Below are 57,671 nucleotides of genomic sequence, written 5' to 3'. Positions count from 1 at the left end.
TGTAAGTATCTTCGAATCTGCCACCTAAACAACTGTGCGACAGGTGTTGCGACTCAAAATGAAAGTCTTCGTGACAAACACTTCATCGGTACGGTTGAAATGGTTATGAACTTCTTTAAGTTCGTGGCTGAAGAAACGCGTGAGTGGATGGCAAAACTGGGTGTTAGTACGTTAGAAGAATTGATTGGACGCACAGAGCTGTTAGAGGTGCTTCCAGGCAACACCAAAAAGCAGCAAAACCTTGATTTGTCGCCAATGCTTTTTAATGACCATGTGCCTGCCGATAAGCCGCAAATGTGTCAGGTCGAACGAAACGAGCCGTTTGATAAAGCCCTTCTTGCAGAGAAGATGGTTGCTGATATGGGTGAAGCTATTAAAGCCAGGTCGGGTGGGGAGTTTACGTATTCCGTCACTAACTGTGACCGCTCAATTGGTGCCAGACTGTCTGGAGAGATTGCTAAGCTTCATGGCAACCAGGGCATGAGTGACGCACCGATTAAATTGAACTTAAGTGGTACCGCAGGTCAAAGTTTTGGTGTTTGGAATGCGGGTGGTTTACATATGCACCTTGAAGGCGACGCCAACGATTATGTGGGTAAAGGCATGACAGGCGGTAAATTAGTTATTAGACCACCACAGTGCAGCACGTTTAAGACTCAGAATACCGCTATTGCTGGAAACACTTGCTTGTATGGTGCAACGGGCGGAAAACTCTTTGCGGCAGGTACAGCAGGAGAGCGTTTTGCAGTAAGAAACTCGGGTGCTCACGCAGTAGTAGAGGGTGTGGGCGATCACTGCTGTGAATATATGACAGGTGGTCTTATCACTATTCTGGGCGAAACCGGGTATAACTTCGGTGCCGGAATGACCGGCGGCTTTGCTTATGTTCTTGATGAGAAAAACAGGTTTGTTGATCAATACAATCACGAGCTCGTAGAGATTCATCGTATTACAAGCGAGCAGATGGAACCGTACCGCAATCATTTGCGTGGCGTAATTGAAGAACACGTTGCTGAAACGGGCAGTGAGTGGGCACAAAATATAATTGATAATTTCTATGATTATATTGTCCGTTTCTGGTTGGTTAAGCCAAAAGCTGCGAGCTTAAAGAACTTGCTTGACAGCACTACAGCCCAACCGCAGTAAACAGCGGTTATTTCACCACCTGAGCTTTCTAGCAATTTAGTTAAAGGGCTCAGGTAGAAAGGTGAAGGAAGGGATAAACAAGTAACGTGTTAGAGTTAAAGAGGCTTTAAGCGATGACAGATCGATTGAATAACGATTTCCAGTTTGTGGATGTAGGTCGAAAAGACCCTGAAAAAGTACCTGCAAGAATACGTAAAAAAGAATTTGGAGAAATATACAAGCCATTCGAAAAGCCAGAGGTAGAGAGTCAGTCTCACCGATGTTTAGAATGTGGTAACCCATATTGTGAATGGAAATGCCCCGTTCACAACTATATTCCTAACTGGCTGAAGCTTGTATCTGAGGGGAATATACTCGAGGCGGCTGAGTTATGTCATCAAACCAACTCACTGCCTGAAGTATGTGGTCGTGTTTGTCCGCAAGACCGTCTTTGTGAGGGTGCTTGTACACTTAACGATGGCTTTGGTGCGGTTACCATTGGTTCTGCTGAAAAATATATTACAGACACTGCATTTGCTATGGGCTGGCGCCCTGATATGTCGAATGTGGTTTGGACCGATAAAAAAGTCGCCATCATTGGTGCTGGGCCTGCAGGTTTAGGTTGTGCAGATATATTGGTCCGAAATGGCGTCAAGCCGGTCGTATTTGATAAAAACCCTGAAATAGGTGGCTTACTTACGTTCGGAATACCTGAATTTAAGTTAGAAAAAGATGTTATGACTCGTCGTCGTGAAATCTTTGAGACCATGGGTATTGAGTTCAAGTTGAATACTGATGTTGGTACAGATATTACTGTTGAGCAGCTTTTAGAAGAGTATGATGCTGTCTTTATGGGAATGGGCACCTACAACTACATGAAAGGTGGCTTCCCCGGTGAATCGTTAGAGGGCGTTCACGAGGCGCTGCCATACCTTATTTCTAATGTTAATCGCTGTCTTGGATTTGAAAAAGATGCTGCTGACTTTATCGACTTAAAAGGTAAAAGGGTTGTTGTTTTAGGTGGTGGTGATACGGCTATGGACTGTAACAGAACGGCGATTAGGCAGCAGTCAAAGTCGGTTGTTTGTGCTTACAGACGAGACGAAGAAAACATGCCTGGCTCGCGTAAAGAAGTGGTAAATGCTAAAGAAGAAGGCGTTCGCTTCATGTTCAATCGTCAGCCTGTAGAAATTGTGGGTGATGGTAAAGTTGAAGGCATTAAAGTGGTTAGCACTCAAATGGGAGAGCCTGACGAAAATGGCCGCCGAAGAGCAGAGGTGATTGAAGGCAGTGAAGAGATCTTGCCAGCAGACGCCGTGCTTATTGCATTCGGTTTCAGACCTAGTCCAGCACCTTGGTTTGAGGCGCAGAGTGTCGGTGTCGACGATGGTGGACGCGTAATTGCACCTGAAAAAAGTGAATTTCCGTTCCAGACGACTAACCCTAAAATATTTGCAGGCGGCGACATGGTAAGAGGTTCAGACCTTGTTGTGACGGCAATATATGAAGGGCGAACAGCCGCTGAAGGTATTTTGGATTATCTTAACGTCTAAGTAATCGCTATACTCGCTGAATCGTCAGCATCAGAAAGCATAAAAAGGCACGGTATTTACCGTGCCTTTTTTCTATCTGATGTGTGTAGTTAGATGATGCCTTTCGTTATATCGGGTATCATCAGAAAATAGCTAACATTTTGGCCAATTATTGATATTTAGCAATCGAATTATTTTTTTAGGCGGTATCATTCAGCCTTCGAGAACGTAAAAAGAGAGACATTACATGGGTGAGTTAAAAAATGACCGTTTTCTCCGCGCACTATTGAAAGAGCCGGTAGATACCACTCCGGTGTGGATGATGCGCCAAGCGGGTAGATACCTGCCTGAATATAGAGAACTTCGTAGTAAGGCGGGTGATTTTTTAAGTTTGTGTAAAAACGCAGAATTTGCCTGTGAAGTAACCATTCAACCATTGGAGCGTTTTCCCCTTGATGCTGCCATTCTGTTCTCGGATATATTAACGATCCCAGATGCGATGGGATTAGGTTTGTACTTTGAAACAGGTGAAGGCCCTCGTTTTAAGAAAATAGTGCGAACAGAAGCTGATGTAGATGCTTTACCCGTGGTGAAAACGACGTCTGATCTAGATTACGTTTTAAATGCAGTCACTACCATCCGGCGTGAGCTAAATGGTCGCGTTCCACTTATCGGCTTTTCAGGTAGCCCGTGGACGCTTGCAACCTATATGGTTGAAGGCGGATCATCTAAAGACTTTAGACACGTTAAAGCGATGATGTACGACAAACCTGAAGTGATGCATCAGCTTCTTGAAAAACTAACACTTTCAGTCATTGATTACTTGAATGAGCAGATTAAAGCCGGTGCTCAGGCAGTCCAGATATTTGATACTTGGGGTGGCAACTTAAGCCATGCAGCGTACCAAACATTCTCGTTGCAATATATGAAGAAGATTATAGATGGTCTGATTCGAGAGCATGATGGGCGTAAAGTGCCCGTTATCATGTTTACCAAGGGCGGTGGTCAGTGGTTGCCTCAAATGGCAGATGCAGGTGCTGATGCGCTAGGGCTTGATTGGACGACAGATATTGGTGTTGCTCGAGGATTGGTTGGCGATAAAGTAGCGCTACAAGGAAACATGGATCCAAGTGTTCTTTATGCGTCTCCTGCAACGATTCGAAAAGAAGTTGAAAGCATTTTAAGCGCTTATGGTAATGGTAGCGGACATGTTTTCAATCTTGGGCATGGCATACATCAGTTTGTTGACCCTGAGCATGCTAAAGCATTTGTTGAAGCCGTTCATGAACTGAGCCCTAAGTACCATCAGTCTTAGAGCACGCTCTTAACCTGCTAAGAACCTAAAAAGGCGGCCAATTTAATGGGCCGCCTTTTTTATAGGATCGTGTTCCACCTGTGTGTCGGTTGAGGTTACGTCTGAGAAGCCTCAAGAGACTGAACAATATCCTCTAAGATATCGTCAATATTCTCGATACCAATGGAGAGTCGTACCATATCTTCAGAAACACCTGCACTTGCAAGCTCTTCAGGGCTAAGTTGTCTGTGGGTGGTTGATGCAGGGTGGCATGCAAGAGACTTGGCATCACCTATATTTACGAGGCGAACAATAAGTTGTAATGCATCAATAAACTTCGAACCTGCTTCGATGCCTCCTTTTATACCAAATGAGAGAATACCAGAAGGGGTTCCCTTCATATATTTCTGTGCAAGAGCATGAAATGGGCTGTTTTCTAGGCCGCCATAATTAACCCAAGCGACTTCAGGTCTATTCTCTAAAAACTCCGCTACTTTTTGAGTATTTTCGCAATGTCTTTCCATACGCAAAGCCAGTGTTTCTAAGCCTTGCATAATCATTAATGCATTATAGGGGGATAGTGCGGCGCCCATGTTTCTGAGAGGAACTACTCGACAGCGACCAATGTACGCAGCAGGGCCAAACGCATCTGTGTAGACTACGCCATGGTATGACGGATCAGGTTCGTTCAGGACTGCAAAGCGTTCTTTATGATCAGCCCATGGAAACTTGCCTGAGTCAATAATGATGCCGCCAATAGTTGTTCCGTGGCCACCAATGTATTTGGTTAAAGCATGAATAACGATATCAGCGCCGAACTCAATAGGGCGGCATAGGCAAGGCGTTGCGACGGTATTATCAACGATTAGCGGGACGCCATGCTGATGTGCAACATCTGCGAGTGCTTGTATGTCGACAATATTACCGGCAGGGTTACCAATGGATTCACAAAATATAGCTTTAGTTTTATCGTCAATTAGTTCGGCAAATGACGCGGGGTTGTTTCCGTCCGCAAAGCGTACTTCAATACCTTGTTTGGGAAATGTGTGTGCAAACAGGTTGTATGAGCCGCCGTATAGTTGGCTAACGCTGATGATATTCTCGCCAGCTTCACAAATGGTTTGAATTGAAGCGGTAATGGCCGCCATGCCTGAAGCCATGGCCAAGGCTGCAACGCCTCCTTCCATTTGAGCCATGCGCTGTTCAAGTACGTCATTGGTAGGGTTCATGATGCGGCTATAAATGTTGCCAGGTACTTTCAAGTCAAATAGGTCTGCGCCGTGTTGAGTACTGTCGAACGCAAAAGAAGTTGTTTGATAGAGTGGAACTGCTACCGCTTTAGTCGTTGGGTCGGGCTTGTAGCCAGCATGAATCGCTATGGTTTCCAATTTCATGACTTATCTATCTCCTGAGTCATTGTTGTTAGGTTTGATTATTAGTATTTTTTGACCGTAATAATCGGTTGTCGCCTATCTGTTCGATCGTTTTGCCGTTATTATTATTTTATATTGTCTGAATGGGCTAAAGAGTAGCAGATATTAACCTGAATAATCGACCCATTCTGGTGCAAGGTTAATTTTAATTCTGCTTTAAAGATATGGGATAAAAATGGCGAAGGCAAAAACAGCTTATGTCTGCACTGACTGTGGCTCAGAGTACGGTAAGTGGCAAGGTCAGTGTTCAGATTGTGGTCAATGGAATACGATTAGTGAATTTAAAGTTGGCAAACCATCTTCACCGAGAAACGCTCGCTTTGAAGGTTATGCCGGTAAGCTTTCCGAGGTGCAATCGCTTGATAATATAAACCTTGAAGAGCAGTCTCGATTTACATCGGGGATTGGCGAGTTCGACCGAGTTTTAGGCGGTGGGTTAGTACCGGGTTCAGCCATACTCATTGGGGGCTCTCCAGGGGCGGGTAAGAGTACCTTGTTGCTGCAAACTATGTGTTATCTCGCGGGTAGTATGCCTGCCTTGTATATCACGGGAGAGGAATCATTGCAGCAAGTCGCTATGCGAGCTACGCGACTGGGCATTAAGACCAATAATTTACAGATGCTATCTGAAACCAATGTTGAATCCATTATTTCAGCCGCTCAAAAAATGCAACCCAAGGTCTTGGTGGTGGATAGTATTCAGGTCGTACATATGGAGGGGATAGAGTCTGCACCGGGCAGTGTTTCGCAGGTGCGTGAAAGTGCTGCGATGTTAACGCGTTATGCTAAGCAGACTGGTACAGTCTTATTTTTGGTGGGGCATGTCACAAAAGAAGGTTCGATCGCTGGCCCTAAGGTACTCGAGCATATGATTGATTGCTCTATCATGCTTGATGGCTCAGATGATAGTCGCTTTCGTACTCTGCGTGGAATCAAGAATCGATTTGGTGCAGTTAACGAATTAGGTGTATTTGCGATGCTAGAAAATGGCCTGAGAGAAGTCACTAACCCTAGTGCTATATTTCTCAATCGATCAGAAGAGCAGATGCCAGGTAGTTGTGTGACGGTTATTTGGGAAGGTACGCGTCCACTACTTATAGAGCTGCAGGCACTGGTTGATGAAAGCCAAATGAACTACCCAAAGCGGGTGGCTATCGGGCTTGATCAAAATCGCTTGGCGATGTTGTTGGCTGTTTTACATCGGCATGGCGGTCTGCACTGTGGTGATCAGGATGTCTTTGTTAATGTCGTGGGGGGCGTCAGGGTGACGGAGACCAGTGCTGACCTTGCGGCCTTGTTGGCGGTGGTGTCGAGTTTTAGAAGTATTTGTTTACCACAAGATATGGTGATTATTGGAGAGGTTGGGCTATCGGGTGAAATACGCCCAGTACCCAGTGGTCAGGAGCGAGTTCATGAAGCGGCGAAACACGGCTTTAAAAGAGCTATTGTGCCCAAGGCTAACGCGCCTAAGAAACCGATTGACGGAATGGAGGTTATAGCCGTTCAAAAGTTATCTGAAGCGCTTAACATTATCGGCTAACTCGCTTTTAAGTTATTTCTTGTTGATGGTGAGTGAGAGCACTTAGTTCTCTATTTAACAGCTCAGAATCACCAAGGTTAAGTTCTACCAGTCGTTTGAGGTGGGTGATACTATCAATGTCTATATACTCGCACTTAAACCCAAGGTGGCTTGACTCTTTATGGACCAATTTTATCGACATCACAATCGACTCGCCAGCGTCTGACAATGCAATAACGGCTTCGAAGGGGTTATCAAGGTTTGCTTGAGGTAAGTCTGGACAGTTTACCAGCATGCCACTTAAGGAAATATCAAGTAACTCGGCAGACCATTCTGACTCCCCTTGATGAAGCGTACAGTTTGCATCAAACAATATACGGCTAAAATGGCGTTTGTCGTCATTGGCGTGTTTGCTATCCATGGATCCCTCTAGTCAGTCTTTAAATGGTTAGCCTAACGATATCACTCTTAACTATAGCTGTATTTGACTGGAAGGCTAGTGAATGACTTTTAAGGCTGAGCGAGTCGTTTCAACCCGCTCAGCTAGCTTAGGGCTTTATGCTAGTTTTTTATATTTTAAGCGTTGAGGTGTTTTTGCTGATTCGCCTTTTCGCTTCTTCAGGTCTTCATCATAGTCAGAGAAATTACCTTCATGCCAGACCACTTCACTATCACCTTCAAAAGCCAGAATATGAGTAGCGATACGGTCTAGGAACCATCTATCGTGCGAGATAACAATAGCACAACCCGGAAATGCCAAGATGGCTTCCTCTAGTGCGCGCAATGTCTCAACATCGAGGTCGTTAGTCGGTTCATCAAGCAATAAAAGGTTAGCGCCTTGCTTAAGCAGTTTGGCTAGGTGTAGGCGGTTTCGTTCGCCTCCTGATAAGTCGCCAACGCGCTTCTGTTGGTCGTTACCTCTAAAATTGAATCGACTGACATAAGCTCTGGATTGAGTTTGGTAATTCCCGATTTGTAAGATGTCTTGCCCATCGCTGAGTTCTTCCCATACGGTGTTGTCGCTATCAAGATTTCGAGTTTGATCGACATAGGCTACCTCGACGGTCTCACCAATCCTGATGTCACCGCTATCTGGCTTTTCAAGCCCTGCTACCATTTTGAAGAGTGTTGATTTACCGGCTCCGTTACCCCCAATAACGCCCACAATGCTGCCAGGTGGCACTTTAAAGGTTAGGTCTTTAAAGAGGAGTTTATCACCAAAGCTTTTTTCAACCTCGTTGGCTTCTATGACTAAGTCGCCTAGGCGAGGTCCTGGTGGAATATATATTTCCATTGTCTCGTTACGCTTTTGGAACTCTTGAGAGTTAAGATCTTCAAAGCGTTGTAGTCGGGCTTTGCTTTTAGAGTGACGACCTTTAGTGCCACTGCGCACCCATTCTAATTCGGCTTTAATGGCTTTTTGGTGAGCGGCTTCTTGTTTGCCTTGCTGCTCAAGACGTTGGTCTTTTGCTTCTAGCCATTGGGAGTAATTTCCCTCATAAGGAATGCCGTAACCGCGGTCCAATTCGAGAATCCAGCCGGCGACATTGTCAAGGAAGTAACGGTCGTGAGTGATAGCAACTACGGTCCCTGCGTAGTCGTGTAAAAAACGTTCTAACCATGCAACACTTTCAGCATCAAGGTGGTTAGTCGGTTCGTCAAGCAGAAGCATGTCAGGTTTTGAAAGCAATAGCTTACAGAGTGCGACACGGCGTTTTTCACCTCCAGAGAGCTTGCTAACGTCTGCATCCCAAGGTGGAAGTCTTAACGCGTCGGCGGCTACTTCTAGTGTGCGTTCAAGGTTGTGGCCGTCCGATGTTTGAATAATCGCTTCCAGTTTTGCTTGTTCAGTGGCTAGCGCGTCGAAATCAGCGTCTGGCTCGGCATAGGCCGCATAAACCTCTTCTATTCTGACCAGTGCATCTTTGATTTCTTTAACACCGTCTTCAATGTTGCCTCTAACATCTTTTGTCTCGTCAAGCTGTGGTTCCTGAGGCAAATAACCTACATTGATGCCGGGTTGTGGGCGTGCTTCGCCATGAAAGTCAGTATCAACACCGGCCATAATGCGTAAAAGTGTTGATTTACCTGCGCCATTGAGCCCCAGTACGCCAATTTTTGCGCCAGGGAAAAATGAAAGTGAGATATCTTTAAGAATTTCTCGTTTAGGGGGGACAATTTTTCCCACTCGGTTCATCGTATATACGTATTGGGCCATTATTTTGAAACCTGTAAGTGAATAAGCCAAGGAATAGACGCAAAAACTAGCCGATAATTGAATGAATGGCAATAAATCGATGCTGTGTAGTGATGTATGGCGAAGATTAGTTTAAAATATCGCCTTTTTATTGGGTCTCGTTATAAAGCGAAGGTCCATCCATTGAGAATTAGGGTAGAGGTTGCAGATGTTTACTCGAGATATGACTATTGCTGGATTTGACGATGAAGTTTTTGCTGCCATGGAAGCAGAAGCTAAGCGTCAGGAAGAACATATTGAACTGATAGCGTCAGAGAACTATACCAGTCCTCGAGTCATGGAAGCACAAGGTTCTGTATTAACTAACAAATATGCAGAAGGCTACCCTGGCAAGCGTTATTATGGTGGCTGTGAGCACGTAGATATTATTGAGCAATTAGCGATCGATAGAGCTAAAGAACTGTTTGGCGCCGATTACGCTAATGTTCAGCCTCACTCTGGTTCGCAAGCTAATGCGGCTGTTTACATGGCACTTTGTGAGCCCGGCGATACTATTTTGGGTATGAGCTTAGCGCATGGCGGACACTTAACGCACGGCGCTTCAGTTAGTTTTTCTGGTCGTATCTATAACGCTGTTCAATATGGCTTGAAAGAGGGTACGGGCGAAATCGATTATGATCAGGTGGCTGAATTAGCACGTGAACATAAGCCAAAAATGATTGTTGCAGGTTTCTCTGCTTATTCGCGTGTTGTTGACTGGCAGCGTTTCCGTGAAATCGCTGATGAAGTCGGTGCGTATTTATTTGTTGATATGGCACACGTTGCAGGTTTAATTGCTGCAGGCGTCTACCCTAGCCCTGTTAATATTGCAGATGTTACAACCACGACGACCCATAAAACATTAGGCGGTCCTCGAGGTGGTTTGATCTTAGCAAGAGCGGACGAAGCACTTGAGAAGAAACTGAACTTTGCTGTGTTTCCTGAAAGTCAGGGGGGGCCTTTGATGCATGTTATTGCAGCTAAGGCTGTTTGCTTCAAAGAAGCCATGACTGAAGAGTTTAAAGTATACCAACAGCAAGTAGCCGATAACGCCAAAGCCATGGTTGAAGTGTTCATGGAGCGTGGTATAGATATCGTATCTAAAGGTACTGACGACCATTTGTTCTTGGTTGACTTGATCAGCAAGGATATTACCGGTAAAGATGCAGATGCAGCCTTAGGTCGTGCCAATATCACCGTCAACAAAAATGCGGTTCCTAATGATCCTCGATCGCCATTTGTTACCAGTGGTCTTCGTATAGGAACACCTGCTGTTACTCGTCGTGGTTTCAAAGAAGCCGAAGTACGTGCTCTGGCGGGGTGGATTTGCGATATTCTTGACGACATCAATAACGAAGACGTGATTGCCAGCACTAAAGCGAAAGTAATTGAGCTTTGTGCAAAGCACCCCGTTTATAAAGGCTAAGTGTGTACTAATCTAGTATGTACTAATCTGGTTCGTACTAACCTAGTTTATAAACGTAAGCGATAGGTGGGCATTGCTCACCTTTTGTATTAGTTCTCTAAGCGCTTCATCGAAGCTAACCCTCATCACAGGAAGACACCATGCATTGCCCATTTTGTAGTGCAGAAGATACCAAGGTTATCGATTCCCGTTTGGTTGCAGGTGGTGGGCAGGTAAGGCGCCGCCGTGAATGCCTATCATGTCGAGAGCGTTTTACAACCTACGAGTCTGCTGAGCTAGTTATGCCTAGAGTCGTTAAGCATGATGGAACTAGACAGCCTTTTGACGAAGACAAGTTGCGTGCAGGTTTTATCAAAGCGCTTGAAAAACGCCCTGTAAGCACTGAAGAAATAGAGCAAGCAATAAACCGCATTAAGCATCACTTGCGTGCAACCGGTGAGCGAGAGCTGAAGTCAATGGTTGTTGGCGAAGAAGTGATGACAGAATTAAGAAAACTAGATGAGGTTGCGTACGTTCGTTTCGCATCTGTCTATCGTAGTTTTCAAGACCTTAACGAATTCAAAGAAGAGATTGATCGTTTATCCAATCAGGACCAAAACGCCTGATTCTTTTGTGTGGATGTGATTAATAATGACTGACCAAGACCGAATTTATATGGCTGAGGCGATTCAGCTCGCCAATAAGGGGTTATATACGACAGATCCTAACCCGAGAGTAGGGTGTGTCATTGTCAAAGACGGTTGCATTGTTGGTAGAGGCTGGCACCAGAAAGCGGGACAAGCCCATGCAGAGGTAAATGCACTGCTCGAAGCGGGTGCGAAGGCAGAAGGCGCAACTGCTTATGTTACCTTAGAGCCCTGCAGTCATTTTGGTCGAACACCACCGTGTAGTAATGCATTAATTGAAGCCAATGTCAGTAGGGTTGTTGCTGCTATGCAAGACCCAAATCCGTTGGTTGCAGGCAGTGGATTTCAGAAACTACGAGATGCCGGCATCGTTGTTGAGTACGGTTTACTTCAAGCTGAAGCTGAAGCACTTAACCCCGGCTTTGTTAAGCGTATGAAAACAGGCCTTCCGTTGGTTCGGGTAAAACTGGGCATGAGTGTCGATGGTAGAACCGCCATGGCTTCAGGTGAAAGTCAGTGGATTACGGGTGCGCCTGCAAGACAAGATGTACAGCGGTTGAGGGCTAGAAGTTCGGCCATTATTACCGGCTCAGGTACAGTCAATCTCGATGACCCATCGCTAACGGTGAGGGCAAACGAGCTAGGCTTAGAAAACGCTGAAGCAATAGCGGAGCGACAGCCTTTAAGGGTGGTTGTTGATTCTGAAGGTGACATTACATCGGAATCAAAATTAGTAGAGTTGAGCGGTAAAATTGTTGTCGCTATGGCAGGCAATAAAGGGATCGAGCACGACTTAAAAAATTCAGACCAAATATCGTTTAAGTCATTTGCTGCTGATAACGGACGTGTTGATTTAAAGCTATTATTGAGCTGGTTGGCCGCTCAAGGCTGTAATGAAGTATTGATTGAGGCGGGTGCTACATTGGCTGGAGCTTTTGTGTATCAGCAACTGGTCGATGAACTTTGGCTCTATATGGCCCCTACATTGATGGGCAGTCGAGCTAGACCGTTGCTCAATCTTCCGATTGATAAGATGTCTCAACAAATACCGATGAAGCTCTTAGAGAGCCGAGTCGTAGGAGACGATATTCGTTTCATCTATCAATTAGAGACGGAATAACTTAAAAGGTAGCGTTGATGTTCACCGGTATTATTGAAGCAATAGGACGAATTGGCGTTATACGGTCTCAAGGTGGTGACAGTAGACTTTTTATCGAGACAGATACACTGGACCTTTCAGATGTTAAACTGGGCGACAGTATTGCGGTAAATGGTGTTTGCTTGACGGTCACAACACTCGAAAATAATGGTTTTTGGGCTGATGTTTCCAATGAAACCATGACGCACACTCGAATGAGTGGATATAGCGTGGGTACGCGCGTTAATTTAGAAAAAGCACTGACATTATCGACCCGATTAGGTGGGCACATGGTGAGTGGCCACGTTGACGGTGTAGGAGAGGTGGTTGACCGCTATGATGATGGACGATCTATTCGTTTTATTATCAATGCACCTGAAGACCTTGCAAAATATATTGCAGAAAAGGGCTCAATTACCGTCGATGGTGTCAGTTTGACAGTGAACTCTGTGTCCGGGGCTCAATTTGTACTCAATATTGTGCCGCATACGGCAGCAGAAACGGTCATTAATGAATATCGACAGGGTTGTAATGTTCACCTTGAAGTGGACTTGGTCGCCAGATATCTAGAACGGCTATTGACCTTTGGTGACGGAAGCACGTCGCCTTCAAGTGATAGTGGTTCAAAAATCAATATGGATTTTTTGGCGAATAATGGATTTTTAAAGTAAGAGTGTGGGTTTCTGACGCGTTGTTAGCTATTTAAAACCCAAGGGCTATAAGCCCTTAGATCGTTTGGCTAATGAATTATGCAGGCAAAAATCCAATAAACGATTAGACTTCATTGATAATGCTAAGGCTTATCACGAATGTCTGAAGTCTTAAAATGTTAAATTCTTGAAAGGGTGGCTCAATGGAGCTCAATAGCATAGAAGAGATTATTGAAGATATTCGTCAGGGTAAAATGGTTATTCTGATGGATGATGAAGATCGTGAGAACGAAGGTGATCTTATTATTGCTGCGGAGCAAGTGCGGCCTGAAGATATTAACTTCATGGCAAAGCATGCGCGCGGGCTTATTTGTCTTACTCTGACCGATGAGCGTTGTAAGTATTTAGGGTTGCCGCTGATGGTTCATTCAAACCAGGCGCAATTCCAAACCAACTTTACGGTATCAATAGAAGCAGCCGAAGGTGTTACAACGGGAATATCTGCAGCTGATAGAGCTTATACTGTTCGTGCTGCTGTTAGTCGAACGGCTAAGCCAGAAGATATCGTGCAGCCAGGACATATCTTTCCGCTAATGGCGCAGCCAGGTGGCGTACTTAGCCGAGCAGGGCATACTGAGGCGGGTTGCGACCTCGCTAGAATGGCCGGTTATGAACCTGCTGCCGCAATTGTTGAGATTATGAACGAAGATGGCACGATGGCCAGACGGCCAGATTTGGAAGCCTTTGCTCAAGAGCATAACTTGAAAATAGGTACCATCGCAGACCTTATTCATTATCGTGCCTTAAATGAAAAGACCGTTGAGAAAGTAGACGAGTATCAGATTGATACTGAGTATGGCGAATTCAAGCTGGTCACTTATAAAGACACGATTCAGGGTGAAACGCACCTTGCTATGGTGAAAGGCAATATTGATCAAGAAACGCCGGTTACTGTTCGGGTTCACATGGCTGACACTTTAAGAGATTTACTGGGTGCTAGACAGAAAGGTTCTTCTAGTTGGCCACTACATCGAGCACTTGAAAGGGTTGCTGCTGAAGGTGTAGGGGTTGTGGTTTTATTAAGCACCAACTCAGATGCGGATTTGGAAGCGCGTGTGACAGAGTTTTTTACCCCTAAGAAGACACGAGGCGCAGCGCAAGCAGGCTCTGGTGTTTATCAGACGGTGGGTACTGGCTCGCAGATTTTGAACGATCTGGGTGTGCGTAAAATGCAGCTACTTAGTGCGCCTATGAAGTTCTCTGCAATATCAGGCTTTGATCTTGAGGTTGTTGAATACATCCCTTATCAGCCATAGCGTTTAATTTACCCGTGTAAAAATATTCTTTGCATGGGTGATGAAATATTATTGAATTTGAATGTCAGTGGTTCGCCACTTGTTAATGTTGGAGATTTAGATGTCGTCTATAAAAACACACGAAGGTGATTTTCGAAACTGCAGTGGTCGCTATGCGATTGTAGTAGGTCGTTTTAATAGCTTTGTTGTAGAAAGTTTGTTGGAAGGCGCGATTGATACGCTTAAGCGTCACGGCATAGAAGAAGCAGATATCGAAATCTACCGAGTGCCAGGCGCATTTGAAATTCCTGTGGCTGTTCAGAGAGTCGCAAAAACAGGAAAGTATGACGCCGTTATTGCACTAGGTGCTGTTATTCGTGGCGGAACGCCTCACTTTGAATATGTTGCAGGCGAATGTGTTAAAGGGTTGGGGTCTGTGTCACTTAATCTTGACCTACCTATCGTCTTTGGCGTGTTGACTGTAGATAGTATTGAACAGGCGATTGAGCGCTCAGGTACTAAGGCAGGTAACAAGGGTGGTGAAGCTGCTCTGTCTGCGTTAGAAATGGTCAGCTTATTTAACGGAATGGGAGCGTAAGGCCGGTGAGCGATCAGTCTGCCAATAACTCTCAAAACAACGCTAGATTGGGGATTGCGCAACGTCGTAAGTCCCGCTCTTTAGCGTTACAAGCGCTATACCAATGGCAGCTTTCGGGTTCGAATGTCTCTCAAATCGAGGCTGAATTTTCAGTCGATAACGATATGGCTAAAGTGGATGTTACCTACTTTAGAGAATTGCTTCGTGGAATACCCAAGCATCTATCTGACTTAAATAGTCAGATAGAGCCGTTTCTTGATCGACCTGTGCAAGACGTTGACCCGATAGAGATGATCCTTTTGCGCATGGGCACCTATGAGATGCAGCACAGAGTTGATGTGCCGTACCGTGTCGTTATAAACGAAGCGGTTGAACTCGCCAAGAAATTTGGTGGCACCGATGGCCACAAGTACATTAATAGTGTTCTTGATAAGTTAGCGCTTAGATTGCGTGCAGAAGAGACACGTGGCAAGCACAGAAAATAAACTGTGTTACGCGGTATAACGAGATGACTAATCACTCAGTCGATGAGTTTGGGTTAATCTCTCGTTTTTTTGGTAATGTGGGGGCGTTTGATGAATCTTCGTTTGATTCCCCTGTTATTCCTCTAGGTATTGGTGACGACTGCGCGATTTTGCGTACACCTCCCGGGCATGAAATATGCCTTTCAATTGACACGCTAGTGAGCGGTGTCCATTTTCCTGAAAGTATTACGCCTTATCATTTAGGTTATCGTTGTTTGGCTGTCAGTTTAAGTGACTTAGCTGCGATGGGGGCAACACCTGTAGCGTTCACTTTGGCGTTAACGTTGCCTGAAAGTGACCCTAAGTGGCTATCAGACTTTTCTCAAGGGTTGTCTGAGCTGGCGAATGAATATCAGATTAAATTGATTGGTGGAGATACGACAAAAGGGCCGCTAACGATATCGATCCAAGTTCATGGTCTTGTTCCTGCCGGTCAAGCGATTAAGCGATCAGGTGCTCAACCGGGAGACCTGATTTGTGTGTCAGGCTCATTGGGCGATGCGGGTGCTGCATTAGGCTTTCTTGAGCTAGAATCCACCCCTGACGCAACCACAGAAAATAGTAGGCATTTTCTTGAACGCTATTTTCGTCCACAACCGAAAATAGCGCTTGGGTGTTTCCTTAGAGGGCATGCAACCGCTGCAATTGACATCTCTGATGGCTTGCTCGCCGACTTTAGCCATATTGCCAAACGCTCAGGTGTAGGTGGCTTACTGTACGAAAATAACATTCCCCGATCAGTGGCGTTGTTATCCGAAATGGAGGGGCAATCGCTATCACTTGCATTAACGGCGGGGGATGATTACGAGCTATGTTTTTGTATGCCTGAGGCTTGCTATGAAAAGTTGAAAAACGAGGCGTTATTTGACTCCGTCAGTGTTGTTGGGGTTGTATCAAGCGAGTGCGGGCTAAAAATGAAATATGAAGACGGTAGTGAGCGCGTGTTAAGCCCCAAAGGCTATACCCATTTTTAGATTGAATAGATGAATTGACGTTTAGTGTCTGGCTGACAGGAGTATTTAAGTGAAAAAGCTTCCGCAAGGGTTTCTGAAAAACCCAGTTAATTTTTTAGCTTTTGGGTTGGGTAGCGGCTGTGCACCGAAAGCACCGGGCACGTTCGGTACGGCGATGGCTGTTTTGCTGTATTTACCCCTTCAATACCTGCCTCTGTGGCTTTACTTAGGGTTTATCGTGGTTACGTTTATATTGGGCGTTTGGCTCTGTGATCAGGCATCTAAAGCGCTAGGTGTTCATGATCATGGCGGAATAGTCTGGGACGAATTTGTCGGTTACTGGATTACGATGATTGCTGCACCTGCTGGGTGGGTATGGATGTTGACTGGATTTGTGCTGTTTAGAATATTTGATATTTGGAAGCCCTGGCCGATTAAAACCGCGGATAAAGTGATAACGGGTGGCTTTGGGATAATGGTTGATGACGTGATGGCGGGAATATATGCGTTGATGTGTTTACAGCTACTAGCGTTTTCGCTTTAAGTAAGCTTATTTTTGTCTTATCCGCAACTATTCCCCCTTGCGCAAAGTAAGGGTAAGGCGATACTGCGTTACGCTTTTAATGTACCCTGTTGCTGCCTGGCAATAGGCTGACGATATGTAGAAATCGATCTAAGCCCACTCGAGCTCGATCTCTATCTGCATAAGGGCCACTATCGAAGCCTTCTCGAGTAGAGAAATACCATTTATGTCCAACGCAAAAAAAGCGATTGCTTCTAAATGGAACTTCGCTTGGTTCGCCGCCTCGCGCCTCAACTTTGTGTGTATTAAGAGCCATTGTTTATACCCCATAACGTGCATTATTTTTCTAATTATCATTACACTGTACAATACTTGCCTATTTTTTCAACAATTTTTGATGTTAACAAGTGAGTTTAATCCATTAATGGCTATTGCATAACATTAACGTAATAGTGACAATTAACCCTTATGTTAAGTTATCGTCAAAAGGATAAGTGAATGTTGGTATTAGGTAAGTTGCAGAGGGTCTGGCTTTCTCTATTGGTATTATTGGTAATGTCGGGTTGTTCATCAACCTCGTTAGTGAAAACCTATGATGGTCCTCAAGTAGATCCATCTCGCTCAGCGGTGCTGTCTGTTTCTGATGGTATTGAGGTGTTATCGGTTAATGGTAAAGAAGTAAAAAAATATCTGATACCCGAGTTAGATTTGAATTATCAGTTATTGCCAGGGGTTAATGTTATTACGTTTACACATGAAACACTTTGGGCAAAGCCTGGAAAGAAAGAAATTGGTGAGTCGAATGCTGAATTGATTGTAACAAAGCCCATGATGATTCGTTTTAATGCAAAAGTGGGCGAAGTATATCGTTTTAACTTTGAAAGCCCTGAAAATAAAAGAGCGGCAAGAGCTAACGTAGATAGCTTTAAGGCGACGCTAGTAGATTCGTCAGATCGTTTTGTAGCTGAATCAACGCTTTATGTTGAAGGTGACGCAACTGAAAACACTGCTGCTGTAGCGGCTACAGCAGGGCAATCAAGTGAAGGTAATGTTGCCGTAGCGGCAACTGCTGTTGCGAGTGTCGCAGCTGTGAGTGGGGTTGCAAGCGAAACAAGTATGGTTGCACCTACTGCTGTGCCTGTGAGGGCTACTGCCACTCAAGGTGGAGCATTGCCGACGATAGATGCGCTAAAGGTTCTTTGGGATAGTGCGAGCACTGATGAAAAGAAAGCGTTTCTTAAGTGGGCGTTTAAGTAGTTTTTTGGCATGAGCGGCATTTTATATGCTGCATCAAAAAATAAAAAAGCTCGCATTAAGCGGGCTTTTTTATGGCCTTCTATTAGGTGTGTCAGTGCTACTCGGATTGCCGGTTCTATTTTTTTTCAGTACTACTTATTTCAGTGCCATCCATTTCAGCGCTATCTTTCTCAGCGTTACTTGTGTCGCTGCTGCTAAATAGGTTGCCAAAAAGACCTGATATATCATTGATAAAACCTGATCGCATCTGAGCTAACGTAGATGTTTGTTCAGTTGAGTCGTCAGATAATGCTTCTGCTGGAACCGGGGTATGAAGCGTTTGCTCAATGTCATCAACCGCTTTTAGTAAATAGTTTTCAAAACTCCCTGGAACTTCGACCATTGACGGGCAAGATGTAACGCTGATGGTTATTTTTCCATTATAACTTACCACGACCAAAACAAGGCCTATGCCATCAAAGAGCGGGGCTGTGCCGATCTGGCTTATTAGTTTTGAACCGTTCATATAAAGCGGTTTTTGTGGCCCAGGTATATTGGTGATTGGAATATTAAATAGCGGCTTATGGCGCTGAGCTAACTGAAATTCTGTGTAAATCCTGGCGGATAAGGCTGCAATACTAGAGGGGATAAGCTCTGTTAGGCGTCCTGCAGAAATCGCTTGGCTATAAGTCTTAGAAATAACGGCATTCTCATGAATCTTTTTGATTCTGGCTATAGGGTGTGTAATATCTGTGGCTAGCGATAGCATAATAGCCGAAAGTTGGTTGCCGGTTTTTCTTTCTAAGCTTTTAGATCTTACCGAGATGGGGGTCATCGCGATAAGGGGGGATTTAGGTGTTGCGTTGTGATCCTTTAAAAAACGGTGCAATGCCTCGGCACAGATCCCCATTACAACATCATTGATGGTGCAGTCATCGATCTCTTTACGAATATTTTTTATGCGCTCTAACGGTATCTCTACATAATGTAGTGCGCGTTTATCGCTGATGGTGTTATTGAAAATAGTCCTTGGTGCGCTAAATAGCGCAGGAGGGAGGTTTAGGTTACGCAGTCTTTGGAGCAAGACTGAGTAAAAGGTCGAGGCGGCAGTGTCTTTAGCAATATTGGCTAGTCTAAGCGGGGTGCTTAGTGCATTTCCGTAGGCGCCGCCTATTAATCTGAATTTGCTCGGTAGCGGAGACGGATTCCATGCGGATATTTTTTCGATGTTAGCCGTAGCTTCAGAAAAGTCGAGTAGTGAACTCATCACTTCGTCACCACTAAGGGCATCGATGGCTGCATGATGTATTCTGACGATCATCGCAAAGCCATTCTCGGGTAAATTGGGGTCCCCTTCAAGCCCATCAACAAAGGTAATTGACCAGAGGGGCTTATCTCTCTCCATTGGCTTGCTAAATAACGCTGCTGCAAGCTCAGTTAGTTGGGTGTCTTTATCTTCGCCGATGAGCGTGACATACGATAGGTGCTTCGATAGCTCAAACTCTGGGTCATCAACCCAGTAGGGTTGGTCTAGCTTAAGTGGCACTTCAACTAGGCGTTGACGGAAAAAGCTGGCAACGTGCAGTCTGGATTCAATAAAAGAGTAAAACTCACCAAAATTCATTGGGGTTTCTCTTTGAGCGTTATCAAAAACATAGATCCCACCGATCAGCATGGGTGAGTTGTCAGTTTCTAAATAAAGAAAGGATGCATCCAAATCAGATAGTTGCTGCATAAAGGTTGATGCTCTTGGGTTAAGTTTCCGGCAGTAAACGCTTGGAGCATATCGTCCTGATCAAGCGCGGGTTATAAATAAGATTATTATACAGATGTACTTATATTGGTAGTCAATAGATTCTTGCACTAAATCGAGTCGTTGGCGTACATTAAAGAATCATGCAAGGGCATGATTCTTTGTATTTTGTAGGGGTGCTTCATCGATAGTCTATTAGTGGTTGCGGTCAACGGCTAAGTTTGCCAATGCAAAAAGAGCGTCTTTGTAGATTGAGTCTTGTAGTGTATTAAGGCAAGCCTTTGCTTTGTCTGACTCTTCCTTTGCTTTGTTAATGGTGTAATCAAGCGCGCCAGTCGTTTGAACGGCAGACTTTATCAGTGACAGGTCTTCTAGGCCGCCTTTTCTGATCGCGTTGCGAATCATCTGAGCCTGTTCATTTGAGCCATGCTTCATAGCGTAAATTAAAGGTAGGGTGGGCTTGCCTTCTGCAAGGTCGTCACCAACGTTTTTGCCCATGTCTTCGGCTGATCCGGTGTAATCTAAGACGTCATCTATTAGTTGGAATGCAAGGCCTAAGTGAAGTCCGTAATCTCTTAAAGCTGCTTGTTGCTCAGGAGAGCCTTCAGCAACAACAGCACCGCTGTGGGATGCGGCCTGAAATAACATGGCTGTTTTGTTCTTGATGACCTCCATGTAGTTTTCTTCGGTTACGTCAGGGTTTTTACAGTTCATTAGCTGAAAAACTTCACCTTCTGCTATAACGTTTGTAGCGTCAGACAAAATGTTCATAATGGGCATGCTACTAATCTGAACCATCATCTGAAAAGCTCTAGAGTATAGAAAGTCGCCAACCAGTACGCTAGGTGCATTCCCCCATTTTGCATTGGCGGTGGCTTTGCCTCTGCGTAAGTCAGAGGTATCAACCACATCGTCATGTAAAAGTGTTGCTGTATGCAGAAACTCGATAATGGTTGCCAGCTTGATATTGTCGCTGCCTTTATAGTTAAGGGCGTTACTGGTTAGAAGAACGAGCAAAGGGCGCATTCGTTTGCCGCCACTCTCAACAATGTAGTGTGCGATTTTTTCAACCAATGGAACGTCAGAAGAAAGTTGTTCTACGATTAGCTGGTTAACCTGTTTAAAATCACTGGCGACTGTTTCGAGTACTTGTTGTGCCTGCATAGTAATGCTCAGATACTTCTAGTTGATATTATGTAGTGACAGATGGCTGGAACGAGCTAAATGAGTTTAGCTGTCGTCATCATCGGTATATTGGCAGGGAATGCTATGGGGTGGCTGTCCGGCTGTCAAGTTCTAAGGCGTCTGCACAAGGGGTTCCTCGCCAGAATTTGCGATAAGCATGTTTTTTTAGTGCATTGGAAGATTGGGTGAAATTTAGACTTGCAGATATTTATTGCCTTTAATATAATTACGCGCCCTTCAGAACCGCCCTGCAATATGGTTGACAGAGTGCTTCCAGTAGAAGCAGGTAGTTAAGTTTGGATGTGAAGACGAATTTGTATATGAATTTGTTCGCGTAAATGCACTGGCTGGTGCTTTATATTTGCGCGAGTAATAGATGGTACTGCCTGCGGGTAGTCGGAGATTTATATGTACGCAGTTATTGTTAGTGGCGGTAAGCAGCACCGTGTAGTTGAAGGTGAAGTGCTGAAGCTAGAAAAAATTGAAGTAGAAACTGGTGGCGCTGTAGAGTTTGAGAAAGTGTTGTTGGTTGCTAATGGCGATGATATCAAAGTCGGCGCTCCTGTTGTTGAAGGCGCTAAGGTTACTGCAGAAGTAGTTAGCCACGGTCGTCACGATAAAGTTAAGATCTTGAAATTTAAGCGTCGTAAGCACCACATGAAGCAGATGGGTCACCGTCAGTGGTACACAGAAGTTAAAATTACTGGAATTAACGCGTAAGCGGCTAGAGGAGAAAACAGATGGCTCACAAAAAAGCAGGTGGTAGTACCCGTAACGGCCGCGACTCGGAGTCGAAACGACTTGGTGTCAAAATGTACGGCGGTCAGGTAGTTAAAGCAGGCAACATTATCGTTCGTCAGCGTGGAACTCAGTTTCACCCTGGGGTAAATGTTGGCTGTGGTAAAGATCACACATTGTTTGCAACTGCAGACGGTGTTATCAAGTTTGAAGTTAAAGGTGCCAAGAATCGCAGATTTGTTACTGTTGTAGCAAGTTAATCTGTCGTTGGTATTGAAAAAGCTCCGCTCTTGCGGGGCTTTTTTTGTTTGGGCTGCTAATAGTTTTGTTATGGTGGTTTGTAGTATATTTTAGTCGGTGGTGTTTTTTTGCCGGCGGTGTGATTCTGGTGTGTTTTAGCTTGCGGTGCATTTAGCTTGGATGTTGCTATATTGTACGGTGAGTGGTTGGTTTGGACTGCTTTACAAGTTTGAATTGTGGGTCGGGGCTGGGCGATTATTTTTTTGGCGGGAGTTGGGTATGAAGTTTGTAGATGAGGCGACTATTTATTGTGAGGCCGGAAAGGGCGGAAATGGTTGTCTGAGCTTTCGTCGGGAAAAGTTTATCGAAAAAGGGGGGCCTGATGGTGGTGATGGTGGTGATGGCGGTTCTGTCTATCTAGAGGTTGATGGTTCTGTTAATACGTTGATAGATTTTCGATATCAGCCGCGTTATCGAGCAAAGACGGGTGAGAGTGGTAGTGGTCGTGATTGTCGCGGGGCTAAGGGTGCGGATGTCATCCTTAAGGTTCCGGTAGGAACAACGGTTATTGATGTTGATACTGAAGAAGTGTTGGGTGATTTGACTACTGTGGGCGAGCAGTTAATGGTGGCTCGCGGCGGTTTTCACGGGTTAGGTAACGCGCGATTTAAGTCTAGTACTAACCGAGCACCACGCCAGACGACTAACGGAAGTCTGGGGGAGGAGCGAAACCTTCGGTTAGAGATGAAGGTTTTAGCGGATGTAGGGTTGTTGGGGATGCCTAATGCGGGCAAATCCACGCTGATTCGAGCGGTCTCGTCAGCCAAGCCTAAAGTGGCGAACTATCCCTTTACGACACTGGTCCCAAATTTAGGGGTTGTAAGTGTTCAGCCTCATAGAAGTTTTGTTGTGGCGGATATACCGGGGCTAATTCCGGGTGCTGCAGAAGGTGCGGGTTTAGGTATTCGTTTTCTTAGGCATCTTGTAAGAACGCGTTTGTTATTGCATGTGGTTGATATGGCGCCTTATGATGAGGTTGAGCCGGCGGATGCGGTAAGAGCCATTGCGCACGAGTTAGAGAAATTTAGTGAAACGTTGGCAGGGCGCGAGCGTTGGTTGGTATTAAATAAATTAGATCTTTTGCCGGAAGATCAGCGTGACGAAGTCTGCAAGCAGTTGCAAGATGAATTGGCGTGGACGGGGCCTATTTATCACATTTCTGCTATTAAGGGTGAGGGCACTAAGCAGCTCTGCTTTGATATTATGGAGTGGATGGAGGCTAGGTCAGCTGAAGAGGCTGAAGATGAGTCGTTAGCTGAAGCAGAAAGAGCGCTACGTAATCGAGTGGATGCAGAGGCAAGAGAAAAGTTACAGGCATTGAAGGCGGCACGAGCGAAGAAGAAATCAACGGAAGTGGATGAGTTTGATGACTTTGATGATGATGACGATGAAGCTGAAGTTGTTTATGCGCCGTAGTTGAGTTGTAAGTAGTGGTTAAGAAGTAACAAGTAGTAGGTAATAAGTAATAAGTGCAAGGGGTAAGTTGGAGTTAGGTTAAGGCTTTTGGGTCTTGCTGCTTACCACTTACTCCTTTTTTATTTTTATATAGGTGATTAATTTGTCGGGTCGACAGGCGTTGTTAAAATCTCAGTGCTGGGTAGTTAAGATCGGAAGCGCGTTGTTAACTAATGATGGTAAAGGGCTTGATAAGGCATCAATTGCGTTGTGGGTTGATCAGCTTGTTTGGCTTCGAGAGCAGGGTATAGAGGTTGTTTTAGTTTCGTCAGGCTCTGTAGCAGAAGGCATGACGCGACTGGGCTTAACTCAAAGGCCTAGTCAGTTGCATGAGTTGCAGGCGGCTGCTGCGGTGGGTCAAATGGGGTTGATTCAGACTTACGAGACGGAGTTTAAACGGTATGGGTTGCATACGGCGCAAATACTGCTGACTCATGATGACCTGTCTGACCGGAAACGATATCTTAATGCTCGTAGTGCGTTAAAAGCCTTGGTGGGGATGAATGTTATTCCTATTGTAAATGAGAATGATACGGTTGTTACTGATGAGATTCGGTTTGGTGACAATGATACATTGGGTGCGTTGGTGGCTAATTTGGTGGAGGCGGATGCGCTGATTATTCTGACTGATCAAGATGGTTTGTATGATAAAGATCCGCGAAGAAATGTAGATGCTTCATTGATCAGTGAAGCGCAGGCGGATGATATGTCACTGGATCAGATGGCGGCTGGAGGTTCGGGTGCGCTGGGTCGTGGCGGTATGGTGACTAAGATTCGAGCGGCACGCTTGGCGGCTCGTTCTGGTGCGCAGACGGTGATAGTGGGTGGTAGGATTGATAAGGTGCTTTGTAGGTTAAGAGAGGGTGAGGCGCTGGGGACGTTATTGCTCCCAAATCAAGAGCGTCAGGCGGCGCGCAAGCAATGGTTGGCGGGGCATTTGCAGACGCGAGGGCAGCTTGTTTTGGATGCGGGTGCCGTGAGTGGGCTTCGTCAAAAAGGGCGTAGTCTGTTGGCTGTAGGTGTTAAGTCTGTGTCGGGAAGGTTTAGGCGCGGAGAAATGGTTGCTTGTGTGGATGAGCAGGGTAATGAGGTTGCGCGTGGTTTAGTGGAATATGACTTCTTTGATGCAGCTAAAATTATTGGTTTACCTAGCGATCAGATTGAATCAGTTTTAGGGTTTATTAATGAGCCAGAGTTAGTGCATCGGGATAATTTGGTGTTGGTATAGGTTGAGGGTAAATTTTATCCATAAAAAAACCGGCAGTAGCCGGTTTTTTTATGGATGTACAAGTTAGGCTTTTAACGCTTTCACTCGTGCATTCAAGCGGCTCTTAATACGAGCTGCTCTGTTCTTTGGAAGAATGCCTTTGTTAACCATGCTGTCAACAGCAGGAACTGCAGCCTGAAAGGCTGTTTGAGCTTCTTCATGATTACCGCTTTCAATTTTAGCGGTAACTTTTTTAATGTATGTGCGAACCATTGATCGTTGGCTTGCATTGTGCTGGCGACGCTTTTCCTGCTGGCGTGCGCGCTTCTTTGAAGATGGGGAATTTGCCACCGTTGAACTCCTCGACTAGGAAAATGCTGTATACTTTTGAGCGATCTCAAAATAAATGACGCGAGACTATGCCCGTTTAAAACCTTATTGTCAATAAAAACCCTATGAAAACGATTCATACTGATCCTTCGGATGGGCAATGATACAGAGTTGAGGCGAATTATTAAAGGGAGAGTGTTATTATTGCCCACTTTTATATCGTTATCCTTCTGTAGCTAGCATGGTTGCTGGGTTTTGGCTGTTGGATATATGCAGGAAATACCGAGAGAATCGAGTTGAAAAGTAAAAAAAGTAGTCGCTTACAAAATAAATGTGAAAAAAAAGGCGTTGATGACTCGGTTAAGCAGCCTCCATCTTCACCCGGACTTTTAAAGTCCAGTAGCGTTGTTGGCTCAATGACCATGCTATCCAGAATCTTAGGGTTGGTTCGGGATATTGTCATCGCGCGTTACTTTGGCGCGGGCGCAGGGGCTGATGCTTTTTTTGTGGCCTTTAAGATTCCTAACTTTCTTAGGCGCTTGTTTGCCGAAGGTGCTTTTTCGCAAGCCTTTGTGCCTGTGTTATCTGAATATCGTGCAAAGAAAGAATTACGCGATGTTAGGGCTCTCATAAACTCTGTGGCAGGGGTGCTAGGTGCGGTTTTGTTGGTTGTTACATTGTTGGCTGTTGTGGGTTCGCCAGTATTGACGACTATTTTTGCACCAGGGTTTATTGGGGATGAAGAAAAGTTTTCCCTTGCTAGCGAAATGTTACGCTTAACGTTCCCTTATTTGTTGCTGATATCACTGACCGCATTTGCAGGGTCTATTTTAAATAGTTATGGGCGCTTTGCGGTGCCTGCCTTTACGCCCGTATTGCTCAACTTGTCGCTTATTGCCTCGGCGATTTGGCTATCGCCATTGTTTGAGAACCCTATTATAGCGTTGGCGTGGGGGGTGTTAATAGCAGGCATGTTGCAGCTATTTTTCCAGTTTCCTTTTTTGCTCAAAATGGGATTGCTGCCGCGTCCACGACTAGACTATCGTCATGAGGGTGTGGCGAGAATAATGCGGCTGATGCTGCCTGCGCTGTTTGGGGTCTCCGTTAGTCAGATTAATTTACTGCTCGATACGATATTGGCTTCTTTTTTACAGACGGGGAGTGTCTCGTGGCTTTACTATTCTGATCGACTATCAGAACTGCCTTTAGGGGTGTTTGGTGTCGCGATAGCGACGGTCATTCTTCCCTCTCTGTCGAGAAAACACACCAGTGAGTCATCGGATGCCTTTTCAAAGACGCTCGATTGGGCGCTTAGAGTGGTATTGGTGATCGGTTTTCCGGCGGCGATTGCGTTGTTGCTATTAGCGGAGCCTTTGTTGGCGACATTATTTTATCATGGTGAGTTAACAGAGCTTGATGTGGCTATGTCAACGCTCAGTCTACGCGCTTACGCATCAGGGCTAATGGCTTTCATGTTAATTAAAGTATTGGCGCCGGGTTACTTTTCGCGGCAGGACACTAAAACGCCCGTCAAAATCGGTGTTATCGCGATGGTGGTTAATATGGTTTTTAACCTCATACTGATTTGGCCTCTCGCGCATACAGGGTTGGCGTTGGCGACAGCATTATCTGCTTGGTTAAACGCTTACTTACTCTACCGAGGGCTTTTGAAGGAGGGTGTTTATTGGTTGCAGGATGGCTGGGGTAAGTTTATGTTTCAGTTGCTCTTCTCGCTATTGATTATGTCCGGTGTGATTTTGGTGTTGTTGCAGTATTTTCCTGATTGGCTGTTGATGTCGGTTATGGAGCGAATAGGATATCTTTCCATCATGGTTGTTTCGGGCGGTGCTTCATACTTTGTTGCGTTGTATGTGTCTGGGATACGGTTAAGGTCATTTCTTGTTCGGCACTAGATTGCAGGCAGTAATGTACTCAGATGGTTAGATTTAATTCCGCGATCCTTATATAATCGCGCATTTGTTTTAGTAGGTTGGTCTTAATGAAGCTCGTACGTGGGCTGCGCAGTTTAGCGTCGCAAAAAAACAGTCGTGTTTCTGGCTCGAAGAGTGAGGCTTTAAGCTTTAGAGGGCTAGGTTGTGTCGCGACTATTGGTAATTTTGATGGCGTTCATTTAGGTCATAAAGTTATTATCGAGCAAGTTAAAGATAAAGCAAAAAAATTGGGTGTACCTTCTGTGGTGGTTATATTTGAACCGCAGCCCCAAGAGTATTTTAGAAAGAGCGATGCGCCAGCGCGGTTAATGCGCTTTAGAGAAAAGTTAGTTGCGCTGCGTGAGCTAGATATAGACTACCTTGTTTGCTTAACATTCAATGATGAGTTGCACGAAATGCCAGCTCATCAATTTATCGAACAGGTATTAGTCTCTGGCTTGCAAATCAAGCATCTGGTCGTTGGCGACGACTTTAGATTTGGCTGTGATCGTGCTGGAGATTTTGCGCTATTAAGCGAGACCGGCAAGTTGCTTGAACAGCAGCAGAAAGGCTTTTCAGTTGAAAACACGCGTACTGTAGCGCTCGAAGGTGATAGAGTAAGCAGTACCAGAGTTCGTAACGCACTGGATGAAAACCAGTTTGCACTAGCAGGGCGTTTATTAGGCCACCCTTATACGATTACCGGGTGTGTTGTGCATGGCCAAAAGTTAGGCCGTCAACTTGGCGTACCTACAGCGAATGTATCACTAGGGCGAAAAGTGCTAGTGTTAAAGGGTGTGTACGCAGTAGAGGCAACGCTTGAGTCTGGCGAGTGTTTACAAGGCGTGGCCAACATAGGTATTCGGCCTACAGTCGATGGTGTAAAACCATCGCTTGAGGTTCACTTGTTTGGTTTTGAAGGCTCGATTTACGGCCAACATCTGAGTGTAGTGTTTAAACATAAAGTTCGTGATGAACAGAAGTTCTCTGATATAGAGCGACTAAAAGAACAAATCTTCAAAGATATTGAAGAGACAAAGACTTATTTTGATACGCTGAGTAATACTGGCAATAAGTAAAAAACTCAGAAATAAATGTTAACCCAAATAAATGAGCGTTAGTTGATTAAATTTAACCGTTCGTTTTAATTGTGATGAAGTGACCAACGATGAGTGATTATAAGCACACCCTAAACCTTCCTGATACTGACTTCCCGATGAAAGGGAATCTAGCCCAGCGCGAGCCGAAAATGCTGAAAGATTGGCAAGACAACGGCATTTATCAGCAAATTAGGGATGCACGTCGTGGTGCGGAAAAATTCATTCTTCATGATGGACCTCCATATGCCAATGGTAGTATTCACATTGGTCACGCGGTTAACAAAATATTGAAAGATGTCATCGTTAAAGCTAAAACAATCAGTGGCTACGATGCCCCTTATATCCCAGGATGGGATTGCCACGGTTTACCGATAGAACACAATGTTGAGAAGAAAATAGGCAAGGCAGGCGTTAAAGTCGACGTCAAAACCTTCCGAAAAGCCTGTCGCGAGTATGCACAAAAGCAAGTTGATGGTCAGAAAACTGACTTTATCCGCTTAGGCGTGTTTGGTGATTGGGATAACCCTTACTTAACAATGAACTTTGCGTTTGAAGCAGACATTATTCGGTCTTTAGGCAAAATTGTTGAAAATGGTCACCTTCATAAAGGGTTTAAGCCCGTATATTGGAGTGTCGTCGGTGGCTCAGCTTTGGCAGAGGCCGAAGTTGAATACCAAGATAAAGAGTCAATCGCGGTTGATGTTCGTTTCACGCCAGTAGATCAGAGTGATTTTATTAGTGCATTCACGCTTGAAAGTGGCGGCGGTGAAGGCGAAGCGTCTATTGTTATTTGGACTACCACACCGTGGACATTACCTTCTAACCAAGCGGTTTCGTTACATGCAGAATTAGAGTACGTGTTAGTTGAGTGCGATGCAGGTTTTGGTAAAGAACGTATGGTGATGGCTGAGGCGCTTCATGTTGATAACATGCAGCGTTACGGCATTGAAGACTACGCAGTGGTTGGTCGCTGTAAAGGGGTTGACTTAGAAAACAAATTACTCGCTCACCCATTTTATTCAACGCGTCAGGTGCCGGTTATTTTGGGTGATCATGTCACCACCGATGCGGGTACAGGCGCTGTTCACACCGCACCTGATCACGGTGTGGACGATTTTAATGTGGGTCGTGCTTACGGCTTAAAAACCTTGAACTTGGTTGATGATGGCGGTGTATTCCGTGAAGGCACAGAACTGTTTGCGGGTGAACATGTCTATAAAGTTGATGCCAAGGTGCTCGATGTATTAGATCAGCATAAAAAATTGGTTTACAAAAAGTCTTTCCGTCATAGCTATCCGCATTGTTGGAGAACCAAAACACCATTGATTTTCCGTGCGACACCCCAATGGTTCGTAAGCATGGAGCAGAATGGTCTTAAAGACGCCGCTCTAGAGGCAGTCAAAGGCGTTAAATGGGTTCCATCTTGGGGTCAGCAGCGTATTGAAGGCATGTTAGAGCAAAGCCCTGACTGGTGTATTTCACGCCAGCGTACATGGGGTGTTCCGATTGCATTATTCGTAAATAAAGAAACCCAAGAGCTCCATCCAGACACTAGCCGGTTGATTGAAGAAGTCGCCAAGCGTGTTGAGAAAGAGGGGATGGACGCGTGGTTTGATCTTGATCCTGCAGAATTGTTGGGCGACGACGCGGCTAAGTGGCAAAAAGTCACAGATACGTTAGATGTATGGTTTGATTCTGGTGTTACCCATGCCGCTGTATTAAAGCAAAGAGAAGAGCTAGGTCAATACCCTGCTGACCTTTATCTAGAGGGCTCAGATCAGCACAGAGGGTGGTTCCAGTCCTCACTAAAAACGGGTATCGCGATAAATGGTCAAGCACCTTATAAGCAAGTGCTAACTCATGGCTTTGTGGTTGATGGTCAAGGCAAGAAAATGTCCAAATCAATGGGTAACGTCGTTGCCCCTCAAGAAGTGATGAACAAGCTAGGTGCCGATATTCTTCGCTTATGGGTAGCGGGTACAGACTACAGTGGCGAAATGACGGTGTCTGACGAAATCCTAAAGCGGACTGCCGACTCTTACCGCAGAATTCGAAACACCTCGCGCTTCTTGCTCGCCAACATTAACGGCTTTAACCCTGCAACAGATGCCGTCGCACCTGGTGATATGCTAGCACTTGATCGTTGGGTGGTTGATAGAGCGCTGTTGCTGCAAAAAGAGCTGATCGAGGCGTATGACGAATATAATTTCCTCGCGGTGAACCAGAAAGTACTTCAGTTTTGCGGTATCGACTTAGGTGGTTTCTATCTTGATATCATAAAAGACCGCCAGTACACCACTCAGCCAGATAGTTTAGAGCGACGCTCTTGCCAGACGGCGATGTATCATATTACCGAGGCACTGGTTCGCTGGATTGCCCCTGTTCTTAGCTTTACCGCTGATGAAATATGGACCAGTCTACCTGGCGATCGAAGCAGTACGGTATTCGTGCAGGAGTGGTATCAAGGGCTGACACCTTTAAATGATAATGAGGCCCAGGGTCGAGCATACTGGGAACAGATACTAACGGTTAAAACGGCCGTTAATAAGCAGCTTGAAGAAGGCCGTAAAGCAGGAAAAACAAAAGGCTCAATGACCACTGCCGTCACTTTGTTCTGTAGCGATGAATTGAAGCAAGCATTATCAGTACTGGGTGAAGAGCTACGATTTGTATTGATTACATCAGAAGCCAAAGTGGTGGGGCTTGATGCAGAAGGTGCAAGCGATGCAATTGAGACCGATGTAGAAGGCCTTAAAGTGCTGATTGTACCAAGCGAACATGAAAAGTGTGATCGTTGCTGGCATCAGCGTGAAGATGTAGGTTCACATGACGCGCATCCAAAACTCTGTGGGCGTTGTATCGAAAACGTTGATGGAGACGGTGAGTCACGACAGTTTGCTTAAAAGCCTTCTATGTAGGTCGGAATGTATTTCGACAAAAAAGTCATCTCCGGCCTACAGACTAAATCAATTAAATGGCGTGAAATCTCTATGTTGAAGTGGTTGTGGTTATCAGTAATTGTGGTTTTTTTGGACCTTGGAACAAAATGGCTTGCAACAGATATGTTGGACTACGCCATTTCAGTACCCGTACTACCCTTTTTTAACTTTACACTGTTACATAATACCGGCGCGGCATTTAGTTTTCTGGCTAGCGCAGGGGGGTGGCAGCGATGGTTTTTTGCTGTATTAGCAGTCGGGATTAGTGTCATGCTAGTGAAATGGTTAGCCTCAATCAAAGGTGATAAATGGCTAGCGATTGCGATTGCGCTGGTGCTAGGCGGCGCACTAGGTAACTTATATGACCGAGTAATACATGGTTATGTAGTCGACTTTTTACATTTCTATTGGCAGAACTATCACTTCCCCGCTTTTAATATTGCGGACTCAGCGATTACCGTAGGGGCTATCATGATGGCGCTCGACATATTTCGAAAGCCAAACCCAGAAACAGTCGAAAAAGTATAAACAAGTAGAGATATAACAAGATCTTATAGAAAAGCACTTATTTAATAGGGTATCAAGAATGAGCGAATTGGAAATAGGTAAGGGCACCGGCGTTGTTTTACATTTCTCACTAAAACTAGAAGACGGTGCGGTGGTTGACTCGACATTTGAAGGGGATGCCGCCGCATTTGAATTTGGCGATGGCAACCTTCCTGAAAACTTCGAAGCGTTATTGGTCGGCATGAAAGCGGGTGAAAAAGGCCAGTGGGATGTACCACCAGAAAAAGCCTTTGGAATGCCAAACGAAAACAACCTGCAAACCATGAAGAAATCAGACTTTCCAGCAGATATGGAACTGGTTGAAGGGTTAATGGTCTCATTTGCAGATGCCAATAAAGCAGAATTGCCTGGTGTTGTTCATGAAGTGGGTGAAGAAGATGTGGTGATTAACTTTAATCATCCGTTGGCAGGAAAGACGTTGCGTTTTGATGTGCAAATACTAAGCGTAACCGCTTTGGGTGAAGAGAAATAAAGCGACTAGCAATAGAGCGAAGAGAAGTAGAGCTATATGAAGATAAGTCTGGCTAATCCCCGAGGTTTTTGTGCCGGTGTTGATCGCGCGATCGAGATCGTGAATCGAGCGCTCGATGTATTCGGAGCCCCCGTGTACGTTCGGCATGAAGTCGTCCACAACAAGTTTGTCGTCGATAACCTACGTGACCGTGGCGCGATTTTTGTTGATGAACTAGAAGAAGTGCCAGATGATTCATTGGTGATATTCAGTGCCCACGGTGTTTCAAAAGCCGTTCAAGAAGAGTCTAAAACTCGTGGACTTCGAGTGTTTGATGCCACCTGTCCACTAGTCACCAAAGTGCACTTAGAAGTAAGTAAATATAGTCTAGATGGCCGCGAATGCGTGCTTATTGGGCATCATGGCCACCCAGAAGTAGAAGGTACTATGGGGCAGTATGACTACTCAGCCGGAGGTCATATTTACTTAGTTGAAGACGAAGCCGACGTTGATAAGTTAGAAGTTAAAAATCCAGAAGGCCTGACTTACGTAACACAAACAACACTCTCTATGGATGATGCCGCCAGAGTTATCGACGCCTTACGAAAAAAATTCCCGAATATCGAAGGTCCACGTAAAGACGATATCTGCTACGCCACACAAAACCGACAAGATGCTGTGAAGCAACTCGCCGTTGATTGTGATTTGATGTTGGTCGTGGGCTCACCGAACAGCTCAAACTCAAACCGATTACGCGAGTTAGCTGAGCGAATGGGTACACCGGCTTACTTAATCGATAACGAAGAAGGTATAGATCCCGCCTGGTTAGATGGGCGCAAGAATGTAGGCGTTACAGCCGGAGCGTCAGCGCCTGATGTGCTTGTGAGACAGGTTGTTGCGCGTATTCAGGCATTGGGCGGTGAAGTACCTGTAGAGATTGACGGACGAGAAGAGAATATTGTGTTTAGTATGCCTAAAGAGTTGAGAATACCTGTTAAGCAAATGTAAATAAGTCAAATGATTAAGTTCGGCTATACTGAAAAGCGCACTGGGTAAATTATCTAGCGCGTTTTTTTTTGCCTGAAATATGAGATGTACTTCTCGAAAACAGATAATCAAAAACCAGTTGTCGACTGAAATAGCCGCTCATCAGAACGGCAGAGACATTTATTTGCTCATTGGGTAGGGTAACGCTAGGAATTTTTGTAGAGATTACTTATGAATAATAAAGGTTTTACGCTGATTGAGTTGCTGGTAACCATAGCAATTTTGTCCATTATTGCAGTTATTGCAGTCCCTTCATTTGGTCGAATGATTGAAAATAACAAGATTGGCAGTTCACGAGACGGCTTGCTAAATGCGCTTCAGTATGCACGTACAGAAGCGGTAACAAGAAATAGAACGGTCTCTATCTGCCCTTCGTCAAATTCAACCTCTTGTTTGGCAACCACAGACTGGAGTACGGGATGGATTGTTTTTGAGGATAGCGCCTCAGGCACTACACCAACAGTAGGCAATATTATCCGTGTATATGAAGGGGTGACAGGCTTTACTATTAATTTTGTGACTGAGGGTGTGGTGCCATCGCCCATCAATAATTTTTTTCGATATGAACCAACAGGCATGTTAGATACGGGGTTTGATTCTGGCACGTTCGCATTTTGCGACCCTGACGGCGAGGCCACGGCAAGAGCTATTATATTAGGGGTAACGACAGGAACAGTTCGAACAGGAGCGGAAGCTGATGCAGGCTGTTAATAAACGAGATAAACAAAGCGGTGTCAGCTTAATAGAAGTGCTAGTTACTGTATTGATATTAGCGATTGGGCTTCTAGGCGTAGCTAGCTTACAGTCTTTAAGTTTAAAAGGCGGCACTCAATCATTTTTAAATTCTAGGGCTCAGATGGTCACAAGTGATTTGGTTGATCGCATGATGGCAAACATGGATAGCGCGGTTGATGGTGACTATGCAGGGACACCTGTAGCTGCAGAGCCGACGCCTAATTGCCATACCGCATCTTGCAGTGGCGCTCAAATGGCGGCTCATGACTTGTGGCAAGTTAGCGATAGAATGACCAACGAGATGCTACTCCTTCGAGGCGCATTAAGTGTGGCTTATGATGCCGCTACTCGAGAATACAGTATTGCCATAACCTGGGACGCAGCGGTAGGAGGGGGCGCAAGCGGCGGGTCTTATACGGCTTCGACTTGTACAGCAGCTGACAATAACAATTCGGGTTGTATGTTTACAGCGGTGAGGTTTTAGATGATTACTCATTCACACACTCGGCAGACAGGGTTTTCTCTTGTTGAGCTTATGATCGCTATGGTACTGGGCCTTGTTTTAATGGCGGGTGTTATACAAATATTTTTAGGCAGTAAGCAGACGTATAGCGTGGTTTCAGCGCAGTCACATACACTTGAAAACGGTCGGTTTGGGTTGTTTTTTATTTCTCGTAGTCTTAGGCATGCCGGGTATTGGGGTACCATAGGGGTAGAAAGAAAATTCCCAGCAGTTGCAGAGTTTACAGAGGGTACATCCATTACCTTTGGTCGAAATAATGATGCGACAAATGCAGACATTGAAGATGGAACTGATGAGATATTTATCCGGATGACAGGTGCACCAGATGGCAGTATTGAAACTTGTTTAGGGTCTAGCCTGCTCAACAACCAGTTGGCTGTTGATCACTATTATATTCGTGCTGTAGACCCTCTCAGTACTGAAAATATACCTAGTCTGTACTGTTCATCACGAGTATATGGCTTTACTGCTGAAACCCACACGCTTGGTGCATTGGTTAGCTCAGATGACCAACCATTGGTAAATGGCATTGAAAACATGCAGATACTTTATGGCATAGGCTCAGCAAATGAAGTCACGCAATACGTAAACTCAACAGGCGTAACGAACTGGGAAGACGTGCGAGCGGTTAAGGTGGCGTTGCTAAGTGCCTCCAATGAAAATACAACCGGAGTCACCAACACTATTACCTACAACTTATTAGATGAATCGGTGACCGCACCAGGTGATGGCCGGCCGCGCATGGTGTTTCAGCAATCTGTATCTTTAAGAAACTTTATACCTTAGAACTGCTTGCTAGTTAGCAAGAGGAATAAATTATGATTTTTAACACTCAATTAAAACCAATGCAGCAGACGCAGACAGGCGCGGTACTTATCGTCGCACTGGTGATGTTGCTGTTGGTGACCATTATAGGTACAAGCGCAATAAATATGTCGACGCTAGGTACGAAAATGACCTCTAACTCTCGCGATAACCAAGTGGCTTTTCAGGCGGCCGAGTCTGGCTTGTTTGCAGCCGAGGCACTGCTGTCCCCAGATGTAGATATCCCCGTCGTTGGAACAACAGACGGCTATATGTCAGCGACCTTGTCCTCCGGTTGGTGGGAAAGTGCGGCGACAGCTTGGTGGTCGAGTAATGGAGAAGCAATCTCTAGTTATAACGGCCAGACAACCCCTAGGTTTGTTATAGAGCAGCCAGACATTAAGTCGGCTGATAGCGCAAGTAGTGTACAAGATTTAAGTGTAGGTGTTCCAAAACCAGCAATGTTCTACTATACCTCAACATCCAAAGGTGAAGGCCCAGGCGGTGCTACAGTGCATTTGCAAAGTGTCTATGCACGAAAAGTCTATTTAAATACGCCTTAGTCTAGTGGGTTAAGCAACGGAGATATTGATCATGAAAATAAAGCAAATGTTACATACTGCTGCTTCAGGCTTAATCGTCATGGCCGCCAGTATGCACCCCATAGCGGTAAGTGCAGCCACGCTAAACTTAGAGTCCGCCCCGCTGTTTGTATCGTCAACAGTGCCACCTCTCTCCATGCTTGTTATGGGGCGGGATCATAAGCTTTATTATGAAGCTTATAATGATGCGTCTGATTTGGATGGCGATGGCGTTGTTGATGTTGGTTATAAACCTAGCATTGATTACTTCGGATATTTTGACTCTTACCGCTGTTACGATTATGACGGCTCATCAGACCGGTTTGAGCCTAAAGATGCGACAACAGATAAAACCTGCTCATCAGTTAGTGGCAGCTGGAGTGGTGACTTTTTAAATTATGTCACAACAGCACGTATTGATGCGCTTCGTAAGGTATTGTATGGAGGCTATCGTGATATAGACACTGCATCGCTTACGGTGCTTCAGCGTACACATATTCCACAAGATGCCCATACATGGGGTAAGGAATATGACCCAGCCGCTAGCCCAGGTTACAACATTTCAGATTACACCAACTTGTCTGAACCAAAGCCAGGTACACGACACCTTTTTGCTAATGTGACGTTAACCGGTTCAACAGAGCCTCTTATGAGGGTGTTAAACGATACTAACTTTAGAGTGTGGGATTGGGTATCCCGGCAGTTGCCGGTAGCCGGCTCTAAGTGTGGTGCAAGCTCAAATTGTGCCACTGGAGGTGGAAGTATTTGGGAGGTAGTACCTGATACGGTATTAAGTAATCTTTTTCGTAGAACATATGATATTTCTGGCACAGGTAGTGGTCACCCTAATAATCATGCTGACTATAACAATTGGATAACAAACTATGCAGTAGCTAGTCGTTTAGATGGCTCAGGCCCTATGACAACAATTCAGGGTAACAACAATCCTTATGGCGATGATGATAACTATCTTACCGTTATAGATGGGAATCTTACTGTGCCGGCTAATGGCAATTATACCTTTTCAGTCGATGGTGATGATGCGGTAGAGTTTATTATAAGAGACCCTTCAGGCGACCACGTTCTTGGTTGGTATGGAGGCCATGGCGCAGCTAATAATGATTCCCATAACGATACATTCTATTTGTTAGGTGGCTATAACTACACGATTCAATTCCGTCATGAAGAAAGAGGCGGCGGGGATAGCTTTGTATTACGCTGGAATAAAACGACCGAGAGCTCGGTTATTACAGACTATGAGGTCAATGTCGAAGTTTGTCGTGCGGGTAAGCTAGAGACCAATTGTCAACAGTATCCGAATGGCAACTATAAACCCACAGGTGTCCTGCATAAGTATGGTGAAAATGATTCGATGATGTTTGGGCTTTTAACGGGCTCTTATGAAAGTAATACACAGGGCGGTGTTTTACGAAAACAAATAGGTTCCTTGACTAATGAAATCAATGCTACAAACGGAACTCTTACATCTACGGTAGGTATTATTAAAACGATTGATGCACTTCGAGTCGATGGCTTTACCGGTAGCCAGTACGGTTGTGGCTGGATTGTAAATAGAGCCATCAATAATGGCGAATGTAGTATGTGGGGCAACCCTGTGGCAGAAATGATGTACGAAAGCTTGCGCTATTTTTCAGGTGCAAAAGCTGCTCACCCTTCATTTGATTATACTAACTCTGGCAGTATTGATAATAGTTTAGGTCTGCCTAAGGCTGCATGGAATGACCCCTATGATACAGCGGATAATGGATATCCATACTGTGCTAAGCCATTCCAATTAGTGATTAGTGATATCAACCCTTCTTATGACTCAGATACAGTACCGGGGTCTTATTTTAGCAGCATGGCGGCCGATAGTGCTCTGCCTGGACTGCATGCAAAAGACTACGGCGACACCATCACCATCGGTGAAGGTGATGTTAAGGGCATGAAGTACATTGGGCAATCTGAAACCAATGAAGGGAAAACACCACAACCTAAAAATGTTGTTAGTTTAGGAACAATTAGAGGTTTGGCTCCAGAAGAGCCTACCAAGCAAGGGAGTTATTATGCTGCTTCAGTAGCCTATTACGGTTGGTTAAATGATATTAGCGGGACCACTGCTGAGCCAGCAGCTGTAAGTACTAAAAAGGATTCGAGATACAAGCAAAGACCCAATACGTTCTCTGTGGCTTTGGCATCTCCATTACCTGAAATCAGTATCCCTGTGGCTGGCGGAAACAATGTTACGCTGGTGCCGTTTGCTAAATCGGTAAGTGGTTACGGTATTAGTTCAGGCGTAAGTGACTTTCAGCCTACTAACCAAATTGTTGACTTTTATATTGAAAGTTTAGGGGCTACAGAAGGTAGCTTCTTGGTTAACTTTGAAGATGTTGAGCAAGGTGCTGACCACGATATGGATGCTCTTGTAAGGTATCGTTATAAGCTGGATGCTGCTGGAACTGTGACCGTGACACTCGAATCCCTTTTTGCATCAGGTTCTATCAATCAGCACATGGGTTATGTTATTTCAGGTACCACTCGAGACGGTGTTTATTTAGAAGTTAGGGATACGGATAGTACTGACCACAATGGTTATTACCTTGATACGCCTCCTGGTGTTTGGGCGGGTCAACCAAGAGGGACAGATGATCTCCCTTTAGTTGCTGTACGAACTTTTTCTCCCGGTTTAACTCCTGGCGCATCTGTACTTAAAGACCCGTTATGGTATGCAGCAAAATGGGGTGGTTTTGTCGATAAAAATGATGATGATACACCTGACCTTCAAAGTGAGTGGGATGAAGATGGAGACGGTGACCCTGATAACTATTTCTTAGTCACTAACGCATTGGGGCTAGGTGCTCAATTAGCTAAAGCATTTGATGAGATTTTGGCACGAAGTGGTTCATCGGCAACGGTAACCGTTAACTCTGGCGCATTGGGAACCGACACATTGCTTTATCAAGCCCTTTTTGATGCAGAAAAATGGACGGGGTCTGTGTTGGCCTTACCTGTTCAACCCGATGGAACAATAATACCGGGTAGTGAGGTTTGGAATGTTAAGGATCGACTTAAAGATCAAGCAACAGGTACAGGTCACTCTACCGTTAGAGAAATATTGACATATGATAGTGCGAATGAGGAGGGCATACCTTTCCGTTGGCCTTCTGACTATAGCAGTCCTACAAGTGGTGAGTTAGCGCCAGCAGAGGTTGCTGCTTTGTTAGCGGGAGTAACTACTGATCAGCAAAATTATGGTGCTGATCTTCTTAACTATATTCGTGGTGATGACGCTCAAGAGCAAGGTATTGTAGGGGCTAGTAGAGCCTTTAGGACAAGAGATGGTAATGTGTTAGGGGATATTGTTCATTCGGACCCTGCATATGTACCTCGGCCTGGTTTTTTCTATAAAGATACTTGGGATGTTATTGGTGCAACATCGGCTCCTGAAAATAGTGCTACACAGAAATATAGCGATTTCAGAGCACGCTTTAAAGACCGTAAGCCTATGCTTTATTTTGGCGCCAATGATGGCATGTTTCATGGTGTCAATGCTTGGGCCGATAACGCTTCGGGAGGAGGGCAGGAAGTGCTAGGTTATGTGCCTACGTCAGTCTTCTCTAACTTAGGAGAGCTTGCACGACCCTCTTATTCACACCGGTATTATGTTGATGGTCCAACGGGTTTCGGCGATGTATTCTTTGATTCAACGGACTCATTGTGGCACACCGTTGCTGTAGGAAGTTTACGAGGCGGCGGACAAGGGCTATTTGCATTGGATATTACCGATCCACATGGCCTTGATACAACTTCTGACTATAGCTCTTTTGATGAAAGTAATGCCTCAGACCTTGTGTTATGGGAGTTTACAGATGCTGATGATGCTGACTTGGGGTATACCTTTGGAAAGGCTTCTTTAGTTCGAATGGCCAACGGTAAGTGGGCTGCCTTGTTTGGTAATGGCTATAACAATACAGAGGCTGATGCTAATGTAAGCAGCACAGGTAATGCAGTGATTTATCTAGTTGATGTTGAAGACGGAAGCATTATCAAGAAGCTAGATACAGGCGTTGGAATGGTAGATGATCCAATGTCAACAGGTAGGCCAAACGGTATCTATGAACCAACACCTATTGATACCAATGGAGATAATATTGTTGATTATATTTATGCCGGCGACTTGTTTGGTAATGTGTGGAAGTTTGATGTGTCTTCTAATAGTACAACAAACTGGAAGAGCTATTTCCTTTCAGGAACTGATCCAGCACCACTTTACGTTGCTAAAGACTCAGCAGGTAACCAACTGCCTATAACCACTAAAGTTCAAGTGAGTACGCACCCGTATCATAAAACAGGTCATAACTATATGGTCTATTTCGGGACTGGTAAATATATAGAAAATGGCGATAACAGTTCTTCAGGAGAGTTAACTCAAGCGTTCCATGGGCTTTGGGATAATGGCACTACTATTACAGGGCGGAGTGCATTACTGAAACAGTCTATCATTAAAGAGTCAACTCTGAAGGATGCTGGTGGTGACTTTGTTGGTAACTTCAGGCTGGTCACTGATAACGCAATTAATTGGGAGGGCGCGACACCTCACAGAGGTTGGTATATGGACTTGTTTAACACTGAAGGCTCAAATACCAATAACTATGGCGAGAGACAGGTCAGTAATGCTGTGGTGAGGAATGGCCGAATTATATTTACTACGCTAATCCCATCGACAGATCCATGTGCCGCAGGAGGAACGGGCTGGCTTATGGAGATGGATGTCGAAAATGGTGGCGCTTTAAAAGATAGTCCATACGATACAAATAATGACGGAGTCATAGACTCAAAAGACTTAATAGACACAGATGGTGACGGTGTTGGGGATACGGCCGTTGGCGGTATTCAGCCAGGAGGAGAAGATGGCGGAATTCCTTCAACACCTGCCATTATTGATGACCCCAATAGCGGTAATGAGTTTAAAGAAGTGGGTACCTCAACAGGCAAGATAGAGTCAATACTTGAAGGGGGCGCTTCGACTCAGAAGAGACAAAGCTGGCGAGAAGTTAGGTAACCTATAAAGGCACTGAAGGCTGTCTAAGGTGATAGTCTTCAGTAAAAGGAGAATTATTAGAAATGAAAAAAGATAGAGGCTTTACTCTGATAGAGTTGGTTATTGTGGTTGCAATCATTGGTATTCTGGCTGCGGTTGCATACCCTGCTTATACCAATAGTATTCAAGAGGCTCGCAGAGCTGATGCCAAGTCGGCTTTACTTCAGCTCGCTCAAGCACTCGAACGATTCTATAGCATTAATTACACCTATGCAGGCACTGGCTCAGGTGGCAACAGCGGGGCACCTTTGAATACGGTATTTGCGCATACAAAAACACCGTTTGAAGGAAGTGCTACCTTTTATAACCTAACGTTGGCTGTCACCGCTACTAGCTATACATTAACGGCAACACCCGTTGGGCCTCAGTTGAGCGATAAGTGCGGAACCTTGACGCTTAATCAAGCGGGTAGTAAAACTCCTACTACCAACAACTGTTGGTAAGTTAATTTGGACAGTTGAGCTTAATACCTCGACTGTCTTCATGAATGCCATCCTTGTTTTTATCAGATGATAGCCTGGTACGACCTGCCATACTGAGCGTAAATTTTCTTGCTGTATTCGCCTGCTGGTTAGCCCCACAAAACTGAATGTTGCCTGGACTTCCTTGAGTATACCCTTCGGGGCTATATCGAAAATAGGGTTTGTTAGATGGTTTTTTTGCTAGAGGTTGGGTTATATTGAATAGCTTAGATGTTATCCAAATCGTTTCGTCATGGTCGACCATCGCGTTTTTGTTTCGATCTGAAAACGCAATTATTGGCTGCTCCCACTGATAGCTGCAATTGACTGAGTCATCTGAGGGACAGACGGTTATATAGTCTTGAGTATCTATTGCTTTTTGACGAGATGCTGAAAAAAGCTGTCTTAAGGAGAGCAGTTGAGCGTCAACTTGGGTTTGATTAATTGAACTAGAAAAGTTTGCAATACCAAGCCCTGTTAATAGGGTGATTATTGCGAGAGTGATTAAAACTTCTATTAATGAAAGTCCACGACAATTCATAATATCTTCCTTGATTATGTGAATGTAGCTAAGTTTTGCCATCCATTGGCAATGACTTTATTATCATAAAATAAGAAATGCCTTTCAACACCACACACTAGTTTTTTGGTTTTTAATGTGAAAATTCTTCAAAAAGAGTACTAATGAAAACAATCATAATCGGCGCTGGCGCCATTGGCATGATGCAAGCGAGAGAGCTTGCGCAAGCAGGCGTTGAAGTGACGCTGATCGATAAAGGTCTTTGCGGTAAAGAAGCTAGCTGGGCGGGCGGCGGGATTGTATCGCCACTTTATCCTTGGCGTTATTCTGAACCAGTAACCGCACTTGCGGCTTGGTCTCAGGGTTATTACAGCAATCTGGCAGAGTCACTCGAGGCAGAAAGTGGTATTGACCCAGAACTTACTCGCCATGGTTTAATGATGCTCTCTATTGAAGATCAAACCGAGGCGCTCGAGTGGGCGGCGGCGCATAATAACTGGGCGGCGTTGATTGAAAAAAATGAAATATATAAGCTCGAACCAAACCTTCGGGAAGGGGTTCATGATGCCCTTTGGATGCCGCAAGTGGGCAGTATTCGTAATCCTCGACTCGTGCAGGCGCTTTATAAAAGTATCAAGAGTGAACCGTTAGTCACGATTATTGAAGAGGCTGCTGTATCTAGCCTAACCGTCGAGTCTGGTGTTGTGACAGGCGTCATTGTTAAAGATAACGTTATCAACGCAGATAATGTGGTTGTAACGGCGGGCGCATGGTCGGGCAATCTGCTGGAGGCGGTGGGGGTATCGTTACCGGTCGAGCCTGTCAGAGGTCAGATGATTTTATTTAATGCAAAGCCCGGTATTGTGAATCGTGTTGTACTGAGCGATGGAAAATACGTCATTCCTCGAAGAGATGGCCGAGTGCTAGCAGGGAGTACGTTGGAGTATGTCGGGTTTGATAAACAAACGACGGGTAAAGCAAAGCAGCAGCTCGCAGATACTGCTATTGATATGTTCCCTGCGTTGGCGGGCGCGCAAATCGAGCACCATTGGGCAGGGTTACGACCTGGCGCCCCTGAAGGTATTCCGTTTATTGGTGCGGTGCCTGAGATTAAGAATTTATATGTGAACGCCGGCCATTTTAGAAACGGCCTAGTGCTAGCGCCTGCAGCGGTAAGGGTTATGACTTCTTTACTGTTAGAGCAAGAAAGCCCTGTTAACCCAGAGCCTTATGCACTTAAAAATCGAATATTAAAACCCGAGGTGGCTTAGGGCGTTAATCTACTCCATATCTAACTTCTTCAAACGATACCGCAGCGCTCTAAATGTAATACCCAGCTTTTTGGCCGCAGCGGTTTTGTTCCAACGAGTCTCTTCGAGCGCTTGTTCTATGGTTTTTCTTTCTATGCCTTCTAAGAAATCTTCTAAGGAGGTGTCTTCACTTCGCTGTACTGAATTCTCTGAAAACTCCATCGCGCCATCAGGCTTGCTGGCAGGTCTTAGTTGTAGATCGCTGGTTTCGATTACATCATTCTCGCACAGTGTAAAGGCGCGCTCGATAATGTTTTCGAGTTCTCGCACATTGCCAGGAAAGTGATACTCTTTAAGGCTACTCATGGCGTCATCACTTATTTTGGCATCAAAGATATCACACTCTTCGGCTATGCGCTGCAATATGTGGTTTGCAAGCAAGGGGATATCGCTCTTACGCTCTCGAAGCTTAGGCACATCCAACTCGATGACATTGATTCGGTAGTAAAGGTCTTGTCGAAACTCTCCAGTTTCAACCAGTTCTGCCAAGTTTTTGTGAGTGGCGCTAAGAATGCGAACATCCACAGAGACTTCTTTTTGCTCCCCAACTGGGCGCACGGCTTTTTCTTGTATGGCTCTGAGTAACTTGACTTGCATACCTATGGGAAGGTCGGCGACCTCATCTAGAAACAAGGTTCCACCATTGGCAGCCTGAAATAGCCCTTCTTTGTTCTCTACTGCCCCACTAAAACTGCCTTTTTTGTGACCGAAAAACTCACTCTCCATTAGCTCGCTTGGAATGGCTCCGCAGTTTACCGGTACAAACGGTGCTTCTGATCGAGGTCCCTGAAGGTGCATCATTCGTGCAACGAGTTCTTTTCCGCTGCCTGATTCCCCGCTGATATAAACCGGTGCTTGGCTGCGTGCTAGTTTGCGAATTTGCTTTCGTAGGCGCTCCATTTCTGGTGATTCGCCTAGCAAAAGGTTTCCTGTTTCTACAGCTTCTTTACTTACTTTTTTCTCTTCGGTTAGTTTAAGTGCTGAACTGACAAGTTCACGTAGTCTGGCTAGGTCGACTGGTTTTGATACAAAATCAAATGCCCCAGATTTTAGTGAAGTAATGGCTGTTTCTACGCTGCCGTAAGCGGTAATGACAGCTACCGGAATTTGAGGGAAGTACTGCTGTATATGACAAACCAGATCAATGCCGTTGCCATCAGGTAGGTTCATATCTGTAAGGCAGAGGTTAAACTCTTGAGTCTCTAACAATGCCTTCGCCTTGGTTATATTCTCTGCGCTACAAGTATCTATTCCCATTCTCATTAGAGTAATCTCTAACAATTCTCTAATGTCCGGTTCGTCATCAACAATAAGGGCTGTTTTAATGGTCATTATGTTTGGTCACTAAATAATTCGTTTATGGTGTGCGAAGGTGATGCGAAATCGGCTGTCTGGACTGTTCTGTTCGCCTTGATGTTCTTCGCTTTCGCTTGTTTTACGCTCATCTTTATTCTGGGTGTCTTGATTTGTTTTATAGCGTGTCGATTGATTATTAGAATAATAATTGAGTTGTGCTTGATTGCTCTCACACAATTCTCTTGAGAGATAAAGGCCTAGACCTGTCCCGCTGCTTTCTGTTGTAAAGAAAGGCTCAAAAAGATGTTCGATGTCCTCTTCACTTACGCCGTGGCCTTGGTCAATAATATCAATAAATGCTAGGCCATTTCGCTCATTGATGCCACTACAAACGGTGAGCGTTGGTTTTCCAGTTACCTTTTCACTATAGCGCAGGCCATTATCAACAAGGTTGGTGACCACTTGCTCTATTTGAGAGGGGTCAAAGCGAGCGATCGGCGACTCCTCTTTTAATTTTAGTGTTATTTCAGGGGTGGGGCTGTGCGAAAGCGTATAGTCCTGAAAGAACTTGATCAGCCATTCATTGATATTGTTCTCAATGGCTTCTGGTTGCTTACGCCTTGAAAGCTGAAGAATACTTTCAACAATGCCGTTTACTCTGCCTGAGTGACGCTGGATGATGTCGGTCATGCGTGAGTCGGCAGAAGACAATGACTCAGATTCCGCTAACAATTGCGCCGCATGGCTGATGGCCCCTAATGGGTTTCGAATTTCGTGCGCAATACCGGCGGTAAGGCGCCCTAGAGAGGCCAATTTCATTTGTTGTGCTTGCTGAGATATTTTACTGGTATCTTCGATAAATATCAGTATGCCAGACCCTGTATCTTTTTTAAGTTGAGTGAAGTTGGCTTGTAACATTGTGCCTGAGGCGGATGTTTGGAAGGGTTCCGTCCGGATATTAGGGTTCGCTCGCCACAAATCCTGCCGTTGTTTTAAGGGGGCAGGTAGTTTTCGTTCGTCATCCACATTGAGTAGAGAGAGTGCGGCTTGGTTGAGAAGCCTGACATTCCCAAATTCGTCTGTCACGACGATGCCTGTTTGCATTCGCTGTATGATTTGATGGTTGAGCTTTTCAAGTTCGACAATGTTTTTTGCTCGTACCTGAGCCAGTTCTTCACTTTGGCTAATTCGTGTGGAAATATTTTGGAGTAAAAAGGCAGCGGCAAAATAGATAATGCCGAGCAGTCCTGCCCGCACCACACCGTCAACCTTGTCATCGTAATTAAATACTTGGTTTAGCTCTATGCCCAGCGAGGCTAAGGCTGCCAGTGCCGCGAATAGGGTCCCAATCCTCCCTCGAATAAGAATGTTACCCGCCGCAACGCTGATGACTACGAGGTTGCCCAGTCCTGTCTGGACCCCGTTGCTCGCGTACATAAGAATATGCAATATAATAATGTCGAAGATAATGGCTGTGATGATATGTTTTGAGTTTGCCTGAAAGCCCGCAAGCAGAATAAACGCTGTAAAAACATTGATCGATAAGTAACAAATAGCCGTGATTTGATAGAGCGCCGATCTTTGCTGTGCAGGGTCGATGAACGATATGTTAAAAAACACTGCGCCGACTAAAATCAAGCCCACAACAATTCGGTAGTGATTGTAAAAACGGAAAAGCCGAAGGCTTTGTGCTGAATGCTCCAATCCTGACTCCAGGTGATTTCGTACTGAAATGATTAATCTAGTCGTTCCAATGTGTTAGATTCAGTATAATACCTCATTACTTGTCTCACAGAGAGTCTGTGAGATTATTATCAAATTTGTGACAGCAGTGTGTGGTTATCTATGTCCGATCAGTTACGTGTAGTAATGGCTCAGCTTGATTTTCTTGTGGGGGATATTCCCGGCAATACCTCAAAGGCGGTTGAGGCTATCGAGCAGGCTAGCCAGATACATCAGGCCGATATTATTGTTTTCCCTGAGCTAACCTTAACGGGTTATCCGCCAGAAGACCTTTTGTTAAGACCTAGTTTGCAGCTCCGGATAGAGCGGGCAGTCGAAGATGTTAAGCAGGCAGCTAAAGGAATTGCGGTTGTTATTGGTTATCCTTGGAGGGATGATGGGCAGCTATTTAATATGGCGGCGTTTATTGCTGACGGGGAGGTTGTTCAGCTTTATCGAAAGCAGTTCTTACCGAATTATCAAGTTTTTGATGAAAAGCGTTACTTTGAAACAGGGCATGAGCCGAGTGTTGTTCAATTTAGGGGGTTAAAAATTGGCTTAACTGTTTGTGAAGATATTTGGCATGAAGCCCCTATAAAACAGCTTGCGGCAGAGAATGTTGATCTAATCCTTAATTTAAATGCCTCGCCTTTTCACGAAAACAAACTTGGACAGCGCAAAGCGTTACTTTTCCGACAGGCGTCTGAGCACAGAATACCGATTGTCTATGTCAATTTAATGGGAGGGCAAGACGAGCTTGTGTTTGATGGTGGCTCAATGGTCGTTGATCTTGATGGTCAGTGTGTTGTCAATGCGCCAGAGTATCAAGCGGGTTTGTATCCGGTAGATTTTAATTGCGAAGCAGCGTGCAGGCCTATTCCTCAGACGCTTCATCCAGAGCTTTCGTCAGAAGCGAGAGTTTATAATGCGCTCGTGTTAGGCGTTAGAGATTACGTGAATAAAAATGGATTTAAGTCGATTGTGTTAGGGCTCTCGGGCGGCATTGATTCGGCACTAACACTGGCAATTGCTGTCGATGCTATAGGTAAAGAGAGAGCTCATGCCGTCATGATGCCCTTTAAATACACTTCTAGCATGAGCATTGAAGACGCTGAAGCTGAGGCCGTTGCGTTGGGTGTCAAGTACGACGTGTATTCTATTGAGCCTATGTATAATGCATTTATGAAAACCCTAAGCGAGCCATTTAGTGGTTTGGCGCCCGATACAACAGAAGAGAATTTACAGGCGCGTTGCAGAGGGGTTCTGTTAATGAGTCTATCAAACAAGTTTGGTTCACTGGTGCTGACAACAGGTAATAAAAGTGAAATTGCTGTGGGGTATTCAACGTTATACGGTGATATGGCAGGTGGTTTTGATGTGCTTAAAGATGTACCCAAAACTTTAGTGTATAAGTTATCGCGCTATCGAAATACTATTTCACCTGTTATTCCTGAGCGTGTTATTGAGCGACCACCATCTGCTGAGCTGGCCCCCGATCAAAAAGATCAGGATAGCTTGCCCCCCTACGATGAGTTAGACCATATTCTATATTTATATGTCGAGTGTGATTACAGCGCGCATGCGATTGTTGCTGAAGGGTACGAACGCAGTATTGTAGAGCGGGTTATACGCTTAGTTGATGTGAATGAGTATAAACGAAGGCAGGCACCTATTGGTGTGCGTATTACTGAAAGGGGGTTTGGTAAAGACCGGCGTTACCCGATTACATCGGGCTGGAAAGCGGGGGAGTAATCTGCCTTGGCTGAGAGCGTTAAAGCGCTCTCAGCCAATCGGTTTTCTATTCAAATAAACCAAAGGTTACTACGCCGAGTAAAGAGCGTTGCTGTTTCTGAATTTCACTAGGTTTAAACCTCATAGACTTATCAAAAGATTCACTATCAGGGAAGTTTGCTGCTAAAACATCCAACGCATCATCGGCTTGGCTACTCATACCTAATAATCGATATGTCTCCACCATAATAGTGAGAGCGGGCTCAACTGCAGATGTGTTTGGGAAGTTTTTTACGATATGGCTTGCTCGGTTAGCGGCGGCGATATAGGCCTCTCGTTTTAGGTAATAGCGCGCAGCATGTAATTCGTATTCTGATAAGCGATTTCTAATTTCGACCATGCGTTGCTCCGCATCGGCTGCATAATTGCTATTGGGGTAACGGGTTAAGAGTTGTGAAAAATCATCAAAAGCTCTTCTCATCTCACCAGGATCGCGTGATGTGACATCAACTGCAGGGAAATACTGAGACGCTAAACCAATGTCTAAATTATAAGAGGCGATGCCTCTAATGTAATAGGCATAATCTGCATGCGGGCTTTGAGGGTGGAGACGAATAAAACGGTCTGCAGCGGCTCTAGCGCCTTCGAGGTTGATGTTGTTGTAGCGGGCGTAAATAAGGTCAAGTTGTGCCTGCTCTGCATAACGCCCAAAAGGATAGCGTGTTTCGAGTGCTTCTAAATTTTTTGTTGCTAGCGAGAAGTTTTTGGCGTCGATAGCCGCTTTCGCTTCGTCATAATATTCTTTTTCAGTTAGTTCAGGGTCTGGCGTTGACGCGCAGGCACCTAACAATAAAAGCGTGGCGGTTAATGTGAAACGGTGGAGAAATCGCATTTATATTTTGTGTCCGTAGAGAAAGTGCAGTTAACTTATTATTTCTGGGAATATGCGTTTTATTACGCCCCAGTAAAGGATAAAAGTCTTTAGTCGCGCTATTATTCCATAACTAAGGCATTTGGAATAGGTGTTGAGTGACCTCATATCTAAAAACCGACGGGTAGCGGGGTATGAAAAGCCGCGTTCCGCCGTTAAAATGCGACAGTTATATTGGTCATATCGATTATATGGCTTTAGAATTTGTCATCTCAGCAATATATCGCCGCACAAGCACTTGTTGCGGTCGAACGAAATTTACTGCGGCGGCACTAAAAATTAGGACAATTAATGTCAGAAGTTATAGAAGCAGATTTTATTATCCCTGTGTCACTTGGCGAGCAACGGCTTGATAGGGCGTTAGCTGAACTCATGCCTGAGCATTCACGCTCTCGCATCCAAGGCTGGATTAAAACGGGCGCAGTGACCGTTAATGGCCAAGTCATTAGGCCAAGAGATAAAGTGTCAACTGACGATGTTGTAGGTGTCCATGCGGAAGTTGAATCTCAAGAACGTTGGGAAGCAGAAGATATTGCGATCGATATTATTTATGAAGATGACGATATTATTGTTTTAAATAAACCCGCAGGGTTAGTTGTTCATCCGGCGGCGGGTCATGCATCTGGTACTTTGGTGAATGCGTTACTTCATCACTACCCCGATATCGCTAAATTACCCCGAGCGGGTATTGTCCACCGTCTAGATAAGGACACTACGGGATTAATGGTAGTGGCTAAATCTTTAGTGGCGCATACATCGATTGTAGATCAGTTGCAAACTCGAACTATGGGGCGAGAGTATGAAGCAGTCGTGACGGGCGTCATGACTGGCGGGGGCTGCATAGAGCAAGCAATGGCTCGGCACCCTCAAAACAGAATTAAGATGGCCGTTCATCCCTTTGGTAAGCCTGCTGTAACACACTATCGGCTTATTGAACGGTTTGATGCGCACACACATATTCGTCTTAAACTCGAAACGGGGCGAACTCACCAGATACGTGTTCATATGACACACTTGCATTACCCGCTAGTGGGTGATCCTGTTTACGGTGGTCGTTTGCGTTTACCGGCGGGCGCTTCAGAAGAGGTGGCTGATGCCGTGCGCCACTTTAAGCGACAGGCGTTACACGCTAAGAAACTAACTCTTATCCACCCTGCGACCGGTAAAGAAATGTCTTGGGAAGTTGACCTGCCTGATGACATGTTATATCTACTAGAGATGCTGAAACAGCATCACGCCGAGGAGTAACGGATGGCTCTTAATGAGTCTTTTCTTGTGCCTAAGTGGCCTTTGCCTGAAAATGTTCGCGCATTGGCTACAACTCGCTTAGGCGGCGTGAGTCTGCCGCCTTATGACTCGTTTAATCTGGGGGATCATGTTAATGATTCGCCTGATCACGTTCTTCAAAATAGAAACAAACTGGCTGCTCGATGCCAACTCCCCAGTCGTAATCTCCAATGGTTAAATCAAGTTCACGGTAATTTTGCTTGCGAGGCGCTTACTGATGGTGTGGTAAGAGACGCTGATGCGTCCTACACCCAAAACCGAAATACAGTTTGCGCCATTATGACTGCTGATTGCCTGCCAATATTGCTGTGTGACAAACAAGGTCGGCAGGTGGCCGCGGTTCATGCAGGCTGGAGAGGTTTGGCGGCAGGTGTTATCGACAACACGTTGGCGACATTTCCGCAGTCATTAGAGGTGACTGCTTGGCTTGGCCCCGCCATCGGTCCTTCTGCATTTGAAGTTGGGCAAGACGTTGTTGATGCGTTTACTTCTTCCGTAAACGATCATCTTTTAGCGTTGGTTAGACGAGCGTTTACGCCAGTTAACACGACTGAGGGGAAATGGTTGGCTGATTTATATGCTCTCGCCCGTATTCGTTTGAAAGCATTAGGTGTGACCGATATCCATGGTGGCGAGTACTGTACATGGAATAACCACCACCAGTTTTACTCATATCGCCGTAGTGGCGTCACTGGGCGAATGGCCTCTTTGATCTGGCTGACTTGAAACTTCCTCTATAAGCCCCTACATAGTAGTTAATAGAAATTAATCCCTACACCAAGTATGTATATTGCGAAGATGTTGTTGGCTTGGCGATGGGGATGACTTGCCGCTTATCGGAGTAAAAAATGAGAATGGATAAACTAACCAGCCGATTGCAAACAGCGTTATCCGATGCTCAGTCAATCGCCATTGGTAAAGACCACAATTTTATCGAGCCTGTACATTTAATTCAGGCATTAATTGACCAACAAGGAAGCAGTGTTAGCGCATTGCTTAAACAGGCAGGGGTCGATGTGCCTACCTTTAGAAAAAATGTTGCTCAGCAGATCGCGTTATTGCCTCAGGTTAAAGGCGGTGATGGCGATATCCATATGTCTAATGATCTAGGGCGGCTTTTAAATAAATCAGATAAATTATCGCAAGAGCGTCAAGATCAATTTATATCGAGTGAGTTGGTATTGTTAGCGGCCCTAGAAGACAAGGGTGTAGTGGGCAAGCTTTTAAATGATGCAGGTGTTGATCGCAAACAATTAGAAGGCGCCATAGAGCGCATTCGAGGTGGTGAAACAGTGAATGATCAAGGGGCAGAAGAGAATAGACAAGCGCTTGAGCGTTTCACAATTGACCTTACCGCGAGTGCAGAAGAAGGCAAGCTAGACCCAGTTATTGGTCGCGATGATGAAATACGACGCACGATTCAAGTATTGCAACGTCGCCGTAAGAACAACCCTGTTTTAATTGGTGAGCCGGGTGTTGGTAAGACGGCTATTCTTGAAGGTCTCGCGCAGCGCATTGTAAACGGTGAAGTGCCTGAGGGGCTAAAAGGCAAGCGTGTATTGTCTTTAGATATGGGGGCCTTGATTGCGGGTGCTAAGTTTAGGGGGGAGTTTGAAGAGCGGTTGAAAGGTGTACTAAATGATTTGGCCAAGCAAGAAGGTCAAGTGATTTTGTTTATTGATGAAATTCATACCATGGTGGGGGCAGGCAAAGCAGAAGGCTCTATGGATGCAGGCAATATGTTAAAGCCTGCACTTGCTAGAGGAGAGCTTCACTGTGTAGGGGCAACCACACTAAATGAATATCGTGAATATATTGAAAAGGACGCGGCACTTGAGCGACGCTTCCAGAAAGTATTGGTTGAAGAGCCAAATGTAGAGGATACCATCGCGATTTTAAGAGGTTTAAAAGAGCGATATGAAGTTCATCATGGGGTTGAGATTAATGATGGTGCAATTATAGCGGCGGCGAAGTTATCTCACCGCTATATTACTGATCGCCAATTACCAGATAAAGCCATTGATTTGGTGGATGAGGCGGCAAGTCAGATTCGTATGGAAATGGACTCAAAGCCTGAAGCGTTAGACCGGCTTGAGCGAAGACTTATTCAGTTAAAAATTGAACGAGAAGCGCTTAAAAAAGAAACTGATCAAGCTTCTAGGCAACGATTGGCCGATATTGATGCGGTGATCAAAACCGCCGAAAAAGAATTTGCAGACCTTGAAGAAATCTGGAAAACAGAAAAAGCAGCACTGCATGGATCGCAAAAGATAAAAAGTGATCTCGAGCAGGCGCGAGTTGAGTTGGAGGCGGCTAGGAGAAGTGGCGACTTGGCGGTAATGTCTGAATTACAGTACGGCAAAATACCAGAGCTAGAGCGACAGCTAGATATGGCGAGCCAAGCTGAAATGATGGAAATGACCCTTCTCCGAAATCGTGTTACAGATGAAGAGATTGCCGAGATAGTGTCCAAATGGACCGGGATACCGGTTTCAAAAATGCTAGAGGGCGAGCGTGACAAATTGTTGCGTATGGAAGATGATTTACATGGTCGGGTTATTGGTCAGACAGAAGCGGTAAAAGCGGTTTCTGATGCTGTGAGGCGATCTAGAGCTGGCTTGGCAGACCCTAATAGGCCTAATGGCTCGTTCTTGTTCCTTGGCCCAACAGGCGTAGGTAAAACAGAGTTATGTAAGGCATTGGCATCATTTTTATTTGATACAGATGACGCAATGGTCCGTATCGATATGTCAGAGTTTATGGAAAAACACTCTGTTGCTCGCCTTATTGGTGCGCCTCCGGGTTATGTCGGGTATGAAGAAGGCGGCTATTTAACAGAGGCTGTTAGGCGTCGCCCTTACTCGGTTTTATTATTGGATGAAGTCGAGAAAGCTCACCCTGATGTGTTCAATATTCTGTTGCAAGTGCTAGAGGATGGTCGATTGACTGACGGTCAAGGCCGGACGGTTGATTTTAGAAATACGGTTATTGTGATGACATCCAACCTTGGCTCTGATGTTATTCAAGCGATGGGTGGAGAAGAAGAGCAGTATGATCAGATGCGGAATGCGGTGATGGAAGTTGTGGGTGGTCATTTCCGCCCTGAATTTATCAACCGGATTGATGAGGTTGTCGTTTTTCACCCATTAGGGTCAGCGCAAATTCAAGGGATTGCTGCAATACAATTGCAATTACTGAATGCGCGATTGGCTGAGCAAGAAATGAGTTTGGAGATGACTGACGAAGCGATGGGTAAGCTTTCTGAGGCTGGTTATGACCCTGTTTATGGTGCTAGACCTCTGAAAAGGGCTATTCAGAAATGGATAGAGAACCCACTTTCACAAGACTTACTTTCTGGTCGTTTTAAGCGGGGAGATGTGATTCAGGGTGTCGTTGAAAATGACGCCTTAGTTTTTAACGCTAAGCATTAAAAATAGCTATCTCATAGTAAGCAAAAAAACGCGGCACTTGCCGCGTTTTTTTGTGCTAAAGCGTTATTAACGCTCAGCTGCAAGCGTCTTCTATGATTTTGTTCATTTCTTCTTTTTTAGCATTGATTTCTTCCGGTGTCATATATCGCAGTTCACCATTTTCCTCTATGCGAATTCGAGAGTTATTTTCGATAGTCTGGAGGTTGTTTTTAGCTTGGCTGCAGCGTAATTTCTGTTGCTCTTTAACTTTATCACCTGCTTGCTGTTCTTGTTTCGCTAAATCCTCCTTCTCCTGTTGCTCTTTAATAGTGTCCAGTTGGTCGATTGGTGATGTGCGGGGTGCAGAAGATCTAGATTCAACTCTGAGTGTCTCTGTTTTTGCGCCTTCTGGTCGCTTATCACCATAATGAATCACGCCGTTGTCGTCGGTCCATTTATACACATTGGTTGCATGTGAATGGTTGGTGGCTAGCGAAAAAGTAAGGATCGCAGAAGCGATAAGTAATGCGTGTCTTGGTTTCATGTCACTCACGTCAGTTGCTTTCAAATTAAGTCTTGAAGGTATGATGGTAAATCTAATATAACGGCGCATCTTTTAAAATACAAAACCCGTATTTACTTAACTATAGACATAAATTAATAAAAATGACCGATAAAATTAAGAAAATGCGACATATTCTGGCCGAATAAGCCAATTACTATTGACTATCGTTTGGTTGGTGTAGAGAATTGTTGGTTGCCCAAGTCAGGGGGGTATCTACAGCAGGTAACCCCGAGCAGTAATATTGTTGAAGCACGTATAGCATTGTTGTTGAAATCCATTTAACGGCAGTCATTTGTATAAATGATGCAGCTCTAAGTCACTAACAGGTGGTTTAGATGATCAGGAGATAACCTCTCAAGATTTGTTGTGCGTGTGATGTCTATCTGATATCAGTCTTCATAAGAGATTGATCCTCAGGCTCCCTGGATTGGTGGTTGCTTCTAAAAACACAAATGAGAGGGTGGTTTACCGTGGAGCTATTGTCTGGCGCTGACATGATAGCCCGTTTTTTACAAGACGAGGGCATTGAGTACATTTACGGATACCCAGGTGGGTCCGTACTGCATATCTATGACGCGCTATTCCGTCAAGATAAAGTAAAACATATTTTAGTAAGGCACGAGCAAGCTGCGACGCATATGGCTGATGGTTATGCGCGCGCGACTGGTAAAGCCGGTACTGTATTGGTGACGTCGGGGCCGGGTGCCACGAATACTATTACGGGTATCGCTACCGCCTTTACTGATTCTATACCGATGGTTGTATTGTGTGGGCAGGTCCCTTCTACGCTAGTAGGTGAAGATGCGTTTCAAGAAACTGATATGATGGGTGTTTCAAGGCCTGTCGTTAAGCATAATTTGACTGTCCGGCATCCTTCTGAAATCCCAGAAATCCTTAAAAAAGCTTACTATATAGCACAGACAGGTCGTCCTGGGCCGGTTGTTGTTGATATCCCAAAAGATATGACGACGCCTAATGAGCGATATGAATATGTTTATCCCAAAAAGGTTAAATTACGTTCATATAACCCTGTTGTAAGAGGTCATTCGGGTCAGATTAAAAAAGCTGTTGATATGCTTTTGGCGGCAAAACGTCCTGTTTTGTATGCTGGGGGCGGTGTTATTTTGGGTAAAGCTTCAGATAAGCTTAAAGAAATCGCACAATTGCTTAATTATCCTGTAACGAACACGTTAATGGGGTTGGGTAGTTATCCTGCAACAGATAGGCAGCATTTGGGTATGTTGGGTATGCATGGAAGTTATGAGGCCAATATGGCTATGCACCATGCTGATCTAATCGTTTCAATTGGGGCGCGTTTTGATGATCGTGTAACCAATGCTATTGATAAGTTTTGTCCGGGTGCTCGAATCGTACATATCGATATTGATCCAGCTTCAATATCAAAAACGGTTGAAGTGGATGTTCCAATCGTAGGGCCTGTCGACTCGGTCCTTAAAGAAATGCTGGCACTTATAAAAGAAAGCAAGCAAAGCCCTGATGAAGATGCTTTGGCTTCTTGGTGGAAGACTATTGATGGCTGGAAGGCGTTTCATGGTGGTCGTTTTGAGCCCTCAAAAGACAGCATAAAGCCTCAGCAGGCTATTGAAGCGCTCTATAAGGTGACAAAGGGTAATGCTTTTGTGACGTCCGATGTTGGGCAGCATCAAATGTTTGCCGCGCAGTACTATAAGTTTGATAAGCCAAACCGCTGGATTAATTCTGGTGGCCTTGGGACGATGGGGTTTGGCTTCCCTGCTGCTATGGGGATAAAGTTAAACTTTCCTGATGAAGATGTCGTTTGTGTAACGGGTGAGGGGAGTATTCAGATGAATATTCAAGAGCTTTCGACCTGTAAGCAGTATGATCTTCCAGTTAAGGTGTTAATCTTAAATAATCAGTCTTTGGGTATGGTTAAGCAGTGGCAAGATATGAACTATGAGTCTCGTCATGCTCAGTCTTACATGGAGTCGTTGCCAGACTTTACTAAGCTGGTAGAGGCGTATGGACATGAGGGGCTTACAGTTGAAAAACTTGAGGATCTTGAGCCGACACTAGAGAAAGCCTTTGCAATGAAAGATAAGCTGGTATTCATTAATGTCTTAGTTGATCCGCACGAGCATGTATATCCTATGCAAATCGCTCGGGGTTCTATGAAGGATATGTGGTTAAGCAAAACGGAGAGGACTTAATAATGCGTCGTATTATCTCAGTATTGCTTGAAAATGAGCCGGGAGCACTCTCGCGAGTTGTCGGGTTGTTTTCTCAGCGCAACTATAATATCGAAACTTTGACTGTTGCTGCCACAGAAGATCCAACGTTGTCGCGTATGACAGTGACAACGCGAGGATCAGATAAAGTGATAGAGCAAATCACCAAGCAATTGAATAAGTTAATTGAGGTGGTGAAGCTTGTTGATTTAACTGAGGGTGCACACATAGAGCGAGAGCTCATGCTAATTAAGCTTAAGGCTTCAGGCTCTCAGCGGGCTGAAATTAAGCGTACAGTTGATATTTTTCGCGGACAAATTGTTGATGTTACTAGCTCGATCTATACTGTGCAGCTTGCAGGCAATAGTGATAAGCTCGATGCATTTATCCAAACGATTGGTGCTAGCTGTATTTTAGAGGTGGTTCGTTCAGGTGTATCGGGTATTGCTAGAGGCGAAAAGGTATTAAGTCTGTAAATGCTTGGTTAGTTTGTCATAGGTATTGAATTTTACTTATGAAAATCAAAAAAACGTCCTTCAGTTATAGTATAGCTGCTGGGCGTTTTTTTGTATGAATCTAGCGCTTATGGAGAGTCTTAACTAGGTTTAATTTGATAGCTTATCAAATTAAGTTTTCTGGTGTTATCATATAACTTTAAAGTACTAATAAGAAAGGTCGTATTACCTATGAGTGATCATCGTGATTCATCGGAAGAAGCAATTGATTCTAATCCTCAGGTTGGCGCGTCTTGCCCTGATGATTTGGGTGCAGAGGTTATTGAGGAAGAGGTTGTGGAGGGCTCGTTGATCAGAAGAAAAGGTGTCTATTTGCTGCCTAACTTATTCACAACTGCTTCTTTGTTTTCAGCTTTTTATGCTATTGTTGCTGGGATGAATAGTGATTTCGATAAGGCTGCAATTGCTATTTTTATCTCAATGATACTTGACGGTTTAGATGGTCGAGTAGCACGTATGACTAATACTCAAAGCAAGTTTGGAGAGCAGTACGATAGCCTTGCTGATATGGTTGCATTTGGTGTTGCTCCAGCGTTGGTGGCTTTTTCGCTAAATTTAAATACTTTAGGTAATTTAGGGTGGATCGGCACCTTTATCTTGGTGGTTGGTGCGGCCTTAAGGTTGGCTCGCTTCAATACGCAGATAGGCTCAGTGGATAGCCGTTTTTTTGTTGGGTTGCCTAGTCCCGCCGCTGCGGGGGTTGTGGCGGGCTTGATATGGATATACCACATACACGGCATAGGCGCTTCAACATTCTCAGCTCTGCTAATGCTTGTTGTTGTGGCGGGTGTTGGTATCTTGATGGTGAGTAATATTCGATATTACTCGTTTAAAGATTTAGATCTTAAGCGTAGGGTTCCT

At 44.9% G+C, this 57,671-nt stretch carries 50 protein-coding genes (2 of these 50 running past the window's edge); 38 read left to right on the top strand and 12 right to left on the bottom strand.

Features of this window, described 5'->3' with window-relative positions:
• The 3 genes from gltB to hemE form a co-directional block, all read left to right on the top strand.
• Positions 1-1,146, top strand: partial view of a glutamate synthase large subunit gene (gene gltB, locus NKI27_RS16485; protein WP_265047121.1) — the end only. The gene continues 3,303 nt to the left of window position 1, outside the view; 1,146 of the gene's 4,449 nt are visible here — the last part of the coding sequence; its start codon lies off the left edge, out of view; it ends in the stop codon at positions 1,144-1,146.
• A 113-nt stretch (positions 1,147-1,259) separates the two neighbouring features.
• On the top strand, positions 1,260-2,678 hold the full coding sequence (locus NKI27_RS16480; protein WP_265047120.1) for an FAD-dependent oxidoreductase: 1,419 nt from the start codon (positions 1,260-1,262) through the stop codon (positions 2,676-2,678).
• A gap of 226 nt (positions 2,679-2,904) precedes the next feature.
• A complete protein-coding gene (gene hemE / locus NKI27_RS16475; protein ID WP_265047119.1) occupies positions 2,905-3,972 on the top strand; it encodes a uroporphyrinogen decarboxylase in 1,068 nt (355 codons plus the stop codon).
• A gap of 95 nt (positions 3,973-4,067) precedes the next feature.
• Here the strand turns inward: hemE and NKI27_RS16470 are convergent, their stop codons facing one another.
• Complete coding sequence (locus NKI27_RS16470; protein WP_265047118.1) at positions 4,068-5,345, bottom strand: bifunctional O-acetylhomoserine aminocarboxypropyltransferase/cysteine synthase; 1,278 nt, start codon at positions 5,343-5,345, stop codon at positions 4,068-4,070.
• A gap of 214 nt (positions 5,346-5,559) precedes the next feature.
• Here NKI27_RS16470 and radA point away from each other — a divergent pair, with 214 nt between their 5' ends.
• Positions 5,560-6,924: a DNA repair protein RadA gene (radA, locus tag NKI27_RS16465; RefSeq protein WP_265047117.1), complete on the top strand. Its 1,365-nt coding sequence runs from the start codon at positions 5,560-5,562 to the stop codon at positions 6,922-6,924.
• Positions 6,925-6,931: 7 nt separating this feature from the next.
• Here the strand turns inward: radA and NKI27_RS16460 are convergent, their stop codons facing one another.
• Together NKI27_RS16460 and ettA are read right to left on the bottom strand one after the other, a co-directional pair.
• Complete coding sequence (locus NKI27_RS16460) at positions 6,932-7,324, bottom strand: PilZ domain-containing protein (protein WP_265047116.1); 393 nt, start codon at positions 7,322-7,324, stop codon at positions 6,932-6,934.
• A 135-nt stretch (positions 7,325-7,459) separates the two neighbouring features.
• A complete protein-coding gene (gene ettA / locus NKI27_RS16455) occupies positions 7,460-9,121 on the bottom strand; it encodes an energy-dependent translational throttle protein EttA (RefSeq protein WP_265047115.1) in 1,662 nt (553 codons plus the stop codon).
• Between the two features lie 187 nt (positions 9,122-9,308).
• On the opposite strand from ettA, the gene glyA reads away from it, so the two are divergent.
• The 9 genes from glyA to NKI27_RS16410 all read left to right on the top strand — a co-directional run bounded on the left by glyA (position 9,309) and on the right by NKI27_RS16410 (position 16,893).
• A complete protein-coding gene (gene glyA / locus NKI27_RS16450; protein WP_265047114.1) occupies positions 9,309-10,565 on the top strand; it encodes a serine hydroxymethyltransferase in 1,257 nt (418 codons plus the stop codon).
• Positions 10,566-10,705: 140 nt separating this feature from the next.
• On the top strand, positions 10,706-11,170 hold the full coding sequence (gene nrdR / locus NKI27_RS16445) for a transcriptional regulator NrdR (protein WP_265047113.1): 465 nt from the start codon (positions 10,706-10,708) through the stop codon (positions 11,168-11,170).
• Positions 11,171-11,195: 25 nt separating this feature from the next.
• Positions 11,196-12,311 carry a bifunctional diaminohydroxyphosphoribosylaminopyrimidine deaminase/5-amino-6-(5-phosphoribosylamino)uracil reductase RibD gene (gene ribD, locus NKI27_RS16440; RefSeq protein WP_265047112.1) on the top strand — a complete coding sequence of 372 codons (1,116 nt, stop codon included), beginning with the start codon at positions 11,196-11,198 and terminating at the stop codon, positions 12,309-12,311.
• Between the two features lie 17 nt (positions 12,312-12,328).
• On the top strand, positions 12,329-13,000 hold the full coding sequence (locus NKI27_RS16435; protein ID WP_265047111.1) for a riboflavin synthase: 672 nt from the start codon (positions 12,329-12,331) through the stop codon (positions 12,998-13,000).
• A gap of 182 nt (positions 13,001-13,182) precedes the next feature.
• Positions 13,183-14,295: a bifunctional 3,4-dihydroxy-2-butanone-4-phosphate synthase/GTP cyclohydrolase II gene (gene ribBA / locus NKI27_RS16430; protein ID WP_265047110.1), complete on the top strand. Its 1,113-nt coding sequence runs from the start codon at positions 13,183-13,185 to the stop codon at positions 14,293-14,295.
• A 100-nt stretch (positions 14,296-14,395) separates the two neighbouring features.
• A complete protein-coding gene (gene ribH, locus NKI27_RS16425; RefSeq protein ID WP_265047109.1) occupies positions 14,396-14,872 on the top strand; it encodes a 6,7-dimethyl-8-ribityllumazine synthase in 477 nt (158 codons plus the stop codon).
• Positions 14,873-14,877: 5 nt separating this feature from the next.
• Positions 14,878-15,357: a transcription antitermination factor NusB gene (gene nusB / locus NKI27_RS16420; RefSeq protein WP_406802570.1), complete on the top strand. Its 480-nt coding sequence runs from the start codon at positions 14,878-14,880 to the stop codon at positions 15,355-15,357.
• Positions 15,358-15,380: 23 nt separating this feature from the next.
• Positions 15,381-16,370: a thiamine-phosphate kinase gene (gene thiL, locus NKI27_RS16415; RefSeq protein ID WP_265047108.1), complete on the top strand. Its 990-nt coding sequence runs from the start codon at positions 15,381-15,383 to the stop codon at positions 16,368-16,370.
• A 49-nt stretch (positions 16,371-16,419) separates the two neighbouring features.
• Positions 16,420-16,893, top strand: a complete 474-nt coding sequence (locus NKI27_RS16410) for a phosphatidylglycerophosphatase A family protein (RefSeq protein WP_265047107.1) — start codon at positions 16,420-16,422, stop codon at positions 16,891-16,893.
• 76 nt (positions 16,894-16,969) lie between these two features.
• Here the strand turns inward: NKI27_RS16410 and NKI27_RS16405 are convergent, their stop codons facing one another.
• Entirely contained in the window at positions 16,970-17,188 is a 219-nt protein-coding gene (locus NKI27_RS16405) for a DUF6316 family protein (protein ID WP_265047106.1), read from the bottom strand.
• A 182-nt stretch (positions 17,189-17,370) separates the two neighbouring features.
• On the opposite strand from NKI27_RS16405, the gene NKI27_RS16400 reads away from it, so the two are divergent.
• A complete protein-coding gene (locus NKI27_RS16400; RefSeq protein WP_265047105.1) occupies positions 17,371-18,129 on the top strand; it encodes a DUF2057 domain-containing protein in 759 nt (252 codons plus the stop codon).
• A gap of 115 nt (positions 18,130-18,244) precedes the next feature.
• Here the strand turns inward: NKI27_RS16400 and NKI27_RS16395 are convergent, their stop codons facing one another.
• Positions 18,245-19,843, bottom strand: a complete 1,599-nt coding sequence (locus NKI27_RS16395; RefSeq protein ID WP_265047104.1) for a WS/DGAT/MGAT family O-acyltransferase — start codon at positions 19,841-19,843, stop codon at positions 18,245-18,247.
• A 213-nt stretch (positions 19,844-20,056) separates the two neighbouring features.
• Complete coding sequence (gene ispB / locus NKI27_RS16390; protein WP_265047103.1) at positions 20,057-21,025, bottom strand: octaprenyl diphosphate synthase; 969 nt, start codon at positions 21,023-21,025, stop codon at positions 20,057-20,059.
• Positions 21,026-21,454: 429 nt separating this feature from the next.
• On the opposite strand from ispB, the gene rplU reads away from it, so the two are divergent.
• The 4 genes from rplU (at position 21,455) to proB (ending at position 24,767) form a co-directional block, all read left to right on the top strand.
• The gene (gene rplU, locus NKI27_RS16385; protein WP_265047102.1) at positions 21,455-21,766 is read left to right on the top strand and encodes a 50S ribosomal protein L21; all 312 of its coding nucleotides are present in this window, start codon (positions 21,455-21,457) and stop codon (positions 21,764-21,766) included.
• A gap of 20 nt (positions 21,767-21,786) precedes the next feature.
• Entirely contained in the window at positions 21,787-22,044 is a 258-nt protein-coding gene (rpmA, locus tag NKI27_RS16380; protein ID WP_265047101.1) for a 50S ribosomal protein L27, read from the top strand.
• A 259-nt stretch (positions 22,045-22,303) separates the two neighbouring features.
• Positions 22,304-23,500 carry an Obg family GTPase CgtA gene (gene cgtA, locus NKI27_RS16375; RefSeq protein WP_265047100.1) on the top strand — a complete coding sequence of 399 codons (1,197 nt, stop codon included), beginning with the start codon at positions 22,304-22,306 and terminating at the stop codon, positions 23,498-23,500.
• Positions 23,501-23,633: 133 nt separating this feature from the next.
• The gene (gene proB / locus NKI27_RS16370; protein WP_406802565.1) at positions 23,634-24,767 is read left to right on the top strand and encodes a glutamate 5-kinase; all 1,134 of its coding nucleotides are present in this window, start codon (positions 23,634-23,636) and stop codon (positions 24,765-24,767) included.
• Positions 24,768-24,830: 63 nt separating this feature from the next.
• On the opposite strand, the gene rpsT is transcribed toward proB, so the two are convergent.
• Positions 24,831-25,097 (bottom strand): 30S ribosomal protein S20, encoded by a 267-nt coding sequence (rpsT, locus tag NKI27_RS16365; protein ID WP_250656777.1) that lies wholly within the window; start codon positions 25,095-25,097, stop codon positions 24,831-24,833.
• 275 nt (positions 25,098-25,372) lie between these two features.
• Between rpsT and murJ the strand changes: the two genes are divergently transcribed.
• The 12 genes from murJ (at position 25,373) to NKI27_RS16300 (ending at position 41,298) form a co-directional block, all read left to right on the top strand.
• Entirely contained in the window at positions 25,373-26,989 is a 1,617-nt protein-coding gene (murJ, locus tag NKI27_RS16360) for a murein biosynthesis integral membrane protein MurJ (RefSeq protein WP_265047098.1), read from the top strand.
• A gap of 86 nt (positions 26,990-27,075) precedes the next feature.
• Positions 27,076-28,086, top strand: a complete 1,011-nt coding sequence (ribF, locus tag NKI27_RS16355; RefSeq protein WP_265047097.1) for a bifunctional riboflavin kinase/FAD synthetase — start codon at positions 27,076-27,078, stop codon at positions 28,084-28,086.
• A gap of 89 nt (positions 28,087-28,175) precedes the next feature.
• Positions 28,176-31,010 (top strand): isoleucine--tRNA ligase, encoded by a 2,835-nt coding sequence (ileS, locus tag NKI27_RS16350; RefSeq protein WP_265047096.1) that lies wholly within the window; start codon positions 28,176-28,178, stop codon positions 31,008-31,010.
• An 87-nt stretch (positions 31,011-31,097) separates the two neighbouring features.
• Positions 31,098-31,574: a signal peptidase II gene (gene lspA, locus NKI27_RS16345; RefSeq protein ID WP_265049545.1), complete on the top strand. Its 477-nt coding sequence runs from the start codon at positions 31,098-31,100 to the stop codon at positions 31,572-31,574.
• Positions 31,575-31,632: 58 nt separating this feature from the next.
• Positions 31,633-32,085 (top strand): FKBP-type peptidyl-prolyl cis-trans isomerase, encoded by a 453-nt coding sequence (locus tag NKI27_RS16340; RefSeq protein ID WP_265047095.1) that lies wholly within the window; start codon positions 31,633-31,635, stop codon positions 32,083-32,085.
• A gap of 36 nt (positions 32,086-32,121) precedes the next feature.
• Positions 32,122-33,072, top strand: a complete 951-nt coding sequence (gene ispH / locus NKI27_RS16335; RefSeq protein WP_265047094.1) for a 4-hydroxy-3-methylbut-2-enyl diphosphate reductase — start codon at positions 32,122-32,124, stop codon at positions 33,070-33,072.
• Between the two features lie 210 nt (positions 33,073-33,282).
• Positions 33,283-33,822 carry a GspH/FimT family pseudopilin gene (locus NKI27_RS16330; RefSeq protein ID WP_265047093.1) on the top strand — a complete coding sequence of 180 codons (540 nt, stop codon included), beginning with the start codon at positions 33,283-33,285 and terminating at the stop codon, positions 33,820-33,822.
• Positions 33,809-34,330: a type IV pilus modification protein PilV gene (gene pilV / locus NKI27_RS16325; RefSeq protein WP_265047092.1), complete on the top strand. Its 522-nt coding sequence runs from the start codon at positions 33,809-33,811 to the stop codon at positions 34,328-34,330. The genes NKI27_RS16330 and pilV overlap by 14 nt, the downstream gene beginning before the upstream one ends.
• A complete protein-coding gene (locus tag NKI27_RS16320; RefSeq protein ID WP_265047091.1) occupies positions 34,331-35,155 on the top strand; it encodes a PilW family protein in 825 nt (274 codons plus the stop codon).
• A 32-nt stretch (positions 35,156-35,187) separates the two neighbouring features.
• Positions 35,188-35,736 carry a pilus assembly PilX family protein gene (locus NKI27_RS16315; protein ID WP_265047090.1) on the top strand — a complete coding sequence of 183 codons (549 nt, stop codon included), beginning with the start codon at positions 35,188-35,190 and terminating at the stop codon, positions 35,734-35,736.
• Between the two features lie 31 nt (positions 35,737-35,767).
• Positions 35,768-40,816: a PilC/PilY family type IV pilus protein gene (locus NKI27_RS16310; protein WP_265047089.1), complete on the top strand. Its 5,049-nt coding sequence runs from the start codon at positions 35,768-35,770 to the stop codon at positions 40,814-40,816.
• 62 nt (positions 40,817-40,878) lie between these two features.
• The gene (locus NKI27_RS16300) at positions 40,879-41,298 is read left to right on the top strand and encodes a type IV pilin protein (protein WP_320109433.1); all 420 of its coding nucleotides are present in this window, start codon (positions 40,879-40,881) and stop codon (positions 41,296-41,298) included.
• A 1-nt stretch (position 41,299) separates the two neighbouring features.
• On the opposite strand, the gene NKI27_RS16295 is transcribed toward NKI27_RS16300, so the two are convergent.
• Positions 41,300-41,857, bottom strand: a complete 558-nt coding sequence (locus NKI27_RS16295) for a GspH/FimT family pseudopilin (protein WP_265047088.1) — start codon at positions 41,855-41,857, stop codon at positions 41,300-41,302.
• Between the two features lie 143 nt (positions 41,858-42,000).
• Here NKI27_RS16295 and thiO point away from each other — a divergent pair, with 143 nt between their 5' ends.
• Positions 42,001-43,107, top strand: coding sequence for a glycine oxidase ThiO (gene thiO, locus NKI27_RS16290; protein WP_265047087.1), 1,107 nt, complete (start codon positions 42,001-42,003; stop codon positions 43,105-43,107).
• A gap of 9 nt (positions 43,108-43,116) precedes the next feature.
• Here the strand turns inward: thiO and NKI27_RS16285 are convergent, their stop codons facing one another.
• Positions 43,117-44,478, bottom strand: coding sequence for a sigma-54-dependent transcriptional regulator (locus NKI27_RS16285; RefSeq protein ID WP_265047086.1), 1,362 nt, complete (start codon positions 44,476-44,478; stop codon positions 43,117-43,119).
• Positions 44,479-44,490: 12 nt separating this feature from the next.
• A complete protein-coding gene (locus NKI27_RS16280; RefSeq protein ID WP_265047085.1) occupies positions 44,491-46,146 on the bottom strand; it encodes a sensor histidine kinase in 1,656 nt (551 codons plus the stop codon).
• A gap of 141 nt (positions 46,147-46,287) precedes the next feature.
• On the opposite strand from NKI27_RS16280, the gene NKI27_RS16275 reads away from it, so the two are divergent.
• Positions 46,288-47,916 carry an NAD+ synthase gene (locus tag NKI27_RS16275; protein ID WP_265047084.1) on the top strand — a complete coding sequence of 543 codons (1,629 nt, stop codon included), beginning with the start codon at positions 46,288-46,290 and terminating at the stop codon, positions 47,914-47,916.
• A 46-nt stretch (positions 47,917-47,962) separates the two neighbouring features.
• On the opposite strand, the gene NKI27_RS16270 is transcribed toward NKI27_RS16275, so the two are convergent.
• A complete protein-coding gene (locus NKI27_RS16270) occupies positions 47,963-48,787 on the bottom strand; it encodes an outer membrane protein assembly factor BamD (RefSeq protein WP_265047083.1) in 825 nt (274 codons plus the stop codon).
• Between the two features lie 330 nt (positions 48,788-49,117).
• Between NKI27_RS16270 and rluD the strand changes: the two genes are divergently transcribed.
• The 3 genes from rluD to clpB all read left to right on the top strand — a co-directional run bounded on the left by rluD (position 49,118) and on the right by clpB (position 53,544).
• Complete coding sequence (rluD, locus tag NKI27_RS16265; RefSeq protein WP_265047082.1) at positions 49,118-50,074, top strand: 23S rRNA pseudouridine(1911/1915/1917) synthase RluD; 957 nt, start codon at positions 49,118-49,120, stop codon at positions 50,072-50,074.
• 3 nt (positions 50,075-50,077) lie between these two features.
• Positions 50,078-50,839 carry a peptidoglycan editing factor PgeF gene (gene pgeF / locus NKI27_RS16260; RefSeq protein WP_265047081.1) on the top strand — a complete coding sequence of 254 codons (762 nt, stop codon included), beginning with the start codon at positions 50,078-50,080 and terminating at the stop codon, positions 50,837-50,839.
• A gap of 122 nt (positions 50,840-50,961) precedes the next feature.
• Complete coding sequence (clpB, locus tag NKI27_RS16255) at positions 50,962-53,544, top strand: ATP-dependent chaperone ClpB (protein ID WP_265047080.1); 2,583 nt, start codon at positions 50,962-50,964, stop codon at positions 53,542-53,544.
• 73 nt (positions 53,545-53,617) lie between these two features.
• On the opposite strand, the gene NKI27_RS16250 is transcribed toward clpB, so the two are convergent.
• Positions 53,618-54,067 (bottom strand): DUF4124 domain-containing protein, encoded by a 450-nt coding sequence (locus tag NKI27_RS16250; protein WP_265047079.1) that lies wholly within the window; start codon positions 54,065-54,067, stop codon positions 53,618-53,620.
• A gap of 491 nt (positions 54,068-54,558) precedes the next feature.
• Between NKI27_RS16250 and NKI27_RS16245 the strand changes: the two genes are divergently transcribed.
• From NKI27_RS16245 to pssA, 3 genes are all read left to right on the top strand, one after another.
• A complete protein-coding gene (locus NKI27_RS16245) occupies positions 54,559-56,277 on the top strand; it encodes an acetolactate synthase 3 large subunit (RefSeq protein ID WP_265049544.1) in 1,719 nt (572 codons plus the stop codon).
• A gap of 2 nt (positions 56,278-56,279) precedes the next feature.
• Positions 56,280-56,771: an acetolactate synthase small subunit gene (gene ilvN / locus NKI27_RS16240; RefSeq protein ID WP_265047078.1), complete on the top strand. Its 492-nt coding sequence runs from the start codon at positions 56,280-56,282 to the stop codon at positions 56,769-56,771.
• Positions 56,772-56,981: 210 nt separating this feature from the next.
• On the top strand, positions 56,982-57,671 hold the 5' portion of the coding sequence (gene pssA, locus NKI27_RS16235; protein ID WP_265047077.1) for a CDP-diacylglycerol--serine O-phosphatidyltransferase. It continues 147 nt past the right edge of the window; only the first 690 of its 837 coding nucleotides appear in the window; it begins with the start codon at positions 56,982-56,984; its stop codon lies off the right edge, out of view.

The sequence above is a fragment of the Alkalimarinus alittae genome (genome assembly GCF_026016465.1).
In the GTDB taxonomy this organism is placed as follows: Bacteria; Pseudomonadota; Gammaproteobacteria; order Pseudomonadales; family Oleiphilaceae; genus Alkalimarinus; species Alkalimarinus alittae.
Note: the sequence above shows the minus strand (reverse complement) of the source record. Positions and strands in the feature narration are given on the sequence as shown.

Bases quoted from the DNA above. Each gene is read 5' to 3' on its own strand.
- NKI27_RS16480 (WP_265047120.1), top strand. From the start codon at position 1,260: ATGACAGATCGATTGAATAACGATTTCCAGTTTGTGGATGTAGGTCGA.
- hemE (WP_265047119.1), top strand. From the start codon at position 2,905: ATGGGTGAGTTAAAAAATGACCGTTTTCTCCGCGCACTATTGAAAGAG.
- NKI27_RS16470 (WP_265047118.1), bottom strand. From the start codon at position 5,345: ATGAAATTGGAAACCATAGCGATTCATGCTGGCTACAAGCCCGACCCA.
- radA (WP_265047117.1), top strand. From the start codon at position 5,560: ATGGCGAAGGCAAAAACAGCTTATGTCTGCACTGACTGTGGCTCAGAG.
- NKI27_RS16460 (WP_265047116.1), bottom strand. From the start codon at position 7,324: ATGGATAGCAAACACGCCAATGACGACAAACGCCATTTTAGCCGTATA.
- ettA (WP_265047115.1), bottom strand. From the start codon at position 9,121: ATGGCCCAATACGTATATACGATGAACCGAGTGGGAAAAATTGTCCCC.
- glyA (WP_265047114.1), top strand. From the start codon at position 9,309: ATGTTTACTCGAGATATGACTATTGCTGGATTTGACGATGAAGTTTTT.
- nrdR (WP_265047113.1), top strand. From the start codon at position 10,706: ATGCATTGCCCATTTTGTAGTGCAGAAGATACCAAGGTTATCGATTCC.
- ribD (WP_265047112.1), top strand. From the start codon at position 11,196: ATGACTGACCAAGACCGAATTTATATGGCTGAGGCGATTCAGCTCGCC.
- NKI27_RS16435 (WP_265047111.1), top strand. From the start codon at position 12,329: ATGTTCACCGGTATTATTGAAGCAATAGGACGAATTGGCGTTATACGG.
- ribBA (WP_265047110.1), top strand. From the start codon at position 13,183: ATGGAGCTCAATAGCATAGAAGAGATTATTGAAGATATTCGTCAGGGT.
- ribH (WP_265047109.1), top strand. From the start codon at position 14,396: ATGTCGTCTATAAAAACACACGAAGGTGATTTTCGAAACTGCAGTGGT.
- thiL (WP_265047108.1), top strand. From the start codon at position 15,381: ATGACTAATCACTCAGTCGATGAGTTTGGGTTAATCTCTCGTTTTTTT.
- NKI27_RS16405 (WP_265047106.1), bottom strand. From the start codon at position 17,188: ATGGCTCTTAATACACACAAAGTTGAGGCGCGAGGCGGCGAACCAAGC.
- NKI27_RS16400 (WP_265047105.1), top strand. From the start codon at position 17,371: ATGTTGGTATTAGGTAAGTTGCAGAGGGTCTGGCTTTCTCTATTGGTA.
- NKI27_RS16395 (WP_265047104.1), bottom strand. From the start codon at position 19,843: ATGCAGCAACTATCTGATTTGGATGCATCCTTTCTTTATTTAGAAACT.
- ispB (WP_265047103.1), bottom strand. From the start codon at position 21,025: ATGCAGGCACAACAAGTACTCGAAACAGTCGCCAGTGATTTTAAACAG.
- rplU (WP_265047102.1), top strand. From the start codon at position 21,455: ATGTACGCAGTTATTGTTAGTGGCGGTAAGCAGCACCGTGTAGTTGAA.
- rpmA (WP_265047101.1), top strand. From the start codon at position 21,787: ATGGCTCACAAAAAAGCAGGTGGTAGTACCCGTAACGGCCGCGACTCG.
- cgtA (WP_265047100.1), top strand. From the start codon at position 22,304: ATGAAGTTTGTAGATGAGGCGACTATTTATTGTGAGGCCGGAAAGGGC.
- ribF (WP_265047097.1), top strand. From the start codon at position 27,076: ATGAAGCTCGTACGTGGGCTGCGCAGTTTAGCGTCGCAAAAAAACAGT.
- ileS (WP_265047096.1), top strand. From the start codon at position 28,176: ATGAGTGATTATAAGCACACCCTAAACCTTCCTGATACTGACTTCCCG.
- lspA (WP_265049545.1), top strand. From the start codon at position 31,098: ATGTTGAAGTGGTTGTGGTTATCAGTAATTGTGGTTTTTTTGGACCTT.
- NKI27_RS16340 (WP_265047095.1), top strand. From the start codon at position 31,633: ATGAGCGAATTGGAAATAGGTAAGGGCACCGGCGTTGTTTTACATTTC.
- ispH (WP_265047094.1), top strand. From the start codon at position 32,122: ATGAAGATAAGTCTGGCTAATCCCCGAGGTTTTTGTGCCGGTGTTGAT.
- NKI27_RS16330 (WP_265047093.1), top strand. From the start codon at position 33,283: ATGAATAATAAAGGTTTTACGCTGATTGAGTTGCTGGTAACCATAGCA.
- pilV (WP_265047092.1), top strand. From the start codon at position 33,809: ATGCAGGCTGTTAATAAACGAGATAAACAAAGCGGTGTCAGCTTAATA.
- NKI27_RS16320 (WP_265047091.1), top strand. From the start codon at position 34,331: ATGATTACTCATTCACACACTCGGCAGACAGGGTTTTCTCTTGTTGAG.
- NKI27_RS16315 (WP_265047090.1), top strand. From the start codon at position 35,188: ATGATTTTTAACACTCAATTAAAACCAATGCAGCAGACGCAGACAGGC.
- NKI27_RS16310 (WP_265047089.1), top strand. From the start codon at position 35,768: ATGAAAATAAAGCAAATGTTACATACTGCTGCTTCAGGCTTAATCGTC.
- NKI27_RS16300 (WP_320109433.1), top strand. From the start codon at position 40,879: ATGAAAAAAGATAGAGGCTTTACTCTGATAGAGTTGGTTATTGTGGTT.
- NKI27_RS16295 (WP_265047088.1), bottom strand. From the start codon at position 41,857: ATGAATTGTCGTGGACTTTCATTAATAGAAGTTTTAATCACTCTCGCA.
- thiO (WP_265047087.1), top strand. From the start codon at position 42,001: ATGAAAACAATCATAATCGGCGCTGGCGCCATTGGCATGATGCAAGCG.
- NKI27_RS16285 (WP_265047086.1), bottom strand. From the start codon at position 44,478: ATGACCATTAAAACAGCCCTTATTGTTGATGACGAACCGGACATTAGA.
- NKI27_RS16275 (WP_265047084.1), top strand. From the start codon at position 46,288: ATGTCCGATCAGTTACGTGTAGTAATGGCTCAGCTTGATTTTCTTGTG.
- NKI27_RS16270 (WP_265047083.1), bottom strand. From the start codon at position 48,787: ATGCGATTTCTCCACCGTTTCACATTAACCGCCACGCTTTTATTGTTA.
- rluD (WP_265047082.1), top strand. From the start codon at position 49,118: ATGTCAGAAGTTATAGAAGCAGATTTTATTATCCCTGTGTCACTTGGC.
- pgeF (WP_265047081.1), top strand. From the start codon at position 50,078: ATGGCTCTTAATGAGTCTTTTCTTGTGCCTAAGTGGCCTTTGCCTGAA.
- clpB (WP_265047080.1), top strand. From the start codon at position 50,962: ATGAGAATGGATAAACTAACCAGCCGATTGCAAACAGCGTTATCCGAT.
- NKI27_RS16250 (WP_265047079.1), bottom strand. From the start codon at position 54,067: ATGAAACCAAGACACGCATTACTTATCGCTTCTGCGATCCTTACTTTT.
- ilvN (WP_265047078.1), top strand. From the start codon at position 56,280: ATGCGTCGTATTATCTCAGTATTGCTTGAAAATGAGCCGGGAGCACTC.